44 protein-coding genes (1 of these 44 cut by a window edge) are annotated in these 52,749 nt (G+C 72.4%); 15 read left to right on the top strand and 29 right to left on the bottom strand.

The annotated features are described in order from the left end of the window. The coding region (locus ACFQ9Z_RS06775; RefSeq protein WP_383011782.1) for a PHP domain-containing protein at positions 1 to 998 on the bottom strand (998 nt) is incomplete at its 3' end. 225 nt (positions 999 to 1,223) lie between these two features. Here ACFQ9Z_RS06775 and ACFQ9Z_RS06770 point away from each other — a divergent pair. The 4 genes from ACFQ9Z_RS06770 to ACFQ9Z_RS06755 all read left to right on the top strand — a co-directional run bounded on the left by ACFQ9Z_RS06770 (position 1,224) and on the right by ACFQ9Z_RS06755 (position 5,975). Beyond that, positions 1,224 to 2,549 carry a DUF2252 domain-containing protein gene (locus tag ACFQ9Z_RS06770; protein WP_383011778.1) on the top strand — a complete coding sequence of 442 codons (1,326 nt, stop codon included), beginning with the start codon at positions 1,224 to 1,226 and terminating at the stop codon, positions 2,547 to 2,549. A 67-nt stretch (positions 2,550 to 2,616) separates the two neighbouring features. Beyond that, the gene (locus tag ACFQ9Z_RS06765; RefSeq protein WP_383011870.1) at positions 2,617 to 3,309 is read left to right on the top strand and encodes a hypothetical protein; all 693 of its coding nucleotides are present in this window, start codon (positions 2,617 to 2,619) and stop codon (positions 3,307 to 3,309) included. A gap of 81 nt (positions 3,310 to 3,390) precedes the next feature. Then, positions 3,391 to 4,212, top strand: coding sequence for a thioredoxin domain-containing protein (locus ACFQ9Z_RS06760; RefSeq protein WP_383011775.1), 822 nt, complete (start codon positions 3,391 to 3,393; stop codon positions 4,210 to 4,212). A 92-nt stretch (positions 4,213 to 4,304) separates the two neighbouring features. Further along, entirely contained in the window at positions 4,305 to 5,975 is a 1,671-nt protein-coding gene (locus tag ACFQ9Z_RS06755) for an alkaline phosphatase D family protein (RefSeq protein WP_383011772.1), read from the top strand. A gap of 18 nt (positions 5,976 to 5,993) precedes the next feature. On the opposite strand, the gene ACFQ9Z_RS06750 is transcribed toward ACFQ9Z_RS06755, so the two are convergent. After that, entirely contained in the window at positions 5,994 to 6,563 is a 570-nt protein-coding gene (locus tag ACFQ9Z_RS06750; RefSeq protein ID WP_383011769.1) for a dienelactone hydrolase family protein, read from the bottom strand. Positions 6,564 to 6,668: 105 nt separating this feature from the next. Here ACFQ9Z_RS06750 and ACFQ9Z_RS06745 point away from each other — a divergent pair, with 105 nt between their 5' ends. Next, positions 6,669 to 7,775, top strand: a complete 1,107-nt coding sequence (locus ACFQ9Z_RS06745) for a mechanosensitive ion channel family protein (protein WP_383011766.1) — start codon at positions 6,669 to 6,671, stop codon at positions 7,773 to 7,775. Between the two features lie 60 nt (positions 7,776 to 7,835). On the opposite strand, the gene ACFQ9Z_RS06740 is transcribed toward ACFQ9Z_RS06745, so the two are convergent. The 5 genes from ACFQ9Z_RS06740 to ACFQ9Z_RS06720 all read right to left on the bottom strand — a co-directional run bounded on the left by ACFQ9Z_RS06740 (position 7,836) and on the right by ACFQ9Z_RS06720 (position 12,664). Further along, entirely contained in the window at positions 7,836 to 9,422 is a 1,587-nt protein-coding gene (locus tag ACFQ9Z_RS06740; RefSeq protein ID WP_383011763.1) for a Na+/H+ antiporter, read from the bottom strand. Positions 9,423 to 9,503: 81 nt separating this feature from the next. Then, positions 9,504 to 9,971: a GNAT family N-acetyltransferase gene (locus ACFQ9Z_RS06735; protein WP_383011760.1), complete on the bottom strand. Its 468-nt coding sequence runs from the start codon at positions 9,969 to 9,971 to the stop codon at positions 9,504 to 9,506. Continuing rightward, positions 9,968 to 10,912 carry an RluA family pseudouridine synthase gene (locus ACFQ9Z_RS06730; RefSeq protein WP_383011757.1) on the bottom strand — a complete coding sequence of 315 codons (945 nt, stop codon included), beginning with the start codon at positions 10,910 to 10,912 and terminating at the stop codon, positions 9,968 to 9,970. Before ACFQ9Z_RS06730 ends, ACFQ9Z_RS06735 begins: the two co-directional genes overlap by 4 nt. Positions 10,913 to 11,007: 95 nt before the next feature. Then, complete coding sequence (lspA, locus tag ACFQ9Z_RS06725) at positions 11,008 to 11,643, bottom strand: signal peptidase II (RefSeq protein WP_383011754.1); 636 nt, start codon at positions 11,641 to 11,643, stop codon at positions 11,008 to 11,010. Positions 11,644 to 11,710: 67 nt separating this feature from the next. Then, positions 11,711 to 12,664: a TraR/DksA family transcriptional regulator gene (locus ACFQ9Z_RS06720; RefSeq protein ID WP_383011867.1), complete on the bottom strand. Its 954-nt coding sequence runs from the start codon at positions 12,662 to 12,664 to the stop codon at positions 11,711 to 11,713. Between the two features lie 1,471 nt (positions 12,665 to 14,135). Here ACFQ9Z_RS06720 and ileS point away from each other — a divergent pair. After that, positions 14,136 to 17,279: an isoleucine--tRNA ligase gene (gene ileS / locus ACFQ9Z_RS06715; RefSeq protein WP_383011751.1), complete on the top strand. Its 3,144-nt coding sequence runs from the start codon at positions 14,136 to 14,138 to the stop codon at positions 17,277 to 17,279. A gap of 230 nt (positions 17,280 to 17,509) precedes the next feature. On the opposite strand, the gene ACFQ9Z_RS06710 is transcribed toward ileS, so the two are convergent. The 16 genes from ACFQ9Z_RS06710 to rsmH all read right to left on the bottom strand — a co-directional run bounded on the left by ACFQ9Z_RS06710 (position 17,510) and on the right by rsmH (position 35,345). Further along, a complete protein-coding gene (locus tag ACFQ9Z_RS06710; protein WP_383011748.1) occupies positions 17,510 to 18,718 on the bottom strand; it encodes a DivIVA domain-containing protein in 1,209 nt (402 codons plus the stop codon). 55 nt (positions 18,719 to 18,773) lie between these two features. After that, positions 18,774 to 19,061 carry a YggT family protein gene (locus ACFQ9Z_RS06705; RefSeq protein WP_143636437.1) on the bottom strand — a complete coding sequence of 96 codons (288 nt, stop codon included), beginning with the start codon at positions 19,059 to 19,061 and terminating at the stop codon, positions 18,774 to 18,776. A gap of 49 nt (positions 19,062 to 19,110) precedes the next feature. Then, positions 19,111 to 19,752, bottom strand: a complete 642-nt coding sequence (locus tag ACFQ9Z_RS06700; protein WP_360671819.1) for a cell division protein SepF — start codon at positions 19,750 to 19,752, stop codon at positions 19,111 to 19,113. 128 nt (positions 19,753 to 19,880) lie between these two features. After that, complete coding sequence (locus ACFQ9Z_RS06695) at positions 19,881 to 20,600, bottom strand: YggS family pyridoxal phosphate-dependent enzyme (protein ID WP_383011743.1); 720 nt, start codon at positions 20,598 to 20,600, stop codon at positions 19,881 to 19,883. Between the two features lie 6 nt (positions 20,601 to 20,606). After that, a complete protein-coding gene (gene pgeF, locus ACFQ9Z_RS06690; RefSeq protein ID WP_383011740.1) occupies positions 20,607 to 21,317 on the bottom strand; it encodes a peptidoglycan editing factor PgeF in 711 nt (236 codons plus the stop codon). Between the two features lie 17 nt (positions 21,318 to 21,334). Then, the gene (gene ftsZ, locus ACFQ9Z_RS06685; RefSeq protein ID WP_383011737.1) at positions 21,335 to 22,546 is read right to left on the bottom strand and encodes a cell division protein FtsZ; all 1,212 of its coding nucleotides are present in this window, start codon (positions 22,544 to 22,546) and stop codon (positions 21,335 to 21,337) included. A gap of 279 nt (positions 22,547 to 22,825) precedes the next feature. Next, on the bottom strand, positions 22,826 to 23,620 hold the full coding sequence (locus ACFQ9Z_RS06680) for a cell division protein FtsQ/DivIB (protein ID WP_383011734.1): 795 nt from the start codon (positions 23,618 to 23,620) through the stop codon (positions 22,826 to 22,828). Positions 23,621 to 23,646: 26 nt separating this feature from the next. Continuing rightward, on the bottom strand, positions 23,647 to 24,735 hold the full coding sequence (gene murG / locus ACFQ9Z_RS06675) for an undecaprenyldiphospho-muramoylpentapeptide beta-N-acetylglucosaminyltransferase (protein ID WP_143636449.1): 1,089 nt from the start codon (positions 24,733 to 24,735) through the stop codon (positions 23,647 to 23,649). A 6-nt stretch (positions 24,736 to 24,741) separates the two neighbouring features. After that, positions 24,742 to 26,103 (bottom strand): putative lipid II flippase FtsW, encoded by a 1,362-nt coding sequence (gene ftsW / locus ACFQ9Z_RS06670; protein ID WP_383011730.1) that lies wholly within the window; start codon positions 26,101 to 26,103, stop codon positions 24,742 to 24,744. A gap of 67 nt (positions 26,104 to 26,170) precedes the next feature. Continuing rightward, entirely contained in the window at positions 26,171 to 27,604 is a 1,434-nt protein-coding gene (murD, locus tag ACFQ9Z_RS06665; RefSeq protein ID WP_383011726.1) for a UDP-N-acetylmuramoyl-L-alanine--D-glutamate ligase, read from the bottom strand. After that, positions 27,586 to 28,656: a phospho-N-acetylmuramoyl-pentapeptide-transferase gene (gene mraY, locus ACFQ9Z_RS06660; protein ID WP_383011864.1), complete on the bottom strand. Its 1,071-nt coding sequence runs from the start codon at positions 28,654 to 28,656 to the stop codon at positions 27,586 to 27,588. The genes murD and mraY overlap by 19 nt, the downstream gene beginning before the upstream one ends. Beyond that, on the bottom strand, positions 28,656 to 30,062 hold the full coding sequence (gene murF, locus ACFQ9Z_RS06655; RefSeq protein WP_383011721.1) for a UDP-N-acetylmuramoyl-tripeptide--D-alanyl-D-alanine ligase: 1,407 nt from the start codon (positions 30,060 to 30,062) through the stop codon (positions 28,656 to 28,658). Before murF ends, mraY begins: the two co-directional genes overlap by 1 nt. Before the next feature lie 4 nt (positions 30,063 to 30,066). Next, complete coding sequence (locus ACFQ9Z_RS06650) at positions 30,067 to 31,584, bottom strand: UDP-N-acetylmuramoyl-L-alanyl-D-glutamate--2,6-diaminopimelate ligase (RefSeq protein WP_383011861.1); 1,518 nt, start codon at positions 31,582 to 31,584, stop codon at positions 30,067 to 30,069. Positions 31,585 to 31,749: 165 nt separating this feature from the next. Next, entirely contained in the window at positions 31,750 to 33,753 is a 2,004-nt protein-coding gene (locus tag ACFQ9Z_RS06645; protein WP_383011718.1) for a peptidoglycan D,D-transpeptidase FtsI family protein, read from the bottom strand. A 5-nt stretch (positions 33,754 to 33,758) separates the two neighbouring features. Continuing rightward, positions 33,759 to 34,325 (bottom strand): septum formation initiator family protein, encoded by a 567-nt coding sequence (locus ACFQ9Z_RS06640; RefSeq protein WP_383011715.1) that lies wholly within the window; start codon positions 34,323 to 34,325, stop codon positions 33,759 to 33,761. 63 nt (positions 34,326 to 34,388) lie between these two features. Then, on the bottom strand, positions 34,389 to 35,345 hold the full coding sequence (gene rsmH, locus ACFQ9Z_RS06635) for a 16S rRNA (cytosine(1402)-N(4))-methyltransferase RsmH (RefSeq protein WP_383011712.1): 957 nt from the start codon (positions 35,343 to 35,345) through the stop codon (positions 34,389 to 34,391). Positions 35,346 to 35,729: 384 nt separating this feature from the next. On the opposite strand from rsmH, the gene ACFQ9Z_RS06630 reads away from it, so the two are divergent. From ACFQ9Z_RS06630 to ACFQ9Z_RS06615, 4 genes are all read left to right on the top strand, one after another. Continuing rightward, positions 35,730 to 36,278 carry a beta-class carbonic anhydrase gene (locus ACFQ9Z_RS06630; RefSeq protein ID WP_383011707.1) on the top strand — a complete coding sequence of 183 codons (549 nt, stop codon included), beginning with the start codon at positions 35,730 to 35,732 and terminating at the stop codon, positions 36,276 to 36,278. 267 nt (positions 36,279 to 36,545) lie between these two features. Then, positions 36,546 to 37,586 carry an AAA family ATPase gene (locus tag ACFQ9Z_RS06625; protein ID WP_383011704.1) on the top strand — a complete coding sequence of 347 codons (1,041 nt, stop codon included), beginning with the start codon at positions 36,546 to 36,548 and terminating at the stop codon, positions 37,584 to 37,586. Continuing rightward, positions 37,586 to 38,944 (top strand): DUF58 domain-containing protein, encoded by a 1,359-nt coding sequence (locus tag ACFQ9Z_RS06620; RefSeq protein ID WP_383011701.1) that lies wholly within the window; start codon positions 37,586 to 37,588, stop codon positions 38,942 to 38,944. Before ACFQ9Z_RS06625 ends, ACFQ9Z_RS06620 begins: the two co-directional genes overlap by 1 nt. After that, positions 38,944 to 41,334 (top strand): DUF3488 and DUF4129 domain-containing transglutaminase family protein, encoded by a 2,391-nt coding sequence (locus ACFQ9Z_RS06615; protein WP_383011698.1) that lies wholly within the window; start codon positions 38,944 to 38,946, stop codon positions 41,332 to 41,334. Before ACFQ9Z_RS06620 ends, ACFQ9Z_RS06615 begins: the two co-directional genes overlap by 1 nt. A gap of 240 nt (positions 41,335 to 41,574) precedes the next feature. Here ACFQ9Z_RS06615 and ACFQ9Z_RS06610 read toward each other — a convergent pair whose 3' ends face one another. From ACFQ9Z_RS06610 to ACFQ9Z_RS06600, 3 genes are all read right to left on the bottom strand, one after another. Beyond that, complete coding sequence (locus ACFQ9Z_RS06610) at positions 41,575 to 41,961, bottom strand: DUF3040 domain-containing protein (protein WP_383011695.1); 387 nt, start codon at positions 41,959 to 41,961, stop codon at positions 41,575 to 41,577. Between the two features lie 276 nt (positions 41,962 to 42,237). Further along, the gene (locus ACFQ9Z_RS06605) at positions 42,238 to 43,008 is read right to left on the bottom strand and encodes a methyltransferase (RefSeq protein ID WP_383011690.1); all 771 of its coding nucleotides are present in this window, start codon (positions 43,006 to 43,008) and stop codon (positions 42,238 to 42,240) included. Positions 43,009 to 43,187: 179 nt separating this feature from the next. Then, complete coding sequence (locus ACFQ9Z_RS06600; protein ID WP_383011687.1) at positions 43,188 to 43,748, bottom strand: SAV_6107 family HEPN domain-containing protein; 561 nt, start codon at positions 43,746 to 43,748, stop codon at positions 43,188 to 43,190. Positions 43,749 to 43,912: 164 nt separating this feature from the next. Between ACFQ9Z_RS06600 and ACFQ9Z_RS06595 the strand changes: the two genes are divergently transcribed. From ACFQ9Z_RS06595 to ACFQ9Z_RS06575, 5 genes are all read left to right on the top strand, one after another. Further along, on the top strand, positions 43,913 to 44,770 hold the full coding sequence (locus ACFQ9Z_RS06595; RefSeq protein WP_383011684.1) for an ATP-binding cassette domain-containing protein: 858 nt from the start codon (positions 43,913 to 43,915) through the stop codon (positions 44,768 to 44,770). Beyond that, a complete protein-coding gene (locus tag ACFQ9Z_RS06590) occupies positions 44,742 to 46,826 on the top strand; it encodes a YhgE/Pip family protein (RefSeq protein WP_383011680.1) in 2,085 nt (694 codons plus the stop codon). Before ACFQ9Z_RS06595 ends, ACFQ9Z_RS06590 begins: the two co-directional genes overlap by 29 nt. A 47-nt stretch (positions 46,827 to 46,873) precedes the next feature. Beyond that, positions 46,874 to 47,503 (top strand): TetR/AcrR family transcriptional regulator, encoded by a 630-nt coding sequence (locus ACFQ9Z_RS06585; RefSeq protein ID WP_383011677.1) that lies wholly within the window; start codon positions 46,874 to 46,876, stop codon positions 47,501 to 47,503. A 378-nt stretch (positions 47,504 to 47,881) separates the two neighbouring features. Next, positions 47,882 to 48,571, top strand: coding sequence for a DUF4126 domain-containing protein (locus tag ACFQ9Z_RS06580; protein WP_383011673.1), 690 nt, complete (start codon positions 47,882 to 47,884; stop codon positions 48,569 to 48,571). Continuing rightward, positions 48,553 to 50,067 (top strand): phytoene desaturase family protein, encoded by a 1,515-nt coding sequence (locus tag ACFQ9Z_RS06575; protein WP_383011670.1) that lies wholly within the window; start codon positions 48,553 to 48,555, stop codon positions 50,065 to 50,067. The genes ACFQ9Z_RS06580 and ACFQ9Z_RS06575 overlap by 19 nt, the downstream gene beginning before the upstream one ends. Before the next feature lie 16 nt (positions 50,068 to 50,083). Here the strand turns inward: ACFQ9Z_RS06575 and ACFQ9Z_RS06570 are convergent, their stop codons facing one another. The 3 genes from ACFQ9Z_RS06570 to thiE form a co-directional block, all read right to left on the bottom strand. Beyond that, on the bottom strand, positions 50,084 to 50,995 hold the full coding sequence (locus ACFQ9Z_RS06570) for a hypothetical protein (protein ID WP_383011667.1): 912 nt from the start codon (positions 50,993 to 50,995) through the stop codon (positions 50,084 to 50,086). Between the two features lie 56 nt (positions 50,996 to 51,051). Then, a complete protein-coding gene (gene metF / locus ACFQ9Z_RS06565; RefSeq protein ID WP_143636482.1) occupies positions 51,052 to 51,975 on the bottom strand; it encodes a methylenetetrahydrofolate reductase [NAD(P)H] in 924 nt (307 codons plus the stop codon). Positions 51,976 to 52,111: 136 nt separating this feature from the next. Continuing rightward, positions 52,112 to 52,749 carry the 3' portion of a thiamine phosphate synthase gene (gene thiE / locus ACFQ9Z_RS06560; protein WP_383011663.1) on the bottom strand. Its footprint extends 10 nt past the window's final position, so the window shows 638 of its 648 coding nt (coding positions 11-648); its start codon lies off the right edge, out of view; the stop codon is at positions 52,112 to 52,114.

Genomic DNA, 52,749 nt, shown 5'->3' with positions numbered 1-52,749 from the left:
ATGCCGCCGGGGAAGCGGCGCTCCATGCCGCGGCGCACCTCCTCCTTGAACCAGGTGACCTCGGTGTAGCCCTCGGGGATGTCGAACTTCGGCATGAGGTCGCGCTTCTCGAACATGCCGGTGGTGTCGACCATCTCGGCGACGAGCAGCGTGTTGGCGCAGCCCTCCTGCCAGGCGTCCGAGGAGTCGATGGCGTACATCTCGTCCGTGGACTTCAGGTAGTAGCCGGTGCCGTCGAACTTGAAGCGGTCCGGGTCGGAGAGGTTCTTGCCGGTCTGGATGCACAGCAGCGCGTCGTGGGCGCCCGCCTCGTGGGCGTAGGTGTAGTGCGAGTCGTTGGTGACCAGCGGGGGGATGCCGAGCTTCTTGCCGATCTCCAGCAGGCCGTCGCGGACCCGGCGCTCGATCTCGATGCCGTGGTCCATCAGCTCCAGGAAGTACCGGTCCTTGCCGAAGATGTCCTGGTAGTCGGCGGCGGCCTTGAGCGCCTCGTCGAAGTGGCCGAGTCGGAGCCGGGTCTGCACCTCGCCGGAGGGGCAGCCGGTGGAGGCGACGATGCCCTCGGACCACCGGGCGATGGTCTCCTTGTCCATCCGGGGCCACTTCTGCAGCCAGCCCTCGGCGTAGGCGTCGGAGGAGAGCCGGAAGAGGTTGTGCAGACCCTTGCTGTTCACCGCCCACATCGTCTTGTGGGTGTAACCGCCGGAACCGGAGACGTCGTCCCGCTTCTGGTGCGGCTGGCCCCACTGGATCTTGCGCTTGTTGCGCCGGGACTCGGGCGCGACATACGCCTCGATACCGATGATCGGGGTGATTCCGGCCTTCTTCGCGGAGTGGAAGAAGTCGTACGCCCCGTGCAGGTTGCCGTGGTCGGACATGGCGATGTGCGTCATGCCCATCTCGTTGCAGGCGTTGAACATGTCCTTGAGCCGCGCGGCACCGTCCAGCAGCGAGTACTGGGTGTGGACGTGCAGGTGCGTGAAGGGCGGCTTTGACACGGTATGGCCTCCAACGGAAACTTCGGCGACGGGCTGGCGGACACTCTGGGGGTCAGCGTCGAAGTCTATGCCCGGGCACTGACACACGCGGGGCGTCCCCACGTACCTTCGTCCGGGAACCGGGCACTCCCGCGCGGCGTCGCCCGTTGGAGACGGCGGAGACGCTGTCGTTCCCCCGTACGCACGTTCACGCACCACCCGTCCCGCACCAGGAGGCACTCCGCGATGCCGGTCCCCGAGCTCAACGACGAGCAGCGCGGCGAGGAGATCCTCGCCGTCTTCGACACCGCCTTCGGCCGGCTCCTGGCCGCCGACCCGGCCGCGTTCCGCGTGAAGTTCCGGAAGATGGCGGCCTCGGCCTTCGCGTTCTACCGGGGCACGGCGTGCCTCTTCTACCACGACCTCGACGCCGAGAAGCGGGGCGGCCCCTACCTGGACGACCGCACCTCGCGGGTGTGGATCCACGGCGATCTGCACGCGGAGAACTTCGGCACCTACATGGACTCCAACGGGCGCCTGGTCTTCAACGTCAACGACTTCGACGAGGCCTACGTCGGCCCGTTCACCTGGGACGTGAAGCGCTTCTCCGCCTCCGTCGCGCTCGTCGGGTACGCGAAGGCGCTCAGCGACGAGCAGATCACCGAACTGGTGACGATCTACGCCGAGGCCTACCGGGAGCGCATCCACGCCCTGGCCACGGGCGCCAAGAGCGACGAGGTGCCGCCGTTCACGCTGGACACCGCGCAGGGTCCGCTGCTGGACGCGCTGCGTGACGCCCGCTCGCTGACCCGCTTCGGGCTGCTGGAGTCGATGACGGAGATCCGGGACTTCGAGCGCCGGTTCGCGCCGGGCGGCGGCTCCGTCGAGCTGGACGCCGCCACCCGCTACAAGGTGCTGGCCGCCTTCGACGGCTACCTGGAGACGCTTCCGGAGACCTCGCTGGCCCGCCCGGACTCCTACCGGGTGAAGGACGTCGTCGGCCGCCGGGGCATCGGCATCGGCTCGGCGGGACTGCCGTCGTACAACATCCTGCTGGAGGGGCACAGCGACGCCCTGGAGAACGATGTCGTGATCTACATCAAGCAGGCCCAGACCCCGGCGGTCTCCCGGCACATCACGGACCCCGCCATCGCGGAGTACTTCCAGCACGAGGGCCACCGCACGGTGATCTCCCAGCGCGCCCTGCAGGCGCACGCGGACCCGTGGCTCGGCTGGACCGAGCTGGACGGCGCCGGGCAGCTCGTCGCCGAGGTCTCGCCGTACGCGGTCGACCTGGACTGGAGCGACATCGACGACCCGGAGGAGATCGCGGCGGTCGTCGCCGACCTGGGCCGGGCCACGGCCACCATGCACGCGGCGGCGGACGACACCTCCGGCGAGTCGCTGGTGCCCTTCTCCACCGAGCGGGCCATCGACGCGGCCATCGCGGCGGACGAGGAGGGCTTCGCGCCGCTCCTGGTCGACTTCGCACACGCCTACGGCGCACGCGCGCGTGCAGACCACCAGATCTTCCTCGACCTGTTCCGCAACGGCCGCATCCCGGGGCTGTGAACCCCGGGACTCACAGGCACCCTTTAGCAGTCCCTTACCGGCGCACGTGACAGACTCTGCATTCACCATGGACATCTCCGGGACCCAGCTCAGAGCCGTACGCGCGGCGCTGTTCACGGCAGTGGTCGTGACGCTCAGCACCGCGTCGCACGTTCTGCTGTCCAGGGCCCCGCTGCCGGCGGCGACCGTGGCCGCGGTCGCCGCAGCGGTGTTCGTCACCGCGTACACGCTGGCGGGTCGCGAGCGCGGCTTCGGCCGGATCGCGGCCCTGCTGGTCCCGCTGGAGCTGGCCGCCGACACGGTGTTCACCACCGGCCAGCAGTCCTGCTACGGCAGGGCGGGCGGCCCGGTCACCGGTCCCCTGCACGCGTTCGGCCTCGACGTGCTGTGCCGGGGCGGCAGCGTGGGCACGCCGCTGGCGCAGGTGACCGGCGCGCCCGGCCGAGGCCCCGGGGTCCCGCTCGCGGACGCCGGGCCGGCCGCCGCCTGGCTGCTGCTCGCCGCGCACCTCGGCGTGGGGCTGCTGGCCGCCGCCTGGCTGCGCCGGGGTGAGCGGGCCCTGACCCAGTTGCTGGGCGCGCTCACGGCCACCACCTTCCGCCCGCTGCTGCTCGCGGCGGCGGCGGGCACCGTGCGGCCGCTGCCGGCCCGCCGGCCGCACCGCCCGGCTCCGTGGCCGGCCGTGGCGCGCGACCGGCTCCTCGTGCACTCCCTGGGACGGCGTGGACCGCCGCGCTCCCGCGCCCTCGCCCTCGTCTGAGCGGCGACCGCTGGGCACGACCAAGTCCCCCACACGTATTCCGCGTACGACATGTGCGCGTCCCATATGGAGATCATCACTATGAGCAAGCGGAACAGCCAGGTGGCGAAGACGGCGGCCCGGGAGCGGCTGCGCCAGGAGCGCGAGCGCCAGGCCAAGCGCGACAAGGCCAGGCGGCAGGTCATCGTGGCCGGCTCGGTCGTGGCCGTGCTGGCCGCGGCGGGCGGCATCGGCTACGCCGTCGTCCAGGCCAACAAGCCCGGCTACTGGGACGGGCTGAAGGACGCCTCCAGCGTCGCCGCCCCGGCCAACACCACGGGCGCCAAGGGCACCACCGTCGTCATCGGCAAGGACACCGCCAAGAAGACCCTGAAGGTCTACGAGGACCCGCGCTGCCCGGTGTGCGCCCAGTTCGAGCAGACGGTCGGCTCTACGGTGAAGAAGGACGTCGACGGCGGCAAGTACAAGATCCAGTTCGTGGGCGCGACGTTCATCGACGACCACGACAACGGCGTGGGCTCCAAGAACGCGCTGAGCGCGCTCGGCGCCGCGCTCAACGTCAGCCCGGAGGCGTTCCTCGAGTACAAGGGCGCGCTCTACTCGGCGAAGTTCCACCCGGACGAGCAGACGGACAAGTTCAAGAGCGACGACTACCTCATCAAGGTCGCCGACACCGTGCCCGCGCTCAAGAACAACGCCAAGTTCCAGAACGCGGTCAAGAAGGGCACGTACGACGCCTGGGCGATGGCGATGTCCAAGGCCTTCGACGACAACAAGGACGGCGTGTCCGGCACGCCGAGCTTCGTGATGGACGGCAAGAAGCTCACCGCCGACAACCAGGGCAACCCGCCCATGACGGTGGCCGACTACAACCGGGTGCTGGACGCGGCCCTCAAGGGCTGACCCGCCGTCGGGTGACGGGTACCGCGTGAAGAGCGGGCGAACTTTCGGAGTTCGCCCGCTCTCGCGCATACCGATCAGTAACCTGATCGGTCGTGACCAGTCGATACAGATCATCCGAGGCACACCCGGGCCTCGACTCCTTCTCGCCCCGCCGCCGTACGGTCGTCAAGGCCGCGGCGGCGACGGCTGTGCTGGCCGGCCCGCTCGCCGCCGCCCTTCCCGCGCGCGCGGCCGACCAGGCGCCCGCCTTCCTGCACGGCGTCGCCTCCGGCGACCCGCTGCCCGACGGCGTCCTGCTGTGGACCCGGGTGACGCCGGTGCCCGAGGCGATACCCGGCTCCGGAGTGGGCCCGGACACCGAGGTCGGCTGGGTCGTCGCCCGGGACAAGGCGTTCACCGACGTCGTCGCCAAGGGCTCGACCACCGCCCGGGCGGGGAGCGACCACACCGTCAAGGCCGACATCCGCGGCCTGGCCCCGGCCACCGACTACTGGTTCCGCTTCACGGCCGGCGGCACGGACTCCCCGGTGGCGCGCACCCGCACCGCGCCGGCGGCGGACGCGGCGGTGTCCTCCCTGCGCTTCGGCGTGGTGTCCTGCGCCAACTGGGAGGCGGGCTACTTCGCCGCCTACCGCCATCTCGCGGCCCGGAGCGACCTGGACGCCTGGCTGCACCTCGGCGACTACATCTACGAGTACAAGTCCGGTGAGTACGCGGCCCGGGGCACGATCGTGCGGCCGCACGCGCCGGCCAACGAGATCCTCACCCTCGCCGACTACCGCACCCGGCACGCCAAGTACAAGACCGACCCCGACCTGCAGGCCCTGCATCTGAAGGCGCCGGTCATCGCGATCTGGGACGACCACGAGTTCGCCGACAACGCCTGGTCCGGCGGCGCGGTGAACCACACCGAGGGCGCCGAGGGCACCTGGTCGGCCCGTCAGGCCGCCGCCAAACAGGCCTACTTCGAGTGGATGCCGGTGCGCCCCGCCATCGCCGGCACCACCTACCGGCGGCTGCGCTTCGGCAAGCTCGCCGACCTCTCCCTGCTGGACCTGCGGTCCTTCCGCTCCCAGCAGGCCGAAACGGCCAGCGGTTCGGTGGACGACCCGGACCGTACGCTCACCGGCCGCGCGCAGCTCGACTGGCTCAAGGCGGGCCTGAAGGCCTCCGACACCAGGTGGCGGCTGGTCGGCAACTCCGTGATGATCTCGCCGTTCGCCGTCGGCTCGCTCTCCGCCGACCTGCTCAAGCCGCTCGCCAAGCTGCTGGGCCTGCCGCAGGAGGGCATCGCCGTCAACACCGACCAGTGGGACGGCTACACCGACGACCGGCGCGAACTCCTCGCCCACCTGCGCTCGAACGCCATCGGCAACACCGTCTTCCTGACCGGTGACATCCACATGGCGTGGGCCAACGACGTGCCGGTGGACGCGGGCACCTACCCGCTGTCGGCGTCCGCGGCCACCGAGTTCGTGGTCACGTCGGTCACCTCGGACAACCTCGACGACATCGTGAAGGCGCCCGAGGGCACCGTCTCGGCCGTCGCCGCGCCGGTCATCAAGGCCGCCAACCGGCACGTCCACTGGGTGGACACCGACCGGCACGGCTACGGCGTGCTGGACATCACCGCCGACCGCGCGCAGATGGACTACTACGTGCTGTCCGACCGCACCGACGCGAACGCGACCTCGACGTGGGTGCGTTCGTACCGCACTCGCAGCGGCACGCAGAAGGTCGAGCGCGCCTACGACCCCGTGTAGCCGCCCGAGCGGGCCCGGCTACAGGCTGTCGAGGAAGCCGAGCGCCACCCGCCAGGTGGCCTCGGCGGCCTCCTCGTCGTAGTCCGGCAGACCGGGGTCGGTGTAGACGTGACCGGCCCCGGCGTACCGGTAGACCTCCACGTCCGCGCCCGCCCGCCCCATCTGCAGGTACCAGGCGGTCAGCCAGTCGTCCGTCTCGAACGGGTCCGGCTCGGCCACGTGGAGCTGCACCGGCAACTCGTCCACCTGCGCGTTCGGCGCGATGTCCGACGTGCCGTGCAGGAGCAGCAGGCCACGGGCCCGCTCGTCGCCGAGGGCCAGGGTCTGCGCGACGGACGCGCCGAGCGAGAAGCCCGCGTACACGAGACCGCGCTCGGAGTACGGCGCCGCCGCCAGCACGGCCCGCTTCAGCAGTTCCTCCTTGCCGATCCGCTCCTTGAACTCCATGCCCTCCTCGACCGTCCCGAACGTGCGCCCCTCGAAGAGGTCCGGCGTCCACACCTCGTGGCCCGCCGCGCGCAGCCGGTCCGCGGCCTCGCGCACCGCCGGCCTGAGCCCGTAGGTGGAGTGAAAGAGCATGATGTTCATGAGGCCATGGTGCCAGCCGCGCCGAGGGGGGCCGGGACCGCCGTACCCAGATCCGCGCCGAACTCACATGTTCATGCGTGCCGAGCTCCGGTTAGGAGCGCATGCATGGAGAACGTACTCCGCCCCCTGATCGTGATCGGCAGCTCCGTCCTGCTCACCCTGGCCATCGGCTGGGCCACCGACCGGCTGCTGGGCAAGGCCGACGCCCGCACCCCCGAGACCCCCCTGTGGGGGCTGTTGCGGCGCGGCCGCATCCCCTACCAGCTGGTCCTCTGCGCCGCCATGCTCAGAGGCTCCTACGACCAGGCGAAGCTGCTGGACCAGCACCACGCAGGCATCGGCCGCACGCTGACGCTGGTCCTCATCGGCTCCGCCGCCTGGCTGGTGATCCGGATAGCGGCGGCGATCGTCGAGACCTCGTACAGCCGCTACGCACGCGTCCACCGGGACGTGGCCCGGGTGCGCCGGGTGCGCACCCAGGTGGAGCTGATCATGCGGGTGGTCTCGGCGATCGTCATCGTCGTGGCCGCCGCCTCGATGCTGCTGACCTTCCCGGCGATGCGCGCGGCCGGCGCCTCGCTGCTGGCCTCCGCCGGCATCCTCGGCATCGTCGCCGGTGTCGCCGCCCAGTCGACCCTGTCCAACATGTTCGCGGGGCTGCAGATCGCGTTCGGTGACATGGTGCGCATCGGCGACACGGTGGTCGTCGACGAGGAGTGGGGCACGGTCGAGGAGATCACCCTCACCTTCCTCACGGTACGGACCTGGGACGAGCGGCGGATCACGATGCCGGTGTCGTACTTCACCTCCAACCCGTTCGAGAACTGGTCGCGGGGCACCCCGCAGATGACGGGCATCGTCTACTGGCACCTCGACCACAGCGCGCCCATCGAGGCGATGCGCGAGAAGCTCCGCGACATCCTGCGCCAGTGCCCGGCCTGGGACGGCCGCGCCTACAACCTGGTGGTGACCGACACCACGCCGAACACCATCCAGGTGCGCGCCCTGGTGACCGCCAAGGACTCGGACGACATCTGGACGGTGCGGGTCGCCGTACGCGAGCAGATGATCACCTGGCTCGCCGCGGAGCACCCCTACGCGCTCCCCCGGGTCAACACCTCGGACGCGGTCCTCGCCCCGAACCGTGTGCCGTCGCCCGACCGCGCGACGCTGCGCAAGGCCTACGAGTTCCCGCGCACCGGCCGGGGCTGACCCCGCAGCGGTCCGGGCCCGCCCGCTACCGGGCGCCGGCCCGGGCCGGCGCGGCCGGTGTCAGCGCAGGCTGCGCACGTCGAGGTGCCTCAGCACCCGGTCCACGATCTCCGGGTCCGCCCCCGGCTCGCTGCGCGCCGCCAGCACCTCGTGCCGCGCCGCGCTCAGCATCTCGCCCTGGATCCGCCGCACCCGCTTCAGCCGCCGGGCCCGCTGGCGCTGCGCCTCCCGGCGTTCCTCCTCCCCGATGTCCGGGCTGATCCGGATTCCGATGTCGAAGGCCCGCCGCAGCATCTGCTCCGACAGTTCCTCGGGCAGTTCCTCGACCTGCTCGATCTCCCGGAGCCTGCTTTTGGCCGCCTTGGCGGCCCGCACCGCGAGCTCCTTCTCGAACTCCTTCTCCCGCTCCGCGTCCGCCTTCACCCGCAGCCGCCGCACCAGCCAGGGCAGCGTCAGGCCCTGCAGCACCAGGGTGACGATGATCACTCCGAAGGCGATGAACACGATCTCGTCGCGGTCGGGGAACGGCGAGCCCGAGTCGGTCTTCAGTGGAATGGCCAGCACCAGCGCCACCGAGGCCACCCCGCGCATCCCGGACCACCACATCACGACGGTCTCCCGCCAGCTCACCGGGATCTCCTCCTCGATGTCCCGCATGGCGTGCAGCCGCTTGGTGAGCCAGGTGGCGGGCAGCAGCCACACCAGCCGCACGACCACCACCACGCCCGCGATCGCCGCCGCCCAGCCGAGCAGTTCGCCCCAGCGCCCGGACGCCGTCCGGATGGCGTTGTGCAGCTCCAGCCCGATCAGCCCGAAGGCGACGCCGGTGACCAGCGTGTCGACGATGTCCCAGAAGGTGTGCCCGGCCAGCCGGGTCATCACGTCGTCGGCGTCGGTGGCGTACTCGGAGAGGAAGAGCGCGGTGGTGAGCACCGCGAGCACGCCGGAACCGTGCAGTTCCTCGGCGAGCACGTAGGAGGCGTACGGCACCAGCAGGGTCAGCCCGATCTGCAGTGTGGCGTCGCCGAGCAGACTCATCAGCCTGTTCGCACCCCAGCCCAGCGCCAGCCCGACGGCGACCGCGACCACGGCGGACAGCACCAGGTCGAGCCCGGCGCCCACCGCGGAGAACTCCCCGCTCACGGCGGCCGCGACGGCCACGTGGTAGAGCACGATGGCCGTCACGTCGTTGAAGAGCCCCTCGCCCTCCAGGATCGACACCAGCCGGCGGGGCAGTCCGAGCTGCCCGGCGACGGCGGTGGCGGCGACCGGGTCCGGCGGGGCGATCAGCGCGCCCAGCACCACGGCCGCGGCGACGGGCAGTCCGGGCACGATGGCGTGGGCGACGGCGGCCACGCACAGCGTCGTCACGAACACCAGGGCGACGGCCAGCAGGAAGATCGGCCGTTTGTTCGCCGTGAACTGCCGCCATGAGGTGCGGCGTACGGCGGCGTAGAGCAGCGGCGGCAGCAGCGCGGGAAGGATCAGCTCGGGCGGGAACTCCACGTTGGGCACGAAGTCGGCCACCGCCAGGGCCCCGCCGACCAAGGTCATCAGCACCGGCGCAGGCACCCCGAACCGCTCTCCCACGGGAACGCTCACGAGAGCCCCGAGCAGCACCACGAACAACAGGGCCAACTGATCCACGGCCAGCGCTCCGGGACTCGACGATCGCACGACAGGCCTCCAGCCTGCCACGGCGTCGTACGCGCGGGCTGTTCCGGCGGTCTACAGGACGCGCCGCATGGCCCGGTGCGCGATCCCCGCGTCCGGGAACTCCGGGCCGTACGCCTCGTACCCGAGGCGCTCGTAGAAACCCAGGGCGTGGGTCTGGGCGTGCAGGTCCACGGCGGCCAGGCCACGCGCGCGCGCCGCCTCCTCCACGGCCCGCACCAGGGCCGCGCCGACGCCGAGCCCGCGCGCCGGACCGGCGACGGCGAGCCGGCCGAGGGAGCCCACCGAGGCGTCCCCGCCGGTCTTCGCGGCGGCGGCGTCGCCGTACAGCAGGCGTCCGGTGCCGAGCGGCACGCCGTCCTCGCGGACCGCGAGCACATGGACGGCTACGGCGTCGTAGGCGTCGTACTCGATGTCCTGCGGAACACCCTGCTCGACGACGAACACCTCCTTGCGCACCGCGAAGCAGGCCTCGCGGTCGGCGGGGTCCTCGGCGACGCGGACGGTGTACGGCGCGCTCACGCGTACGTCTCCTCGCGGACCTGGTCGAGGGCGTGCTGGAGGTCCTCGGGGTAGTCGCAGCCGAACTCCACCCACTGGCCGTCGCCGGGGTGCTCGAAGCCGAGCCGCACTGCGTGCAGCCACTGGCGGGTCAGGCGGAGCCGCTTGGCGAGGGTCGGGTCGGCGCCGTAGGTCAGGTCGCCGACGCAGGGGTGGCGGTGGGCGGACATGTGGACGCGGATCTGGTGGGTGCGGCCGGTCTCCAGCTTCACGTCGAGCAGGGAGGCGGCGCGGAAGGCCTCGATGAGGTCGTAGTGGGTGACGGAGGGCTTGCCGTCCGCCGTCACCGCCCACTTGTAGTCGTGGTTGGGGTGGCGGCCGATCGGGGCGTCGATCGTGCCGCTGGTCGGGTCCGGGTGGCCCTGGACGAGGGTGTGGTAGCGCTTGTCGACCGTGCGCTCCTTGAACTGGCGCTTGAGCGACGTGTACGCGTACTCCGACTTCGCGACCACCATCAGGCCGGACGTGCCCACGTCCAGCCGGTGCACGATGCCCTGGCGCTCGGCGGCGCCGGAGGTGGAGATCCGGTAGCCGGCGGCGGCGAGACCGCCGATGACGGTCGGGCCGCTCCAGCCCGGCGAGGGGTGCGCGGCGACGCCGACCGGCTTGACGATCACGACCACGTCGTCGTCGTCGTGCACGATCTCCATGCCCTCGACCGGCTCGGCGACCACCTGGACCGGAGCGGGCGCCTGCGGCATCTCGACCTCGAGCCAGGCGCCGCCGCGCACCCGCTCGGACTTGCCGACCACAGCGCCGTCGACCTGCACCTTGCCTGCCGCGGCGAGTTCCGCCGCCTTCGTGCGGGAGAAGCCGAACATGCGGGAGATGGCGGCGTCTACGCGCTCGCCCTCCAGGCCGTCGGGCACGGGCAGGGTACGGATCTCGGGAATCGTGCTCACCCGTCGAGTATGCCGGACGGCTCGCACGACCCCGAACGAGCCTGTGGACGACGGCCCCGGGCGGGGCCGGTCCCGGTCCGTCCTCGGGGCCGGTCTCAGTCCTTGTGGACGGTGCCGTCCGGGTCCAGGCCGCGGAACGACAGCAGCACGATCAGGATGCCGCCGCACACGATCGCGGAGTCGGCCAGGTTGAACACCGCGAAGCCCTTCGGGGCGATGAAGTCCACCACCTCGCCCTGGAAGACGCCGGGCGCCCGGAAGACACGGTCGGTGAGGTTGCCGAGCGCACCGCCGAGCAGCAGGCCCAGCGCGATCGCCCAGGGCAGGCTGTAGAGCTTGCGGGCGAGGCGGACGATCACCACGATCACGGCGGCCGCGATCAGCGTGAAGATGATCGTGAAGGCGGCCCCGAAGCCGAAGGCGGCACCGGGGTTGCGGATGGCGTGCAGCTCCAGCAGGTCCCCGATCACCTGGATCGGCGCGTGGTGCTCAAGCTTCGCCACCACCAGCATCTTGCTGACCAGGTCGAGGGCGTACGCGAACGCGGCCACCGCGAACAGCACGGCGATCCGGCGGCCGCGGCCGCCCCGCTGCCCCTCCGGCGCCGTCCGCTCGCCGGTCCCGGGCGTGCCGGACGCGCCGGTTCCGGCGGGTGCCTCGGCCGCCGCCGACCGCTCGCCGCTGTCGTCCGGGGTGTCCGGCGTACCGATGATGCGCTCCGCCTCTGCCACGTGAGTCCCTCAACCTAGGTGCCTGACTGAGGACGAGACTACGGCACGCCCCGGCCGGCCCCGGTGCTCAGGAGCGGCGTTCCTGCTTCTGCTTGCACTCCACGCACAGAGTGGCCCTCGGGAACGCCTGCATGCGGGCCTTGCCGATGGGGTTGCCGCAGTTCTCGCACAGGCCGTAGGTGCCGGCGTCGAGCCGTTCCAGGGCGTGCTCGTTCTGGGTCAGCATCTCGCGCGCGTTGGCGGCCAGCGCCATCTCGTGCTCGCGCGTGATGTTCTTGGTGCCGGTGTCGGCCTGGTCGTCGCCGGCGCCGTCGCCGGAGTCGCGCATCAGGCCGACGAGGGCGTTCTCCGACGTGCTGATCTCGGTGCGCAGCCGGTCCACCTCCGAGGTCAGCTCGGCTCGGGCCTCGGCGACCTCCTCCGGGGTCCAGGGGTCCTCACCGGGGCGTACCGCGAGATCGCCGGGGTCCGCCGCGGCGAGCCGCGCCTTGGGAACGGCGGTCTGCTTCGCCGTGGCCGTGCCAGGAGTCTTCTTCGCAACCACTGTCGTGGCTCCCGTCTGCTTCGCGGCCCGCGCCGCGCCCGCCTTCTTGGACGTGCTCTTGCCGGACGCCTCCGGGGCGGCGGCCTCGGTGGCCGTCCGCTCGGTGACGGCCTCTTCCCCGCCCGCCTCTCCGGCGGCCACCGCGTTCGCGGCCGCTTTCCCGGCACCCGTCTTACCGACCACCGCTCCCTTCCCGGCCGTGCCCTTCCCGGCCGTGCCCTTCCCCTCGGCCGTGCCCTTCCCCTCGGCCGTGCCCTTCCCCTCGGCCGTGCCCTGTCCGGCCGCTTCCCCCCCGGCCGCTTCCTCCCCGGCCGTGTCCTCGACGGCAGATCCCTTCCCGACCACCTTCCTGGCAACCGTCTTCCTGGAGGCACCGCCCTTCGCGCGCGCCTCCCCGCCGACCGCGTCTCCCGGAGCCGTGTCCTGCGCCGGTCCCTCACCGGCCGCGCGCTTCCGGACGGTCCGCTCGCCGGCCACGTCCCGGTGAGCCGTGCCCTTCGGCGCCGTCGCCCCGGCCTCTTCGTCCTTCGAAGGCGTCCGCGTACCGGTCCTCTCCCGCCCGGCCGTACCTCCACCCGCCTCCTGCTCGGCGGCCGCCTCACCGACCGCCGTGCGCCTCCGGCCCGTCCTCTTGGCGGATGGCTCCCCGGCGGCCGTCCTGGTCGCCGCCGGACGGGCGGGCTGCCGCTCCGCGACCGGCTTCCGGCCGGCGGTCTTCTTCGCGCCGGTCCTGTCCGCGCTGGCGGTCTTCGCGTCCGTCTTGTCCGCGCTCGCGGTCTTCACCTGCGTCTTGTCCACGCCTGCGCCCCGCGCGTCCGGGGTGTGCGCGGCAGCCTTCCGGCCGGCCGCGGCAGCGCCGGCGGGCTTCTGGGCGGCGGCCTTCTTCGTGCCGGCGCCTTCCGCGGAGGCTGCCTCCGTCTTCGCCGTCGCTTCCCTCGCTGCCGCTCTCCTCGCCGCCGCCGTCGGGACACCGCCCTGGGTGCGCGCGCCCTTGGCGACCGCGTTCGCCGTGGCCGCCGTCCCGCCCGGCGCACGCTTCGCACCGGACGCGCCCCGCTTCGTGCCGCCGCCGGCGGCCGCCGGGTTTCCTGCCGGCTCCGTGGGCGCGGGCGTCCGGGGCGTCGCCGCCGAAGCGCGCTCGCCGGTGCCGGCCGACGCCGCCGAAGCGCGCTCCTTCGCTCCGGCCGCCGGCGCCCGGGCAGATCTCACCGGCCTCGCCCGACCGGCCGTGGCGGCGTCCGCGCGCGCGGGGTTCCGGCCCGCGGCTCCCTCGGCCGCGCCGCTGGAGCGGCCGGACGCCGGCTGCTGTACGGCGGTCTTCTTCGCCACCATGGCCGCGGCCCTTTCATATATTGTGATCTTGCACGCGAATCGTGCTGGGACGATAAATCGACTTGAGTCCCGCGGCAACGGGGCGCACCGCCCGATTCGCCCGCCCGCGTCCCCCGAGCAGCGGACCTGCAACCGTTGTGCCCAGCTCCCCGCCCGGTAATCCGCGCGGGGAAGCGCGCCTACGGCGCGAACGCCCCCCATGGCCATTCGGGTCATCCCCCCCGGCCCCCGCCCCAGCCCCGGCCCGCCCCGCCCGCTCACGCGCGCGGGAAATCCGGTCGGCCGCTGTCGGCTCCGCGCCGTACACTGGGCGCAGCGAGAAGCTTGGATGGGGACGAGTAGCGGCGTACGCAGCGCAGAGCGACCCGGGGACGGTGTGAGCCCGGGGGCGAGCGCGACGTGAAGATCACCCCGGAGCCGCCGGAAGAAAGCAGTGGCAGCCGCCACCGCGAGTAGAACCGGCTTCGCGACCCCAATGAGGGGGCTCACCGGCGCGTACGGCGCGGCGGGAGCCAAGGAGGGTGGTACCGCGGGAGCGCGCCGCACACGGCGTGGACAGGAAAGAGCTCTCGTCCCTCCGACGGAAGGCAGCAAGTCCGTTGGAGGATGCTCGCAGATGACAGCGCCGACGTACCGCCAGGTGCCCGCCCAGGTCGACCTGCCCGCGCTTGAGCACGCCGTGCTCGACTTCTGGCGTGAGCAGAAGATCTTCGCCAAGAGCCTGGAACAGTCCGAGGGACGCCCCGAGTGGGTGTTCTACGAGGGCCCGCCCACCGCGAACGGCATGCCCGGCGCCCACCACATCGAAGCGCGCGTCTTCAAGGACGTCTTCCCGCGCTTCCGCACCATGCGCGGCTACCACGTGGCCCGCAAGGCCGGCTGGGACTGCCACGGGCTCCCGGTGGAGCTGGCGGTCGAGAAGGAGCTCGGCTTCTCCGGCAAGCAGGACATCGAGGCGTACGGCATCGCCGAGTTCAACGCCAAGTGCCGCGAGTCGGTGACCCGCCACACGGACGCCTTCGAAGAGCTCACCACCCGCATGGGCTACTGGGCCGACCTCCAGGACCCGTACCGGACGATGGACCCCGAGTACATCGAGTCCGTCTGGTGGTCGCTGAAGGAGATCTTCGGCAAGGGCCTGCTGGTCCAGGACCACCGGGTCGCCCCCTGGTGCCCGCGCTGCGGCACCGGCCTGTCCGACCACGAGCTGGCGCAGGGCTACGAGACGGTCGTGGACCCGTCCGTGTACGTCCGCTTCCCGCTCACCTCCGGCCCGCTGGCCGGCGAGGCCGCGCTCCTGGTGTGGACGACCACCCCCTGGACCCTGGTGTCCAACACCGCGGTCGCCGCGCACCCCGAGGTCACCTACGTCGTCGCCACCGACGGCCAGGAGAAGATCGTCGTCGCAGAGCCGCTCGTCGCCAAGGCGCTCGGCGAGGGCTGGGAGACCACCGGCCAGACCTTCACCGGCGCCGAGATGGAGCGCTGGACGTACCGGCGCCCCTTCGAACTCGTCGAGTTCCCGGAGCCGGCGCACTACGTGGTGAACGCCGAGTACGTGACCACCGAGGACGGTACGGGCCTGGTCCACCAGTCCCCCGCGTTCGGTGAGGACGACCTCAAGGTCTGCCGCTCCTACGGCCTGCCCGTGGTCAACCCGGTCCGCCCGGACGGCACCTTCGAGGAGGACGTCCCGCTCGTCGGCGGCGTCTTCTTCAAGAAGGCCGACGAGAAGCTCACCGAGGACCTCCAGCAGCGCGGCCTGCTCTTCCGGCACCTGCCCTACGAGCACAGCTACCCGCACTGCTGGCGCTGCCACACCGCGCTGCTGTACTACGCGCAGCCGTCCTGGTACATCCGCACCACCGCGATCAAGGACCGTCTGCTCCAGGAGAACGAGAAGACGAACTGGTTCCCGGACACGGTCAAGCACGGCCGGTACGGCGACTGGCTGAACAACAACATCGACTGGGCGCTGTCCCGCAACCGCTACTGGGGCACCCCGCTGCCCATCTGGCGCTGCGAGGAGGGCCACCTCACCTGTGTCGGCTCGCGCGCGGAGCTGTCCGAGCTGACCGGCGCCGACCAGTCGAACCTGGACCCGCACCGGCCGTACATCGACGAGGTCACCTTCGCCTGCCGCCACGAGGACTGCGGCCGGACGGCCACGCGCGTGCCGGAGGTCATCGACGCCTGGTACGACTCGGGTTCGATGCCGTTCGCGCAGTGGGGCTACCCGTACAAGAACAAGGAGCTGTTCGAGGCCCGCTACCCGGCGCAGTTCATCTGCGAGGCCATCGACCAGACCCGCGGCTGGTTCTACACGCTGATGGCCGTCGGCACGCTGGTGTTCGACAGGTCGTCGTACGAGAACGTGGTCTGCCTCGGCCACATCCTCGCCGAGGACGGCCGCAAGATGTCCAAGCACCTGGGCAACATCCTGCAGCCGATCCCGCTCATGGACCAGCACGGCGCCGACGCGGTGCGCTGGTTCATGGCGGCCGGCGGCTCCCCGTGGGCGGCCCGCCGCGTCGGCCACGGCACCATCCAGGAGGTCGTCCGCAAGACGCTGCTGACGTACTGGAACACGGTCGCCTTCCAGGCCCTGTACGCCCGCACCTCCGACTGGGCGCCGTCCGCCGCCGACCCGGCCCCGGCCGAGCGGCCGCTGCTGGACCGCTGGCTGCTGTCCGAACTGCACGCGCTCACCGACCAGGTGACGCAGTCCCTCGAGGGTTACGACACCCAGCGGGCCGGCAAGCTGCTGTCCGCGTTCGTCGACGACCTGTCGAACTGGTACGTCCGCCGCTCGCGCCGCCGCTTCTGGCAGGGCGACAAGGCCGCGCTGCGCACGCTGCACGAGGTGCTGGAGACGGTCACGAAGCTGATGGCGCCGATCACCCCGTTCATCACCGAACGGGTGTGGCAGGACCTGGTCGTGCCGGTGAGCCCGAACGCCCCCGAGTCGGTCCACCTGGCGACCTGGCCCGAGGCCGACCTGTCGGCGATCGACCCGGAGCTGTCCAAGCAGATGGTCCTGGTCCGCCGCCTGGTGGAGCTGGGCCGCGCCACGCGCGCGGAGTCGGGCGTCAAGACCCGCCAGCCGCTGTCCCGGGCGCTGATCGCCGCCTCCGGCTTCGAGTCGCTGGACCGGGAGCTGCACGCCCAGATCACGGAGGAGCTGAACGTCTCCTCGCTGGCGTCCCTCTCCGAGGTCGGCGGTTCGCTGGTCGACACCACGGCCAAGGCCAACTTCCGTGCCCTGGGCAAGCGGTTCGGCAAGCGGGTGCAGGACGTGGCCAAGGCGATCGCGAACGCGGACGCGGCCGCGCTGTCCCTCGCCCTGCGCGCGGGCACGGCCTCGGTGGAGGTCGACGGGGAGACGGTCACCCTCGCGCTCGACGAGGTGATCATCACGGAGACCCCGCGCGAGGGCTGGTCGGTGGCCTCCGACTCCGGCGCCACGGTGGCGCTGGACCTGGAGATCACGGAGGCGCTGCGCCAGGCGGGCCTGGCCCGGGACGCGATCCGGCTGATCCAGGAGGCTCGCAAGAACAGCGGCCTGGACGTCGCCGACCGCATCGCGCTGCGCTGGACCTCCACGGACCCGGCGGTCATCGCGGCTCTCTCGGAACACGCCGACCTGATCGCCGAGGAGGTCCTGGCGACCGACTTCGCCCAGGGCGAGGCCGACGCCGGCTACGGAGAGCCGTTCACGGACGAGGGCCTGTCCCTCACGTTCCGGCTCCGCAAGGCGTAAGCGCCGAACGAGCCCGAAGGCCCGGTCCCCGCTGCGGGGGCCGGGCCTTCGGCGTCACGGGCGGACGGGACGCAGCGGCGGACAGGACGACGGGCAGGCGCAGGGGCGCTCGGGACGGAGACGCTCAGTGGGCGTCAACACGCGTAAAAGGGGCGGGTCCCCGGACCGAAGTCCGGGGACCCGCCCCTGAACGCTGCCGACGCCCTTGTCGTACTACTGGCCGCGGCCCGTCAGTTGTCGTCCTCGTCGATCAGGAACCCGCGCATCGGCGAGGGCGCCTGGCCCATCGGGGACGGACCCTGCGGGCGGACCGGAGCCATGGGCTGGGTCATCGCGGGCGTCATCTGCTGCTGGCCGCCGTAGGACGGGGCGGACGGCCCGGACGGGCCGCCCATGCCCTGGTTGCCGCCGTAGGACGGGGCGCCCGCGCCGGCCGGGGCCATGGAAGGCGCCGGGGACGGCGGGAGCGAGGCGGTGGCCGGGGTGCGCGGCGGCGCCAGGGAGTCGTCGGCCTGGGTCTCCAGCTGACGCAGCTGGGACTCGAGGTACGACTTCAGACGCGTGCGGTACTCGCGCTCGAAGCCGCGCAGGTCCTCGACCTTGCGCTCCAGCGTGGCGCGGGCGGACTCCAGGGAGCCCATCGCGACGCGGTGCTTCTCCTGCGCGTCCCGCTCCAGCGCGTCGGCCTTGGCACGGGCGTCACGCTCCAGACCCTCGGCGCGGCTGCGGGCCTCACCGACGATCTTGTTGGCCTCGGAACGGGCCTCGGCGATCGCCTGGTCGGCGGTCTGCTGGGCCAGCGAGAGGACTCGGGCGGCGCTGTCGCCACCGGGGCCCTGACCGGGGCCGCCCATCGGACCGCCCATCGGACCGCCCATCGGGCCGCCCATCTGCTGCTGCATGGGCGGCTGACCGCCCATGTGGCCCTGGCCCATCGGACCCTGACCCATCGGACCCTGACCCATCGGACCCTGACCCATCGGGCCGGGACCCTGCGGGCCACCCTGGCCGCTGGGGCCGGCAGGCAGCTGCGGGGCACCGCTCGGCAGCTGGGGCGGACCACCCATGGGGCCACCCATCTGCTGCTGCGGCGGGCCCGATATGCCGGCGGGCACCGGTGCGCCGGGACCTCGCATCCCCTGCTGAGGCATACCGCCCTGCTGAGGCATGCCGCCCTGCTGAGGCATACCGCCCTGCTGAGGCATGCCGCCCTGCTGCTGGTCCTGCTCCGGGGGCTTGCGCATGTTCTGCTGGTTCTGGGCCGCGGCGCGCGTGGCCGCGGCCAGTTTGGCGCGCAGGTCCTCGTTCTCGCGGAGCAGGCGCGTCAGTTCGGCTTCGACCTCGTCGAGGAAGGCATCGACCTCGTCCTCGTCATAGCCTTCTCGGAGGCGGACGGTCGTGAACTGCTTGTTCCGCACGTCCTCGGGGGTCAACGGCATCTCTTCACCTCAACGTAGTCATCGGCAGTCGGCAAGACCGTATCGTCCATCCTCATCACACAAATCTCTGTGCGACGGAGATGAGGATCCAGACAATGATCATCAACACGAAGAAGGACAGGTCGAGCGCCACGCCCCCGAGACGCAGCGGCGGGATGAACCGCCGCAGAAGCTTCAGCGGTGGATCGGTGACAGTGTAGGTGGCCTCCAGGACGACCACCATCGCCTTGCCGGGTTGCCATGAGCGGGCGAACTGGAAGACGTAGTCCATGACCAGCCGGAAGATCAGCACGACGAGAAACACCATCAGCGCGATGTAGATCACCTGCGCGAACACGCTCATGGCCTGGCTTTCCCTCTCCCCTGTTCCGTGCTTTTCCCGGTGGTACGTCTCAGCTCTGGTTGAAGAACCCGCCCTCTGCGATGCGGGCCTTGTCCTCCGCCGTGACATCGACGTTAGCAGGAGACAACAGGAACACCTTCTGCGTCACCCGCTCGATGCTGCCGTGAAGACCAAACACCAAACCGGCCGCAAAGTCGACAAGTCGCTTCGCGTCTGTGTCATCCATCTCAGTCAGATTCATGATCACCGGAGTGCCCTCACGGAAGTGTTCCCCGATGGTACGGGCTTCGTTGTAGGTCCGCGGGTGCAGCGTGGTGATCCGGTAAGGCTCCCGCTCGGACACGACCTTGGGCATGATCACCGGTGCGTTCTTCTCCAGGGACTGGCGTTCTTGTGTGATGGATGCCACGGGCGCGATACGCGCCGGGCGCCCGGATTCCGCGGCGAGCGAAGTCGAACGGGCCACCGGCTCGCGCGGCGCGGGCGGTTGCGCGATTCGCACCTCTTCGTCCCTTTGGGACTGATGCGCACCGTGTGACTGGTGTGACACCTCGTGCCGTCGGTGGTCCCGGTCGAGTTCCGGGTCCAGCTCGGGCTCGAAGTCGTCGTCGGGGTCGAATCCGCGGCCGTCGTACCCATCGTCCTCCACGAGGCCGAGGTAGACCGCCATCTTGCGCATCGCGCCGGCCATTCTCTGAGTCCTCCGCTCTGTGGTGGATCGGCTGACGACTGCCAAGTGCCCGCGATCCACGTGGTCGTTGTGCCCGCTTTCGCGGACATTGACCATATTTTCTGCTGTGGTCCGACTTCTTGGCGACGTTACCCGAGCCTGGGGCGGACTCCGAGTACCGCAGTGCCGACGCGCACATGTGTCGCCCCGGCCGCCACGGCCTGTTCGAGGTCCGCACTCATCCCTGCCGACACCATGGTTGCAGCCGGATGGGCCCGGCGCAGGTCGGTCGACAAATCCATGAGCCGCCCGAACGCCGCCTGTTCGCGTCCCGCGTATTCGCCGGTGAGCGGGACGACGGTCATCAGACCGTCGAGCCGAAGTCCCGGCGACCCGGCCACGAGGCCGGCCAACTCCTCGACGCCGCCCGGCGCCACGCCGCCGCGCTCGCCCCGGCCGCTCTCGCCCGCGTCCAGCGCGACCTGGATGAGGCATCCCACCTCGCGCCCGGCCCGCTCGGCCTCCTTCGACAGCGCGGTGACGAGCCGGGCCCGGTCGATGGACTGCACGAAATCGGCATAACCGACCACGGAACGGACCTTGTTGGTCTGCAACTGGCCCACGAAATGCCACTTCAGCGGCAGATCCGCGCAGGCGGCCGCCTTCGGCGCCGCGTCCTGGTCGCGGTTCTCGGCCACGTGGCGCACGCCGAGTTCCGACAGGATCCGCACATCGCTCGCCGGGTAGGTCTTGGTGACCACGATCAGGGTCACCTCCTCCCGCTCGCGCCCGGCGGCGGCGCACGCGGCGGTGATGCGCTGTTCCACGTTCGCCAGGTTCGCGGCGAGTTCGGTCTTACGGTCCGTCATGCCCCATCAGTCCAGCCAGACATAGCCCGCGAGCCGCCCGGTGGTGCGGTCACGGCGGTACGAGTAGTGATCGCCCGACTCCAGCGTGCACACCGGGGACTTCTCCCGGTCGCGCACCCCGAGCCGCTCGAGCTGGGCGTGCACTCCGGCGCTCACGTCGACCGCCGGAGTGCCCCAGCTCGTTTCGGCGTGCGCCGCCGGCTCGGCCGCGGCCACCTCGGCGCGCATCGCGTCCGGCACTTCGTAGCACCGGCCGCAGACGGCCGGACCGGTGCGGGCGGTGATCCGCTCCGCCTCGGCGCCGAGTCCGACCATGGCGCGTACGGCGGCGGGCACGACCCCCTTGACCATCCCCGGCCGGCCCGCGTGGGCGGCGGCCACGATCCCGGCGACCGGATCCGCCAGCAGCACCGGCACGCAGTCGGCGGTGAGCACCGCGAGCACGAGCCCCCGGCGCGCGGTGACGAGGGCGTCGACCTCCGGCACCGGATCCCCGGCGGCCCAGGGCGCGTCCACGACGGCCACGTCGGCCCCGTGCACCTGGTTCATCCAGACGACCGCCTCGGCGGCGAACCCGAGCGACTCCGCCGCCAGCTCGCGGTTCGCCCGCACCGCCGCGGCGTCGTCGCCGACGGCGCCGCCGAGGTTGAGCTCCTCATACGGAGCGGCGCTCACCCCGCCCCACCGGTCGGTGAAGGCGAAGTGCGCGCCGCTCACGCTCTCGCGCCGTCCTATCACTTCAGGAAGTCCGGAACGTCCAGTTCCTCGGCCGCGCTGTCCGCGTAGGTGCGCGGCGCGGGCGGCACCGACGGGGTCACCGGGATCTCGGCCACCGGCTCGGGCGCCGGCTCCGGCTCCTCCTTCGGCGTCACGCTGCCGAGCGACCCGAAGGAGGGGCGGCTCTCCGGCTGCCGCGCCGGAACGGGCTCCTCGCGGCGGGGCGCGGAGGAGGCGGAGGCGGAGCTGGAGCCGAGGACGTTGTCCCGGCGGGCCGGCGGCTGGCCGCCGTCGAAGCCGGCCGCGATCACGGTGACCCGCACCTCGTCGCCGAGGGCGTCGTCGATGACCGCGCCGAAGATGATGTTGGCCTCGGGATGGGCGGCCTCGCTGACCAGCTGGGCGGCCTCGTTGATCTCGAACAGGCCGAGGTCGGAGCCGCCGGAGATGGAGAGCAGCACACCGCGGGCGCCGTCGATGGACGCCTCCAGCAGCGGCGAGGAGATCGCCATCTCGGCGGCGGCCACCGCGCGGTCGTCGCCGCGGGCCGAGCCGATGCCCATGAGGGCCGAACCGGCCTCGGACATGACCGACTTGACGTCGGCGAAGTCCAGGTTGATCAGGCCGGGCGTGGTGATCAGGTCGGTGATGCCCTGGACACCGGAGAGCAGGACCTGGTCGGCCGACTTGAAGGCGTCCAGGACCGAGACCTGGCGGTCCGAGATGGACAGCAGCCGGTCGTTGGGGATCACGATGAGGGTGTCGACCTCTTCGCGCAGTTCGGCGATGCCGTCCTCGGCCTGGTTCGCGCGGCGCCGTCCCTCGAAGGTGAACGGGCGCGTGACCACGCCGATGGTGAGCGCGCCGAGCGAGCGCGCGATGTTGGCCACGACGGGCGCGCCGCCGGTACCGGTGCCGCCGCCCTCACCGGCCGTCACGAAGACCATGTCGGCCCCCTTGAGGACCTCCTCGATCTCCTCGCGGTGGTCCTCGGCGGCCTTGCGGCCGACGGCCGGGTTGGCTCCGGCGCCGAGTCCGCGGGTGAGTTCGCGGCCCACGTCGAGCTTGACGTCGGCGTCGCTCATCAACAGCGCCTGCGCGTCGGTGTTGATGGCGATGAACTCGACGCCCTTGAGACCGACCTCGATCATCCGGTTGATGGCATTGACACCACCGCCGCCGACACCGATGACCTTGATGACTGCGAGGTAGTTCTGCGGTGCTGCCACGTCGAAGGCCTCTCGCCTCGAATTACGTTGTCGCCGCCGGACGGTTGCCCGTACCGGGACGACGGATGCCGAATGGGACGGTCCGTAGCGCCGACCCGAACCCTAACCCTGAAGTTTAGGGTTACCAGTGTGTCCGTTCCCTGAAGTCTTCTGAACAGGACACTAAGTCGACAAGTGGCGCGCGTTCAACGAACACGCCGAACCTCCCGTTTTTCTTTTCACCCTATGTGATCAGCCATAGCAGCGCCCAACCAGGGTGCTGGCCTGCACGGATATCCGTCAACTGCCCGATGAGGCAGGCGCGGTGGGGACACTCACGTCGAAGTGCCGGGCGCCGGGAGCTGCTTTCATGAGTGCTGTGAGGGCCCGTGCCTTGGCGCGCCCGTTCTCACCGCTGCCCCAGCGGACCGTGCGGCCGTCGCCCAACTCGACCGAGATGTCGTCGTAGGAACGGACTTGGACGGTACGGGTCGCCCCGGCGACGGGGGCCGGGAGGGCGCCGGCCACGCCGACCGCCTCGCGCACCAGGCGGTCGGCGCCGAAGCGCCGGAAGCTCGCGGCGGCCCGGCCCGAGCCGGACGCGGTCAATTCCAGTACCGGAACGCCTTTCGGCGCCTGCGAAACGGTGGCGAAACGGACACCCTGGTGGTCGACTTCGACGAAGTTACCGGCTTTTCGGACAATAAGCACCGGAGTCCGCTCGGTCACTTTCAGATCGATTCCGTGCGGCCAGGAACGGGTGACTGAAACAGTGTCAATTCGGGGCAATTTATGACGAAGTCTGGCTTCGACCGTACCCGTGTCGACCGAGACCAGCGGCGCGCCGACCGGCACGGAGGCGACCTCCCGCACATCGGCGGGGGTCAGCATCCGCGTGCCGGAGACCGAGACGTGCCGTACCCGCAGCCACGAGGAGCCGTACAACAGCCAGGTGGAGCCCGCGCCGAGGAGCACCAGGACGACGGCGAGGGCGACGGCCGCCCGAAGGCGGCGCCGCCGCGACCGTCGCGCGGGCGGCGGGCCGGACGACTCCTGCTGGCGTTCACCGCGCTCCGCGGTAGTCGATCCGGCCACCCTCACTGCCCTTTCGTCATATGGTCCTATCGGCGTGAGGCGATCGCCTCGTACACCATGCCGACGAGCAGTTCGTCGGCGTCCCGGCGGCCGAACTCGCTTGCCGCGCGGGACATCTCGTACAGCCGGTGCGGGTCCGCGAGCACCGGCAGGACGCTCTGCTGCACCCACTCGGGGGTGAGTTCCGCGTCGTCGACGAGGAGTCCACCGCCCGCCTTCACCACCGGCTGGGCGTTCAGCCGCTGTTCGCCGTTGCCGATGGGCAGCGGGACGTAGGCGGCCGGGAGCCCGACGGCGGAGAGTTCGGCGACGGTCATCGCGCCCGCGCGGCAGAGCATCATGTCGGCCGCGGCGTACGCGAGGTCCATCCGATCCAGGTAACTTACCGGGATGTACGGCGGCATTCCCGGCATCTGCTGCACCTGCGGCAGTTCGTTCTTCGGGCCGACCGCGTGCAGGATCTGGATACCGGCCTGCTGCAGCCACGGGGCGACCTGCTGCACCACCTCGTTGAGGCGCCGGGCGCCCTGGGAGCCGCCGGAGACGAGCAGGGTGGGCAGGTTCGGGTCCAGACCGAAGCGGGCGCGCGCCTCCGGGCGGACGGCGGCCCGGTCCAGGGTGGCGATGGAGCGGCGCAGCGGGATGCCGATGTAGCGGGCGTCGCGCAGCTTGCTGTCCGGGGTGGAGACCGCGACCCGGGCGGCGTACCGGGAGCCGATCTTGTTGGCCAGGCCGGGACGGGCGTTGGCCTCGTGGATCACGATGGGCACGCCGAGGCGCTTGGCGGCCAGGTAGCCGGGCAGGGCGACGTAGCCGCCGAAGCCGACCACGGCGTCCGCCTTGGTGCGCTCGAGGATCTGCTCGGCGGCCTTGATCGTGCCGCGCAGCCGGCCCGGAACGGTGATCAGCTCGGGCGTGGGCTTGCGGGGCAGCGGCACCGCGGGGATCAGAGCCAGCTCGTAGCCGCGCTCCGGGACGAGCCTGGTCTCGAGGCCCCGTTCCGTGCCCAGGGCCGTGATCCCCACGGTCGGGTCCTGCCTGCGCAGGGCGTCCGCGAGGGCGAGCGCGGGCTCGATGTGGCCCGCGGTACCTCCGCCGGCGAGTACGACATGCACCGAAATTCACCGCTCTCCGGACGTGCGCGCCGCCGAGGCACGCCGTCGCATCGTGTTCCATCTCCGAGGCCCCCGCTCGGCACCGGAGCCTCCTGCCCGCTTTCTACCAAAGCGAGGTTGCCGCATCGCAAGCGCCGCCCGCGCAGCGGGGTCGTCGCGCGCGAAGGCGATCAGCAACCCGATGGCGAACATGGTCGGCAGCAGGGCGGACCCTCCGTAGGAGAACAGCGGGAGCGGGACGCCGGCGATCGGCAGCAGGCCGAGCACCGCACCGATGTTGATCACCGCCTGGGCGGTGATCCAGGTGGTCACGCCTCCCGCGGCGTACCTCACGAAGGGGTCCTCCGTGCGTCCGGCCACGCGGATACCCGCATAGCCTAGAGCCGCGAACAGGGCCAGCACCGACAACGTTCCCGCCAGCCCCAGTTCCTCACCGGTGACGGCGAAGATGAAGTCGGTGTGGGCCTCGGGCAGTTGGCCCCATTTCTCCACGCTCGCACCGAGACCGGAACCGAACAGTCCGCCGGAGGCGAGGGCGTAGATCCCGTGCACGGCCTGCCAGCAGTCGGCCACCCCGGACTTGGGCTCGGTGGCGCCGATGCAGGCGAGCCGGGCCATCCGGTTGGGGCTGGTCTTGATGAGCACGACTCCGATCAGGCCGGCGACCGAGAGCACCCCGGCGAACAGCCGGGTCGGCGCCCCGGCGAGCCACAGCAGGCCGAACAGGATCGCTGTGAGAATGATCGCGGTGCCCATGTCGCCGCCGAGCATGATCAGCCCCAGCAGCATGAAGGCGGCCGGCACCAGTGGAACCAGCATGTGCTTCCACTGGGTCAGCAGCTTGCGCTCCTGTTTGCGCGCGATCAGGTCCGCCCCCCACAGCACCAGGGCGAGCTTGCCGAACTCGCTGGGCTGGATCTGGAAGGAGCCGCCGAGGGAGATCCAGTTCTGGTTGCCGTTGACCGCCATCCCTATCCCGGGCACCTGCACCAGGACCATCAGGAAGACGGCGCCGGCCAGGATCGGGTAGGCCAGGGCCCGGTGCAGCTTCACCGGCATGCGGGACGCGACGAACATCAGCACGCCGCCGATGAGCGCGGCCAGGAACTGCTTGCGGAAGAAGTACGAGCCCGGCAGCGAGAGCTGCAGCGCGGTGATCTGGGAGGCGGAGTAGACCATCACCAGACCCAGCACCGTGATCAGCAGGCTGCCGCCGAGGATCAGGTAGTACGCGGTCAGCGGCCGGTCCCAGGCCTTGCGCGCGCGCGAGTAGAGCCGCTGCACGGGGTTCTCGTGCGGCGGCCGGGCGGGCACGGGTCGCCGGGGCGCCCGCTGCACGGGCGGGCGGCCGGTACGGCTACCGGGCATGGGCGCCTCCACTGAACGTCGACCGTCCCACGCGTCCCTCCCAAGATCCGCCCGGCGGGCGGCCGGGTCAGGCGCCGAGTTCGCGGACCGCAGCCGCGAACGCGTCACCGCGCTGGTTGTAGTTGGTGAACATGTCCATGGAAGCGCAGGCCGGGGCCAGCAGCACCGTGTCGCCGGGCCTGGCCAGCCGCTTCGCCTCCGTCACCGCCTGGAGCATCGCCCCAGTGTCGGTCCGTTCGAGGTCGACGACGGGTACTTCCGGGGCGTGTCGCGCCAGCGCCTCGCGGATCAGGGCGCGATCGGCGCCGATCAGGACGGCCCCGCGCAGCCGCTTCGCCGACTTGGCGACCAGTTCGTCGAACGTGGCCCCCTTCGCCAGACCACCCGCAATCCATACGATCGACTCATATGACGCCAACGAGGCTTCCGTGGCGTGGGTGTTGGTGGCCTTGGAGTCGTCCACGTACGCCACCCCGTCGATGTCCGCGACGTGCGCGATGCGGTGCGCGTCCGGCCGGAAGGCACGCAGCCCGTCACGGACGGCGGTGGCGGGCACGCCGAACGCGCGCGCCAGGGCGGCGGCGGCAAGGGCGTTGGCGATGTTGTGCGGGGCCGGCGGGTCGACGTCCGAGACCTCGGCCAGCTCCTGCGCGCTCGTCTGCCGGTTCTCCACGAAGGCGCGGTCGACCAGGATGCCTTCCACGACGCCGAGTTGGGAGGGCCCGGGCGTGCCGAGTGTGAAGCCGACGGCCCGGCAGCCCTCCTCGACGTCGGCCTCGCGCACCAGGTCCTCGGTGAGCTTGTCGGCCACGTTGTAGACGCAGGCGACCCGATTGCCCTCGTAGATACGGCCCTTGTCGGCCGCATAGGCCTCCATGGAGCCGTGCCAGTCGAGGTGGTCGGGGGCGAGGTTGAGGACGGCCGCGGAGTGGGCGCGCAGGGAGGGCGCCCAGTGGAGCTGGTAGCTGGACAGCTCCACGGCGAGGACGTCGTACCGCTCCTCGCCGAGGACCGCGTCCAGCAGGGAGACGCCGATGTTGCCCACGGCCGCTGTGCGCAGGCCCGCGGCCGTCAGGATCGAGGCGAGCATCTGCACCGTCGTGGTCTTGCCGTTGGTGCCGGTCACGGCCAGCCAGGGCGCCGCGTCGGGCCCCCTGAGGCGCCAGGCCAGCTCCACGTCGCCCCAGACCGGCACTCCGGCCTCCCGGGCGGCGAGGAACAGCGGCTTGTCCGGCTTCCAGCCGGGCGCGGTGACGATCAGCTCGGTGCCCTCCGGCAGGGTGGCGCCGTCGCCGAGGCGCACGGTGACGCCGAGCGCCTCCAGCTCCGCGGCCTGCTCACGCGCCCGTGCGTCGTCGCCGTCGTTGACGACCGTGACGACCGCACCGCGCGCGTGCAGCGCCCTGGCCGCCGGGACGCCGGAGACGCCGAGCCCGGCGACGGTGACGTGCTTGCCCTGGAATTCAGAAGGCGCCGAGGAGGTCACTTGTCCGCTGCCCATCCCGCGTAGAAGAGGCCCAGTCCGACGATCACACAGATGCCTTGGATGATCCAGAAGCGGACCACCACCAGGACCTCGGACCAGCCCTTGAGTTCGAAGTGGTGCTGGAGCGGCGCCATCCGGAAGACGCGCTTACCGGTCAGCCGGAAGGACCCGACCTGGATGACGACCGACATGGTGATGAGGACGAACAGGCCGCCCATGATGGCCACCAGCAGCTCGGTGCGAGAGAGGATGGCCAGGCCGGTGAGGACGCCACCGAGGGCGAGCGAACCGGTGTCGCCCATGAAGATCTTGGCCGGCGAGGTGTTCCACCACAGGAAGCCCAGGCAGGCGCCCATCAGCGCGGAGGCGACCACGGCGAGGTCCAGCGGGTCGCGCACCTCGTAGCAGGCGCCCGGGTTGGTGAGGGTGACCGCGTTGGCGCAGGACTCCTGGAACTGCCAGACGCCGATGAACGTGTAGGCGCCGAAGACGAGCACGGAGGCGCCGGTGGCCAGGCCGTCGAGGCCGTCGGTGAGATTCACGCCGTTGGACATCGCCAGGATCATGAACAGCGCCCAGACGACGAACAGCACCGGGCCGATGCTCCAGCCGAAGTCGGTGATGAAGGACAGCTTCGTGGACGCCGGGGTGTTGCCGCGGGCGTCCGCGAACATCAGCGACAGCACCGCGAAGGCGATGCCGACGATGAGCTGGCCGGCCATCTTGGCCTTGGCCCGCAGGCCGAGCGACCGCCGCTTGACGATCTTGATGTAGTCGTCGAGGAAGCCGACCAGGCCCATGCCGGACATCAGGCCGAGGACCAGCAGGCCGGAGTAGGTGGGGGGGTAGCCGGTGATGAGCTTGCTCAGGAAGTACGCGGCGATGGTCGCCAGGATGAAGGCGATGCCGCCCATGGTCGGCGTACCGCGCTTGCTGGCGTGCTCGCGCGGGCCGTCGTCACGGATGTACTGGCCGTAGCCCTTGCGGGCGAGAAGCTTGATCAGCAGCGGGGTGCCGACCAGCGTCAGGAAGAGGCCAATGACTCCTGAGAACAGGATCTGCTTCATCATCGGGCGGCAACCTCACCCTCGGCGCCGGTCTCGAGCAGCGCCTGGGCGACGCCCTCGAGCCCCACCGAACGGGACGCCTTCACGAGCACGACGTCCCCCGGGCGCAACTCGCTGCGCAACAGGTCGACCGCCGCCTGTGCGTCGGACACGTGCACCGACTCCTCACCCCACGAACCCTCGTTATATGCGCCCAGTTGCAGCCAGGAGGCCTCAATCCCCCCGACCGCGACGAGCTTGCTGACGTTGAGCCGGACGGCGAGCCGTCCGACGGCGTCGTGCTCGGCGAGCGCCTCGTCCCCCAGCTCGGCCATCTTGCCGAGCACCGCCCACGTACGGCGCCCCTTGCCCATGGCCGCGAGCGCCCTGAGGGCGGCCCGCATGGACTCGGGGTTGGCGTTGTAGGCATCGTTGACGATGGTCACGCCGTCCGGGCGCTCGGTGACCTCCATGCGCCAGCGGGAGAGGGAGCCCGCCTCGGAGAGCGCGGTGGCGATCTCAGCTGCGGACATGCCCAGCTCATGGGCGACGGCGGCCGCGGCGAGCGCGTTCGACACGTGGTGCTCACCGTACAGGCGCATGGTCACATCGCTTGCACCGGAGGGTGTGTGAAGCCTGAAGGCGGGCTGTCCGCTGTCCGTGAGTCGCACGTTCTCGGCGCGTACGTCCGCTTCGGCCGACTCTCCGAAAAGGACCACCTTCGCCTTGGTACGGGAGGCCATGGCCCGCACCAGCGGGTCGTCGGCGTTGAGGACGGCCGCGCCGTCCTCCGGGAGCGCCTCCACGAGTTCGCCCTTGGCCTGGGCGATCTGCTCACGGCCGCCGAACTCGCCGATGTGGGCGCTGCCCACGTTGAGCACCAGGCCGATCCGCGGCGGGGTGAGGCCGGTGAGGTAGCGGATGTGCCCGATGCCGCGGGCGCCCATCTCCAGTACCAGGAAACGGGTTTCGGCGGTGGCGCTGAGCGCGGTCAGGGGCAGCCCGATCTCGTTGTTGAGCGAGCCGGGCGTGAACACGGTCGGCGCCTTGCGCCGCAGCACCTGGGCGATGAGGTCCTTGGTGCTGGTCTTGCCGGCGGACCCGGTCAGGGCGACGAGGGTCGCGCCGAGCCGGTGCACGACGTGGCGGGCGAGGGCGCCGAGGGCGGACTGCACGTCCTCGACCACGATCGCCGGCACGCCGACGGGCCGGGAGGCCAGTACGGCCACGGCTCCCGCCCCGACGACCGCCTGCGCGTAGTCGTGGCCGTCGGCGCGCTCGCCGACGAAGGCGACGAAGAGGCTGCCCGGCACCACCTCTCGGGAGTCCCGGACCACCGGCCCGGTGACCTGGACGGACGGATCCGGTATGTCGTGCGTCTGCCCGCCGACGACTTCAGCGATCTCGGCGAGGGAGAGGGCGATCACAAGTTCATCCCTGGGTCTTCTGGATAGCTTCGCGAAGCACCTGGCGGTCGTCGAAGGGACGGACCACTCCGGCGATGTCCTGGCCCTGCTCGTGGCCCTTGCCCGCGACCAGCACGGTGTCCCCGGCGTGCGCCCGGGCGACGGTGGCGGCGATGGCGGCGGCCCGGTCCTCGAACAGGAGCACCTCGCCGCGCTCGTGGGCCGGCACGGAGGCCGCGCCCTGGAGCATGGCCGCGAGGATGGCCAGCGGGTCCTCGGAGCGGGGGTTGTCCGAGGTCAGTACGGCCGTGTCGGCGAGCCGGGCCACGGCGGCGCCCATCGGGGCGCGCTTGGTCTGGTCACGGTCGCCGCCGCAGCCGAGGACGACGTGCAGGCGGCCCTTGGTGACCTTGCGCAGCGCCTTGAGGACCGACTCGACCGCGTCGGTCTTGTGGGCGTAGTCGACGACGGCGAGGTAGGCCTGCCCGGCGTCGACCCGCTCCAGGCGGCCGGGCACCCCCGGCACGGCGGCGATGCCGTCGGCGGCGTCCTGCGGGTCGAGGCCGGCCACCGCGAGGGCGACGATGGCGGCGAGGGTGTTGGCCACGTTGAACGGGCCGGGCAGCGGCGACCTGGCCTGCACCCGCTCGCCGTCCGGGCCGAGCACGGTGAACGTCGAATCCATGGGCCCGACCTGGACGTCCTGCGCGCGCCAGTCGGCGTCCGGGTGGCCCTCGGCGGAGTAGGTGACGACCGGGACGGTGGCCTCCCGGGCGAGCCGGCGGCCGTACTCGTCGTCGGTGTTGACGACCCCGAGCCTGCTGCGCAGGGGCGTGAAGAGCTGTGCCTTGGCCCGGAAGTAGTCCTCCATGTCGGAGTGGAACTCCATGTGTTCCGGGCTGAGGTTGGTGAAGACGGCGATGTCGAAGACGCAGCCGTCGACCCGGCCGAGGACCAGGGCGTGGCTGGAGACCTCCATCGCGACGGCCTCGACGCCGCGTTCGCGCATGACCGCGAACAGGGCCTGCAGGTCGGTGGCTTCGGGGGTGGTGCGCTCGGATTTGATGCGCTCGTCGCCGACGCGCATCTCGACGGTGCCGATCAGGCCCGTGGTGCGGGTGGTCTTCAGACCGCCCTCGACCAGGTAGGCGGTGGTGGTCTTGCCCGAGGTGCCGGTGATGCCGATCTGGAGCAGATCGCGGCCCGGGTGGCCGTAGATCGTGGTCGCCAGTTCGCCCATCCTCGCGCGCGGGTCGTCGACGACCAGGACCGGCAGGCCGGTCGCGGCGGCGCGCTCGGCGCCCGTCGGGTCGGTCAGCACGGCGACCGCGCCCAGGCCAGCGGCCTGGGTGACGAAGTCGGCGCCGTGCAGGCGGGCGCCCGGCAGGGCGGCGTACAGGTCGCCGGGCCGGACGGCGCGCGAGTCATGGGTGATGCCCGTGACCTCGGCGGCGCCCTCGGCGGCGGCACCCAGCTGATCGGCCAGCTCCGCGAGGGGTGTGGCGGAGACCTGAACCGGTCGCGGCGGTCCCGGATATGTCACGGAAGCGCCCTTCTGGGTGGTGTGGGACTGATCAGCGTGTGGCACGGCGGTGAGCGTACCGGGCGCACCGGCTCCGGAGCCAAGCGAGGGCTGCTGGGTGCCCTGGTTCCCGGGCTCGGGGGTGATCGTTGTCACGAGTGGTTCCTGGTCTTTCCGAGGTGCTGATCAGGGCTTGTAGTCGACGGGCAGGTTCGCGGCCTTCGCTCCGGTCGGCGGTACCTGCAGCGTCTTCAGGGCGAACTCCATCACCTGCTTGTACACGGGGCCGCAGATCTGGCCGCCGAAGTAGCTGCCCGACGTGGCGTTCTGGATGGCGCAGTACACGGTGATACGCGGCTTGTCCGCGGGGGCGAACCCGGCGAACGAGGAGGTGTATCCGCGGTACCTGCCGGTGGCCGGATCCACTCGGTTCGCCGTGCCGGTCTTGCCTGCCACCCGGTACCCGGGGATACGGGCCTTGATGCCGGTGCCCTGCTCGTCGTCCACCACGGACTCCAGCATCTGGGCGACGCTCCTGGCCGTCTTCGCGCTGACCACACGGGTCTTGGCGGGCTCGGCGGCGGGCGTGAAGCGGCCGTCGGCGCCCCGGGTGCCGCGCACCAGGGTCGGCTCGACGCGGACACCGCCGTTGGCGATCGTCGAGTACACGGAGGCGGCCTGCATGGCGCTGAGCGAGAAACCCTGGCCGAAAGGGATCGTGTACTGCTGCGAGGTCGACCAGTTGCCGGGCTGGGCGAGGATGCCCTTGGTCTCGCCGGGGAAGCCGAGCCCGGTGGGCCGGCCGATGCCGAACTTGCGCAGGTAGGAGTAGAGCACCTTGTTCGCCTCGGGCTGCGACTTGCCCAGCTGGCCGGTGGCGAGGATCGTGCCGATGTTGCTGGACTTGGCGAGCACGCCGTTGAGGGTGAGGTACCAGGTGGCGTGGTCGACGTCGTCCTGGAACAGCCGGTCGCCGCGGTGCAGCCGGTTGGGGACGACGACATGGGTGAGCGGCGTGGCCGCGTTCTCCTCCAGCACGGCCGCCATGGACATCACCTTGGCGGTGGAGCCGGGCTCGAAGGCGTCCTGGACGGCCGCGTTGCCCATGGCCTCGGCGTCGGCCTCGGACAGGTTGTTCGGGTCGAAACCGGGTGAGTTGGCCATGGCCAGGATCTGGCCGGTGCGGGTGTCCTGGACGATGACGTAACCGCGGTCCGCCCTGGACTTCCTCACCTGCTCGGAGATGGCGTTCTGCGCGGCCCACTGGATGTCGCGGTCGATGGTGAGCTCGACGTCGCTCCCGGGCACCGCGGGGGTCTCGTTCGAGCCCGCGGTGGGCACCTCGCGGCCGCCGGACTGGGCGTAGCGGATCTTGCCGTCCTTGCCGGCGAGCTGCTTGTCCAGCTCCTGCTCGATGCCGCCGCCGCCCCGGCCCTCGGCGTTGACCCAGCCCAGTATCCCGGCGGCGAGGTCGCCGTTGGGATACACCCGCTGGCTGCTGGGGTCGGCGAAGACGCCGGCCAGCACGTTGGGCGTCCGGCCGTCGGCGCCGGCCTTCTTGGCGAGGGCCGCCTTCAGGTCCTTGATCTGCTTCCAGACCTGCGGGGTCTGGCGCACGGCCAGCTTGGCGTAGCGGGAGAGCGGGTTCGCCGGCCGCAGCTTGCGGACGATCGTGTCCTGGTTCTGGCCGAGGATCGGCGCGAGCAGGGCGGCGGCCTGCTCGGGCCCGTCGCCGATCTTGAGCTGCTTGCGGTTGAACATGGTGGGGTCGGCCGTGATGTCGTACGCGTCCTCGCTGATGGCGAGGGCCACGCCGTTGCGGTCGGTGATCCCGCCGCGGTCGGCGGCCAGGGTGTGCACGACGTAGCGGTTCTCCTGGGCCTTGGCGGCGTACGCGTGCGCGTCGACGGCCTGGACCTGGAGCAGCCGCACCACGAAGGCGCTCATCACCAGGGTGAGGGCGAGGCCCACCATGCGCAGCCGGGGCCTCGGCCGGCCGAGCCGGAGCGGCGGCGGGGGCATGGGCCGGGCCCCGGCGGGCCTGCGGGCCGGGCGGGCGCCGGGCCCGGGCTGCCGCCGGACGGCGCCCCGCTCCCGGCGGGGTTCCGCCCGGTCCGGTCGGGGCCGGTGCCCCGGGGAAGGCTTCGCGGGGCCGGGCACGCGACGGCGCGGCGGTTCCCTGTCGGACACTTCCGTCACCTGCCGGAGGTCGGGGTGGGGGCGGGCTGGAGGGTGGAGAGCGGTGCGACCGCGGCGGCCGGGGCGGTGGTCTCCGGGGCGTGGGCCGCGGGGGTGGGCGCCGGAGCGGCGCTGGACGTGGGGGCGCCGGCGGACTGCGCCGGGGCGGACGGGACGACGGTCTCCGGGGCCGCCGGGCCGGTGACGGCGGCCGGCTCGGGGCTCGCGGCGCCGGGCACGCCCTTCACGGTGCCTCCGGGATCGAGGAAGGCCGGGTCGCCGCCGGGGACCATGCCGAGTTCGCGGGCCCGGCGCTGGAGGGCGTCGGGGGACGAGTAGCCGTCGATGTCCCGCTGGAGCGCCTGTTCCTCGTCGGTGAGGTTCTTCGTCTGCTTGCGCAGGGCGTCGAGCCGGAACGAGCCTTCGCTGAGCGCGGAGTTCAGCACCAGCAGCCCGATGAGGCCGCCGCCTAGCAGCAGGACGACGAGCAGGACGAACGGGGCGCGGGCCGCGCGGGCGCGGCCGGCCGGCAGGAGCCGGGCGAGCCGGGCGGCCCTCCCCCTCAGTTCGGGTTTCCTACTCACTGGGCCTCCGGTGGCTCCGGGGCGCCGAGAGGTGAGTCCGGGAGCCCAACCGACCCGATCCGCTCACTCGGCGTCCTCCCTGATGCGCTCGGCGCCGCGCAGCCGGGCCGGGGCGGCCCGGCGGTTCTCGGCGACCTCTTCCTCGGTGGGCAGTTCGGCACCGCGCGTGAGCAGCTTGAGCCGGGGCTGGTAGCGCTCGGGCACGACGGGCAGCCCGGGCGGCGCGGTGGAGGCGGCGCCGGCCGCGAGGACCTGCTTGACCAGCCGGTCCTCCAGGGAGTGGTACGACAGCACGGCGACGCGTCCGCCGACCGCGAGGGCCCCGACCGCCGCCGGGACCGCCCGTTCCAGGACGGACAGCTCGCCGTTGACCTCGATGCGCAGGGCCTGGAAGGTGCGCTTGGCCGGGTTGCCGCCGGTGCGCTTGGCGGCCTGCGGCAGCGCGTCCCGGATCAGCTCGACGAGCCGCGCGCTGTTGTCGAACGGCTCCTTCTCGCGCTCCCGGACGATCGCCGAGACGATCCGCTTGGCCTGCTTCTCCTCGCCGTACGCGCGCAGGATCCGCACCAGCTCGCCCGGCGGGTAGGTGTTGAGGACCTCGGCGGCGCTGATGCCGGCCGTCTGGTCCATGCGCATGTCGAGCGGGGCGTCCTGGGCGTAGGCGAAGCCGCGGCCGGCCTCGTCGAGCTGCATGGAGGACACGCCGAGGTCGAACAGCACGCCCTGCACGCGCGGGGTGCCGAGCCGGTCGAGGACCTCGGGCAGCTCGTCGTACACCGCGTGCACGAGCGTGGCCCGGTCCCCGTACGGCGCCAGGCGCTCACCCGACAGGCGCAACGCCTCCTTGTCCCGGTCGAGGCCGATCAGCCGGGCCCCGGGGAACCGGCTCAGCAGCGCCTCGCTGTGGCCGCCGAGGCCGAGGGTGCAGTCGACGACCACCGCTCCCGGCCGCTCCAGGGCGGGCGCCAGCAGGTCCAGGCACCGCTGGAGCATCACCGGGACGTGTCGACTCTGGCTCAAGGGGGCCTCTCGTTTCCGGCGGGCCGTACGCACCGCCGGGTCCCCGCCCGCTCCGTGAAGGGGAGGCCCGCCGGCGCCGGAAGCGTCAGCCGGCCGGGAGCGGGAGGAGGCCGAGCCGTACGTACGCGCCGCGCACGTGGGGAGACGGTCCGGGTGAGGGCCGGGGTCTCCGGGGAATTCACCAGCAGGGAGGACCGCGCCTCCCGCTTCGCGTCACTTTAGTCCACCGTGTCTCGCGGTCAATCAACCGGCCTGCGCGTCGCCCGACCGGGTGCGCTTACGGTTCGCGCTACGTGTGGAGTCGCTCACAACAAGCCACAATGGCGTTCTTTGTCCGCTCTGCACAGCGGGCCTGGACCGGGGATGACCAGTACGGTCTTGGGTATGACGACTTCTGCAGACGCTCACACCGGATCCAACGGAACCATAGCGGGTGACGGCACCGTCACGGACCGTCTCGTCGCGGCCAACGAACGGTACGCGGCCGAGTTCACCGACCCCGGCATGGACGCCCGCCCCGTCCTGCGCGTCGCCGTGGTGGCCTGCATGGACGCCCGCCTCGACCTGCACAAGGCCCTCGGCCTGCAGCTCGGTGACTGCCACACGATCCGCAACGCGGGCGGGGTCGTCACCGACGACGTGATCCGGTCCCTGACCATCAGCCAGCGCGCGCTCGGCACCCGCAGCGTGGTGCTCATCCACCACACCGGGTGCGGCATGGAGACCATCACCGAGGAGTTCCGGCACGACCTGGAGCTCGAGGTGGGCCAGCGTCCGGCGTGGGCGGTGGAGGCCTTCCGGGACGTCGACCAGGACGTGCGGCAGTCGATGCAGCGCGTGCGGACCTCGCCGTTCCTGCTGCACACCGACGACGTGCGCGGTTTCGTGTTCGACGTCAAGACCGGACGACTGCGCGAGATCCACCCCGCCTGACGGGGGCCCGGCCCGCCACGAACACCCCCGCCCCGCGTGGGCACCGCTCGTGCCGCCGCGCCTCGGGAAAACGGCAGCCGGAGAGGCCGTGGGACCGACATGGTGCGGGCAGTTGTCCACAGCCGGTGACACGAATCGGTAACGGCGGCAAGAATGCGGGGTGTGGCGTCGCACGGAACTGTTCCGGCGCGGGGCCCGTGTTTCGGGGTGGGCCGGTTTCGCAGCGCAGAGCGTCGGCCCGAGTAAGAACGGGCCGAGGAGGGCCGGGTGACGACCTATGACGATCGAGCGAGCCTCACTGATCTGACCGCCACTGTGGAGCGTGTCCGCAGTTCGGTGGAGGGTGTGATCGAGGGCAAGCCCGAGGTCGTACGGCTTTCGCTGACCGTACTGCTCGCCGAGGGACACCTGCTGATCGAGGATGTCCCGGGCGTGGGCAAGACGATGCTGGCCAAGGCGCTGGCGCGGTCCATCGACTGCTCGGTGCGGCGTATCCAGTTCACGCCCGACCTGCTGCCCTCGGACATCACCGGTGTGTCCATCTGGGACCAGCAGCGCCGGGACTTCGAGTTCAAGCCGGGCGCCGTCTTCGCGCAGATCGTGATCGGCGACGAGATCAACCGCGCCTCGCCGAAGACGCAGTCGGCGCTGCTGGAGTCCATGGAGGAACGGCAGGTCACCATCGACGGGCAGACCTACGAACTGCCCAGCCCCTTCATGGTGGTGGCCACGCAGAACCCGGTCGAGATGGAGGGCACCTACCCGCTGCCCGAGGCCCAGCGCGACCGCTTCATGGCCCGGGTCTCGGTCGGCTACCCGAGCGTCGAGGCGGAGCTGCAGATGCTCGACGTGCACGGCGGGGTGAGCCCGCTCGAGGACCTGCAGCCGGTGGCGCACGCGCACGAGATCGTGAAGCTGATCGAGGCCGTGCGCGGGGTGCACGTCTCCGAGGCGGTGCGCCGGTACGCGGTGGAGCTGGTCGCGGCCACTCGCAGCCACCCCGACCTCAGACTCGGCGCCTCCCCGCGCGCGACCCTGCACCTGCTGCGCGCCGCCAAGGCGTCCGCCGCCCTCGCCGGCCGGGACTACGCACTCCCGGACGACCTGCAGGACCTCGCCGTCGCCGTGCTCGCCCACCGGCTGCTGCCCACCGCGCAGGCCCAGCTCAACCGGCGCACGGCCGAACAGGTGGTGCTGGAGATCCTGCAGGGCACCGCCGTGCCCGCCTCGCCGCGACAGCACGGCGGCTTCGGCTCGCTGGGCCGGACCATGCCCGCCTATCCCCAGCAGCCCCCCCGGGGTCTGTGATGAGCACCGGGGGGACGGGGCGGGTGGAGGCCGACCGCGGTGAGGCGGGCGGCGTCCGCACCGCCCTGGCGGGGCTGACCACGCGTGGGCGCTCCTTCCTCGCGGCCGGGATCGCGGCCGCGGTCTGCGCCTATGTGCTGGGCCAGAGCGATCTGCTGCGGGTCGGGCTGCTGCTGGCGGTGCTGCCCCTGCTCTGCGCGGCTGTGCTGTACCGCACGCGCTACCGGGTGGCCGGCAGCCGCCGACTCTCCCCCGCACGGGTGCCCGCCGCCGGCGAGGCGCGCGTGCACCTGCGGATGGACAACGTCTCCCGGCTGCCCACCGGCCTGCTGATGCTCCAGGACCGGGTGCCCTACGTCCTCGGGCCCCGGCCCCGTTTCGTGCTGGACCGGGTGGAGCCGGGCGGGCGCCGCGAGGTGTCCTACCGGGTCCGCTCCGACCTGCGCGGCCGCTATCCGCTGGGCCCGCTGCAGTTGCGCCTGACCGACCCGTTCGGGATGTGCGAGCTGACGCGGTCCTTCTCGACGTACGACACGCTGACCGTCATACCGCGCACCGAGCCCCTGACACCGGTCCGCTTCAGCGGCGAGGCGAAGGGGTACGGCGACGGCCGGCAGCGGTCGCTGGCCCTGGCCGGCGAGGACGACGTGATCCCGCGCGGCTACCGGTACGGGGACGACCTGCGCCGGGTCCACTGGCGCTCCACCGCGCGCTACGGCCAGCTGATGGTGCGCCGCGAGGAGCAGCCGCGGCGCTCGCGCTGCACGGTGCTGCTGGACACCCGGGCGATCGGCTACGAGGGCGCCGGTCCCGACTCGGCGTTCGAGTGGGCCGTCTCCGCTGCCGCTTCGGTCCTGGTGCACCTGCTCGAACGGGGGTTCTCGGTGCGGCTGCTGACGGACGGCGGCACCTCGGTGCCCGGTGAGGGGGCCGACGGCTTCGCGGGCACCGGCCCGGACGGCGCGGACGCGGCCGGGCTGATGATGGACACCCTCGCGGTGATCGACCACTCCGACGGCACGGGCCTGTCCCGGGCGCACGACTCGCTGCGCGGCGGGAACGAGGGGCTGCTGGTGGCCTTCCTGGGCGACCTGGACGAGGAGCAGGCCGCGGTGGTCGCCGGGATGCGGCAGCGCAGCGGCGGCGCGGTGGCCTTCGTGCTGGACCCGGACGCGTGGGTGCGGGAGCCGGCCGACGTGCTGGCTCCGGGCGACCGGCACCAGCAGCGGCTGCACATGCTGCGCGAGGCGGGCTGGACGGCGGTGGGCGTGCCGCGCGGGGCGTCGCTGGACGAGTTGTGGCGGCAGGCGGACGGGGACGGCGCGGGCCTGACCGGCGTCGGCGGGGAGGCACTGTGATGAGCGGGCGGGCCCGGCTGGCCCTGTGCGCCGCCGCGGCCACGCTGATGACGGCGTGCTCGCTGCTGCCCCTGGTCGACCAGCCGACGTGGCTGTTCACGACGGTGCTGCTGGTCGCCGTGCAGACCGGGGTGGGCGCGGCGGCCCGGCGGGTGCCGCTGGCTCGGCCGCTGACCGTGGCCGCGCAGGCCCTGGTCACGCTGATGCTGCTGACCCTGGTCTTCGCCCGGCGGCAGGCGCTCGCCGGGCTGATCCCGGGCCCGGACGCGTTCCGCTACTTCGGCGAGCTGCTCCAGCAGGGCTCGGACGACGTCAGCCGGTACGCGATACCGGCGCCGCTCACCGACGGCATCGAACTGATGCTGATCGGCGGAGTCCTGGTGATCGGGCTGCTGGTCGACACCCTGGCGGTGACCTTCCGCAGCGCCGCCCCGGCCGGGCTGCCGCTGCTCGCGCTGTACTCGGTGGCAGCCGGGCTCTCCGACAGCGGCAGCGACTGGCTGGCGTTCCTGTTCGCGGCGGCCGGCTATCTGGTGCTGCTGCTCGCCGAGAGCCGGGACCGGCTGGCCCAGTGGGGCCGCGTCTTCGGGGGCGCCCCCGGTGAGCCGGGCCTCGCGGAGAGCGGGGCGGTGGCGCCGGTGCGCACCGGGCGCCGGCTCGGCGCTGTGGCGCTCGGCGTGGCCGTGCTGGTGCCGGCCATCCCCCTGTTCTCCATCCAGGGCGGGCTGCTGGACGCGACGGGGACCGGCGTCGGCGCGGGCAAGGGCGGAGGCGGCACGATCTCCGCGGTCAACCCGCTGGTGTCGCTGCGCGACAGCCTGAACGTGGACAACGACCGCCAGGTGCTGTCGCTGCGGACCACGGCGGGCGACCTGTCGGACATGTACCTGCGGATCGTGTCCCTGGACGACTTCGACGGCACCACCTGGAAGCCGTCCCAGCGGCACATCGTCGCGGTGCCGGACGTCCTCCCGGCGCCCGCCGGCCTGGACGCGGACGTCAAGCGCACCACGGTGCGGACCAGGATCAGCGCGGCGGACTGGTACGCCCAGGACTGGCTGCCGATGCCGTACCCGCCGAGCAGGGTGAGCATCAGCGGGAACTGGCGGTACGAGCCGGTCGGCATGTCGCTCGTCGGCGACCACGGCCAGAACACCCGCGGCGAGGTCTACGAGGTGCGCAGCCTCGAAGTGCGGCCGACCGCCGCCGAGCTGGCCGCCGCGCCCCCGGCGCCCGCGACCCTGCGGCGCGAGTACACCAGGGTGCCGTCCAGGCTGCCGAGGGTGGTGGCCAGAACCGCCCAGGAGATCACCGCGGGCTCCTCCAGCCCCTACGACGAGGCGGTCAAGCTCCAGGACTGGTTCGCGGTGAACGGCGGCTTCCAGTACGACACCGAGGTCGAGGTCGGCCAGGGTCCGGACGCGATCGCGAGCTTCCTGCGGAAGAAGCAGGGCTTCTGCGTGCACTTCTCCTTCGCGATGGCGGCGATGGCCCGCACGCTGGGCATCCCGGCGCGGGTCGCGGTGGGCTTCGCGCCCGGCACCCCGCAGGCGGACGGCTCGGTCTCGGTGTCCCTGAAGGACGCGCACGCCTGGCCCGAGCTGTACTTCGAGGGCGTGGGCTGGACCCGTTTCGAACCGACCCCGACCCGGGGCACCGTGCCGTCCTACACCCAGTCGGACACGCCGGGCACCTCGCAGCCGGACGAGGCCCTGCCGTCGCGCGGGGCGTCCCAGGCGCCCTCGGCGGCGGCCTCGCCGAGCGAGAGCTGCTCGGCGCAGTTGCGCAAGCTGGAGGCGTGCGACAGCCCGGCCGCGGCGGTCGCGCGTCCCGGCGGTGGCGGCAGCGGCTGGGACCTGCTGTGGCTCGCCCTGATCGGGCTCGGTGTCCTGGCCGTGCTGGCGGTGCCGTTCCTGCCGCTGCTGTGGCGGGCGCGGTTGCGGGCCGTACGGCTCGGCGGGCACGCCCGGACCGAGGAGGGCGCCGCCGCCCACGCGCTGTCGGCCTGGCAGGAGCTGACCGACAGCGCATGGGACCTGGGCATCCTGCCGGACGAGTCGCTGACCCCGCGCAGCGCGGCGGCGCGGATCGTGCGGCTGGGCCGTCTCGACGCGGCCGCCGGGGCCGCGGTGCACCGGGTGGCGGACGCGGTGGAGCAGGTGCTGTACGCGCCCCGGCCGCGACCGGCGGCGGGCCTAGCCGAGGACGTGCGCCGGGTGGTCGCCGCCCTGAACGGCGGTGTGCGCCGGCGGACGAGGCTGCGGGCGCGGTTCGCACCGCGGTCGGCGGCGCGGGTGCTGTGGGCGGCGTCGGACCGGTGGGCGGCGCTCAGGGAGCGCGTGGTGGCCGCCCGGCCGGGATGGCGCCGGCCGTCCGGACAGCGGGGCTGAGACGGCCCCGGGGCACGGGGCGCTGAAGCCGCGGGGCTCAGGAACCGCCGAGCTCTGAAGCCGCCGGACTCTGGGGCCGCGGAGCACCGAAGCCCCCAGGCCCCGGAGCCGCAGAGCACCGAAGCCGTCGGGCGCTCCAGGGCACGCGTGAGGGGTGACCACCGGCTGGTGGTCACCCCTCACGGATGTCCGATGTCGGCCGCTGCCGTCGGTGCCCGGCCCGGTCCGACCGGTGAAGCCCTAGTGCCCCTGCTGCTCGTCGCGGCGGCGCTGCCAGCGCTGCTCGATGCGCTCCATCATGGAGCGCTTCTGCCGTACCTGGCGGCGCGGGGCGCCCGCGGGCCGCTCGCCCGGCTTGGGGGCCTTGCGCCAGCCGGTGACGGCCAGCACGGCGCAGCCCAGCATCACGAGGAAGCCCACCACGCTGACCCAGATCTGCTGTGCGACCATTCCGGCCATGAGGAGCGCGATACCCACGAGGAAGCCCACGACCGCCTGGTAGACCCGCCGCCGGGTGTACGTCCGCAGCCCACTTCCCTCAAGCGCCGACGCGAACTTGGGATCTTCGGCGTACAGCGCTCGCTCCATCTGCTCGAGCATGCGCTGCTCGTGCTCCGAGAGCGGCACGGAGTCCTCCTCATCGTGCAGTCGCCGGGGCGACCCGGGGGGTCCCTTCAGGATAGGCAGGGAATCGCCCCCGTGAAACCCGCCCCTCTGCGCCAATTGGCCAACCGGAATCCATCCTGGCCGTCCCGGCTCACTGAGGCTTCCATTCCCCGGCGGCCGACCCGTCATGCCGGACGGCGTACCTCGATCATACGGCGCAAACCGCTCGATCGGGTGGCTTGTGGCGTACTCCATCCGCCGCCGAGCCCCTGATCAGCGGCGGGTCACCGGGAGCGCTCAGGCCTCGGCGGACCCCCTGGTCTCACCGAGCACGTGGAGCTGGGTGGCGACCGAGTGGAACGCGGGCAGTTCGGCCGCCGCCGCCTCGAGCTTCAGCAGGGCGTCCATGGCCCCGGGTTCGGTATCCACCAGGACGCCGGGCACGAGGTCGGCGAAGACCCGTACGCCGTGCACGGCGCCGATCCGCAGGCCCGCGCCCTCCACCAGCGCGGTGAGCTGCTCCGCGGTGAAGCGGCGCGGCACGGGGTCGCCGGTCCCCCAGCGGCCCTCGGGATCCTGGAGCGCCTGCTTGGCCTCCTTGAAGTGGCCGGCAAGGGCGCGGGCGAGCACGGCGCCGCCGAGGCCGGCGGCGAGCAGGCTGAGGACGCCCTCGGGGCGCAGTGCGGCCACCGCGTTGCGCACGCCCTCGGCCGGGTCGTCGACGTACTCGAGGACGCCGTGGCACAGCACCACGTCGTGGCCGCCGCGCTCGACCACGTCGAACAGGCCGTGGGCGTCGCCCTGGACGCCCCGGACCCGGTCGGCGACACCGGCCTCGGCGGCGCGGCGTTCGAGCGCGAACAGCGCGTTGGGGCTTGGGTCGACGACGGTCACCCGGTGGCCGAGGCCGGCCAGGGGCACGGCGAAGTTGCCGCTGCCGCCCCCGGTGTCGAGGACGTCCAGCGATTCCCGCCCCGTGGCCTTGACCCGGCGGTCGAGGGCGTCCTGGAGGACCTCCCAGACCACTGCGGTACGGAGGGAGGAACGGGGGCGCATCGGGTCCGACACGGCAGTTGACTCCTCGGCGCGGCACCGCCTTGTTGCCGGCGGCGCGAACGGGGTGCCTCCCCGGCCCGGACGCGGGTGGAGGGAAGGCCTCAGGCATCTCCACCCTATTGCCTCCGCCGCTCTGCCCACTCATCGCGGTGGGGCGGGCCGAGTCCGTCTCGCAGGGCGGACGGCCGAGGTCAGCCCGCGTCCGGGAGGTCTTCGCGGACCGGTGGGCCCGGTGGCTCCTCCGGGTCGTGACGGGGCTGGGGCAGTACGGGCTGGAGCACCAGCATCCGCTCGACGAGGCGGAGGAACATCGCCACGTCGCGTATCAGGTCGTCGGCGTCCCGCTGTCCCGCCGCGCCCTGGATGCCCGCCTCGGCGCGGGCCCGGCGGGCGGCGCCGGAGGCGAAGAGCGCGCTCCACTCGGCGAGTTCGGGGGCTATCTCGGGCAGCACCTCCCAGGCGCTGCGGATCCGGGCCCGGCGGCGGGGCGAGGTCTCGGGACGGCCCCGGGCCGCGAGCACCGCGGCGGCGGTGCGCAGGGCTGCGAGGTGTGCGGTCGCGTAGCGCTCGTTGGGCGTGGCGAGCCGGCCGGCCTCCTCGAGTCCGGCACGGGCCTGGGCGAGCAGGTCGAGGGCGGCGGGCGGGGCCGTGGCCCGGCGGAGCACGGGGTGCACGTCGCTCGCAGGGCCGGTCAGTGAGGGGGCAGGGCCGGTGGCGCGGCGCCGGTGGGCGGCTGCGGACTGGTTGGCCATGACGAACCTCCTGTCGTCTGTGACGGCACGGATGCCGTATGTGCCCATCGTGAGGTATGGCACTGACAATCCGATCTGACCTGCTCTTTTGCTTCGGTCAAGGGTTCGGAGTACTTTTGTACTGACCAGTCAGTGCAAAAACGGAACAGGCAAGGGGGAGGCTTGTGGACGGCGCGCACCTCACCGCCGGGGGCCTCGGGCTCAAGGGGCCGCGGGGTTGGGTCTTCCGGGACGTCACGCTCGACGCGGAGCCCGGCTCACTGATCGCGATCGAGGGACCGTCCGGCTCCGGCCGCACGTGTCTGCTGCTCGCGCTCACCGGACGGATGAAACCCACTCAGGGAGTGGCCGCGGTGGCCGGCTTCAAACTCCCCCGGCACATGGCGGCCGTGCGCCGGATCGGCGCCGTGGCCAACGTGGCCGGTGTCACCGACCTGGAGCCGGCCCTGACCGTAGCGGAGCACATGCGCGAACGGGCCCTGATGCAGCGCCGGTTCGGCGACTCGCTGCGGGAGGCGCTGCGGCCCCGCCCGGACCGGGTCCACGAGGCCCGGCTGCGCGTCGACGCGGCCCTGGCCGCCGCCGGACTCGACGTGGAGACGCTGCCCAAGGGCTCCCGCACGGCGGTGCGCGACCTGGACCGGCCGGCGGAACTGCGGCTGTCCGTCGCGCTTGCGCTGCTCGGCCGGCCGCGGCTGCTCGGCGTGGACGACGTCGACATGAAGCTCTCGGACACCGAACGCGAGGAGATCTGGGACCTGTTGCGGTCCCTCACGCGCGCGGGGACGACGGTGGTGGCCGTGTGCCGCACCGCCCCCGCCGACTGCCTCGCCGTCACCGCCCGGCCGGCCGGGGAGGCCGGGGGCGGGCATGCCCCAAAGGCCGGCGCCGACGGCGTTCCGGAGCCCGGCGGCGAGAGCACCCCGGAGCCCGCGGCCGACAGCGCCCCGGCATCCGGTTCCGACGACGGCAACGAGCGGAAGGACGAGGCGGATGCGCACGCCCAGGCTGGCCGCGCTTGAGCTGAGGCGCTTCGGACGGGGAAAGCTGCCGCGCGCCGCCCTGGTCGCGCTGCTCGTGCTGCCCCTGCTGTACGGCGCCCTGTACCTGTGGTCCTTCTGGGACCCCTACGGCCGGCTGGACCGCATCCCGGTGGCCCTGGTGAACGACGACAAGGGCGCCACGGCGGGCGGGAAGAGGGTCACCGCCGGCGACGACATCGTGTCCGGGCTGCGCGACAGCCGCACCTTCGAGTGGCACGAGGTGAGCGACGCCGAGGCCCGCCGGGGCGTGGAGGACGGCACCTACTACCTGTCGCTGACCATGCCCGCCGACTTCAGCAGCCGGATCGCTTCCAGTTCCGGGGGCTCCCCCGAGACGAGCGCGCTCAGGGTGCGCACCAACGACGCCAACAACTACATCGTCGGCCAGATCTCCCGGACCGTCTTCAGCGAGGTCCGCACGGCCGCGTCCACCAAGGCGTCCCGGACGTTCCTGGACCGGATCTTCATCTCCTTCTCCGACATCCACGGCGAGACCGTGACGGCCGCCCGGGGCGCCGACCGCCTCAAGGGCGGCATCGGCAAGGCGGAGAAGGGCTCGAGGGACCTCGCGGCAGGCCTGGAGGACGCCAAGAGCGGCAGCGGCAGACTGGCCAAGGGGCTGAAGAAGCTCGACTCGGGCGCGGGCCGGCTGGAGACCGGCTCCCGGCAGGTCGCGGACGGCACCCAGACGCTCGCGAACGACGTCAACGGCGTCTACGAGCAGGCCGGACCGTTCCTGAAGGACAACGAGAAGACCATCGGGGACACCGCCCGGCTGGTCGCGGACTCGGCCGGGACCGTCCGGCACAACCTCGGGGTCCTGGTGAAGGCGGCGCCCGGCGCCGCCAAGGCCGCCCACGCCTCCGCCGACGTGCTGGACGAGGTCTACGCGGCTCGCTGCGAGAAGGCGGCGGTCCCCGACCCGGCCTGCCCGGACCTGAAGAGGGCCAGGCAGGCGGCGGCCGACGTGGCCACCGTCGCCGACGACCTCAACACCCTGATCGCCGACCAGGACGGCGACCTGAAGACCATGCGGGACAACCTGGGCACGCTCCAGAAGCAGGCCCAGGCCCTGGCCGAGCGCGCCCCGCACCTGTACGAGGACGTCGACGACGCCGTCAGGAAGATCAACAAGCTGAACGACGGCGCGGCCGAGGTCGCCGCCGGCGCCAAGAAGCTGCACGCCGGGATCGGCACCGCCGGCACCGGGGCGGCGAAGCTCGACAAGGGCATCGGCACCGCCGAGTCGGGCGCCCAGGCGCTCAGCGGCGGCATGTACAAGCTGGTCGACGGCTCCGGCAAGCTGGCCGGCGGTCTGCACGACGGCGCGAAGAAGATCCCCGACTACGACAAGCAGGACCGCGACCAGCGCACCGGCGTGATGGCCGACCCGGTCCAGCTCGCCTCCCACGACCTGCACAAGGCGCCCAACTACGGCACCGGTTTCGCCCCGTACTTCATCCCGCTGTCCCTGTGGGTCGGCGCGATGGTGGCGTACATGCTGATCCCGCCGCTCAACCGGCGTGCCCTTGCGGCCGGTTCGCCGGCCTGGCGGATCGCGCTGGCCGGCTGGCTGCCGGTGGTCGCGGTGGGCGTGCTGCAGACGGCCGCGCTGATGGCGGTGCTGCACTGGGCGATCGGGCTGCGGATGGCGCGGGCGGCCGGCACGGTCGGGTTCCTGTTCCTGGCGGCGGCCTGCTTCGCAGCGATCGTGCAGTGGTTGAACGCCCGCTTCGGCGCGGCCGGCCGGATCCTGGTGCTGGCGCTGCTGATGCTCCAGCTCACCTCGGCGGGCGGCACCTACCCCGTGCAGACCAGCCCGGGCTTCTTCAACGCCGTCCACCCGTTCCTGCCGATGAGCTACATCGTGGAGGCCCTGCGCCGGCTGATCACGGGCGGCGGGCTCGGCCCGGTCTGGCAGGCGTGCGGGGTGCTGGCCGCCTTCACCGCGGGCGCCGTCGCGCTGACCGCCCTCGCGGCCCGGCGCCGCCAGGTGTGGACGCTGGACCGGCTGCACCCGGAACTGAGCCTGTGACCCCCGGGAGGCCCCCGCACGCGCGCGCACCTGTGAGAATCGGGGCCATGGAAAGCAGCAGCGCCACGTCCGGCGGCAGCACCCGCCGCGAGGCCACCCGGCAGAAGCTCTACGAGGCGGCCGTCACGCTCATCGCCGAGCAGGGCTTCTCCGCCACCACCGTGGACGAGATCGCCGAGCGGGCGGGGGTCGCGAAGGGCACGGTCTACTACAACTTCGCGAGCAAGTCGGTCCTCTTCGAGGAGCTGCTGCGGCACGGCGTGGGCCTGCTCACCGCGTCCCTCAGGGAGGCGGCCGAGCGGACCGCCGCCGAGGGCGGCGGCAAGGTGGACGCGCTGGACGCGATGGTCCGCGCGGGCCTGGTCTTCATCGACCGCTACCCGGCCTTCACCCAGCTCTACGTGGCCGAGCTGTGGCGCACCAACCGCGCCTGGCAGTCCACGCTGATGGTGGTCCGGCAGGAGGCCGTCGCCGTCGTGGAGGGGGTGCTGCGCGAGGGCGTGGCGTCCGGTGAGTTCAGCGACGAGATCGACGTCCAGCTCACGGCGGCCGCGCTGGTCGGCATGGTGCTGGTGGCCGCCCTGGACTGGAAGTCGTTCCAGCCGGAGCGTTCCCTGGACGACGTCCACGCGGCCCTGTCCCGGCTGCTGCAGGGGCGGGTGAGCGGGAAGGGCTGAGGCGCCGCCGGAAGCACGGGGAAGGCGCCGGCCCCTTGCCGGGCCGGCGCCTTCCCGCTTCCCCCGTGCTTCCCGTACTCCCCCGTGCCTCCCCCGTACGGTTCTCCCCCGATGGTCCCCCGTGGTGGTCCGCCGCGGGTCCCCCGTGCCTCGCTTCCGCCGACGGATCGGCGGAAGGAGCGGCCAGGGCGCGGGCGCCGTTCCGCCGCCCCGTGCCGGCGGTGCCGGTCCGCGCCCCCTGCCGTGCCTCCACTCTCCCGTTCCCGGCGGCCGCGGCCCATCCGCGCGCGTACTCATCCGGCCGTCTGAGTACGGATACTCAGTACCGGGTTGCGCGGGCCCGGGACGGCGGGCCGCCGGATGGCTACCATCCTTCGGGTGTCCGTACTCCCCCTGGTGTTCACCAGCGGCTGGGCCAGCGGCATCAACGCCTACGCGGTGGTGCTGCTGCTCGGCGTGTTCGGCCGGACGGGACTGAGCGACGACGTCCCGCAGACGCTGCAGCGGCCCGAGGTGCTGGTCGTGGCGGCCGTGCTGTTCCTGTGCGAGGCGGTCGCCGACAAGATCCCGTACGTCGACTCGGTGTGGGACACCGCGCACACCGTCGTGCGGCCGCTCGCGGGCGCCTGGGTCGGGGCGCTGCTGGCCGGGCAGAGCGGTTCGCTGCCGGACGTGGCGGCCGGGCTGCTCGGCGGCTCGACGGCACTGGCCAGCCACGGTGTGAAGGCCGGCACCAGGATGGCGGTCAACTCCTCGCCGGAGCCGTTCAGCAACTTCGTGCTGAGCGTCGCCGAGGACCTGGGGGTCGCGGGCGTCGTGTCGTTCGCGATGTTCCACCCCGTGGCGGCCGCCGTCGTCGCGGCGGTGCTGCTGGCCGGCGGGCTGGTCGCGCTGTGGTTCCTGGTCTCCCGCATCCGGCGCTTCCTGCGGCGCCGCGCCCGGCGGCGCGAGGAGCGGCGGCCGGCCCCCGGGTGCCCGGACCGCCGGGCTGACCCGGTTCGCACCGCCCGTCGGCGGGACCGCCGGCGTCGGTGGATAAAGTCGCGGTCATGGCACGGATTGCGGTGATCGGCGCCGGGATGGGCGCGATGGCGGCCGCTGCCCGGCTGGCCGTCGCGGGCCACCGGGTGGCGGTGTACGAACGTAGTGAGACGTACGGCGGAGCGGTGCGCCGCTTCGAGCGGGAGGGGTTCGCCTTCGACACGGGCCCGGGGCTGCTGCCGCTGCCCGCCGTGTACCGGGATCTGTTCGTCAAGACCGGCAAGGAGCCGCTGGAGGACGTCGTCGAGCTGGTCCAGGTCGACCCGTCCGCGCGGCACGTGTTCGCCGACGGCACCGAGGTGTCCCTGCCGAACGCCTCCCGCGCCGGTGTGGTCGCGGCCCTGGACGAGGCGCTGGGCGAGGGGGCCGGGCAGCGCTGGGGGGACTTCCTGGTGCGGGCCCGGGAGGCGTGGGACCGCACCCGGCGGCCGTTGCTGGAGGAGCCGCTGTGGCCTAACTGGCAGGTGCTGGCCGAACGTGAGCCCTATCCCTCGGTCCCGCACAAGCGGCTGCTGCGCACCCGCCGGGCGGCCACCCTGGCCGACATCGGCGCCTGGGAGCTGCGCGACGAGCGTCTGGCGGCCCTGCTGGAGAGCCATGTGCTCGGATACGGCCTCGACCCCCGGACCGCTCCGGCGAGCGCGGCCGTGCTGCCGTACATGGAGCACGCCTTCGGCACCTGGTACGTGCGCGGGGGCATCCGGGAGCTGGCGCGGGCGGTGTACGAGCGGTGCCTGAAGCGGCGGGTCGAGTTCGGCTTCGGCGCCGAGGTGACCGGGATCCTGCGGAAGGACGGCCGGGCGGCGGGGATCGAACTCGCCGACGGTTCGCTGGTGGAGGCGGACCACGTGGTGGCGGACGTGGACCCGGCACGGCTGCGGGTGCTGACGGAGCATCCGCTGGACGCGGACGGGGACGTGCTGCCCGGTGATCCGGTCCTGCCCGCGCCCGGACGGTTCACGGCCCTGCTGGCCCTGCGGGGCGGCCGGGAACCGGGAGCCGTCCACCGCACGGTCGTCCACGCCCCGGACGTCCAGACCGAGCTGGACCTCCTGGCCTCGCCCGGCGGCGACCGGCCGGTGTGCCCCACGGTGACCGTGCTGCGCCCTGACGACCCCGCGCTCGCACCGGACGGCGCGCACGAGTCCGTGGTGGTGTCCGCCGTGGTGCCGGCCGGGGCCGCCTGGGAGGAGGAGGGCACGGTCCGGTCCTACACGGACTTCCTGGTCGGAGCCGCCGAGCGCGCGGTGCCCGGGCTGCGGGAGCGTCTGCTCTGGCACGAGGTGCGCACCCCCGTGCACACGGAGCGGGAGACGGGCGCCCGGTCCGGGGCCGTGCCCGCTCCCGCGCTCGCCGCGGGCCGGGGCCGTTTCCTGCACCCGGCGAACACCACGCGGCTGCCCGGGCTGTACCGGGTGGGCGGCTGGTCCCACCCCGGCGGCGGGCTGCCGCACGCCGGGATGTCGGGGGCGCTGGTGGCCGGGCTGATCGTGGAGGGACCGGAGTTCCGCGGCTCCCGGTGAGCCGGGAGCCGCGGCCTCAGAAGCGGTACTGCTCGTCGTACCCGGCGCCGTGCTGCTGCTCGTTGCCCTGGTACGGGTAGGGCTGCTCCTGCGGGAGTTCGCCGCCGTGGCTCTCGTCGCTGCGCTGCTGCGGCACCCAGACCCCGCCGGCCGGGGTCTCGCCGTAGCCGCCGCCGGCGTACGGGTCCTGGCCGTAGCCCTGTTGCCCGTACTGCTGCTGGCCGTAGCCGGCGTCGTAGGAGGCGCCCCCGTAGCCCTGGGCGCCGACGTAGGGGTCGGAGTAGTTGGCGTAGCCCTGCTGGCCGCCGTTGTCGTAGCCGTAGTCCTGCTGGCCGTATCCCGAGTAGCCGTAGGCGTAGTTCTGGTCGGCGCCCTGGGCCTGGGCCGCGCCCGCGTAGGCGGTGTCGCCGTAGACGCCGTAGGAGCCGGTGTCGTCCGGGAGGGGCTGGGGCTCGTAGACGGCGCCCGTCCCGGCGGCGGACGGCTCGGCGGAGCGGGCCGGGGTGAAGACGTCGTCGTGGTCGTACTCGTCGGCGTGGGCGGGCTGTTCGTGGCCGTAGCCGGCGTCGTCGTGACCCCCGGCCGCCTCCAGGTCGGAGACCTCCGGGGTCGGTTCCCGGCGCTCGGCCCTGCCGCGGCGGCGCTTGCTGCCGCCGCTCTCCGCCTCGTCCTCGGGGCGCTTGACCGCCCAGCCGGAGGCGAAGCCGCGCCGGAAGGACAGCGTGACGTAGGTCTGGCCGAGCGCGAAGGCGATCGCGCCCGCGCCGATGACGACGACCGACGGCATCAGCACACCGACGACGACGCCGAGGAAGCCGGCGAAGGCGAGCAGCCGCCAGCGCAGCCGCGCCTTGTACTGCAGCAGCACCTCACCGAGCAACCACAGTGCGACGACGCCGAACGCGATGTAGAGGACCGTCCAGCCCATGTACGCCCCTCTCCCAGTGGCCGTTACGCAGTGTGTCGTACCGCGGTGCGGCCGGTCTAGGCCTGCGGGGGGTGGTGCAGGCCCAGGTTCTCGTAGATTTCCAGAGTCGCCGTGGAGTTGTTGAGCGTGATGAAGTGCAGTCCGGGCACTCCCTCGGCCAGCAGCCGCGCGCAGAACTCCGTGGCGAAGTCGATACCGATGGAGCGTACCGCCGCCGGATCGTCCTTCGCTGTGAGGATGCGCTCTTTCAGGGCGTCCGGGAACAGCGCGGTGCTGAGCTTGGGCACCCGTTCCAGCATCCGCACGCTGGTGACCGGCAGGATCTCCGGGATGACCGGGGTCTCGCAGCCCGCGGCCGCCACCCGGTCGCGCAGCCGCAGATACGACTCCGGCTGGAAGAACATCTGTGTGATGGCGTAGTCGGCGCCCGCCCGGCACTTGTCGACGAAGTGGCGGACGTCGGTGTCCCAGTCGGCCGAGCGCGGGTGCATCTCGGGGAACGCGGCGACGCCGACGCAGAAGTCACCCGACTCCTTGATGAGCCGGACGAGTTCGGCCGCGTACGTCAGGCCCTGGGGGTGCGGGACCCACTCGCCCATCGGGTCGCCGGCCGGATCGCCGCGCACGGCCAGCATGTTGCGGATGCCGGCGTCCGCGTACTGGCCGATGATGTTGCGCAGCTCGGCGACGGAGTGGTCGACCGCGGTGAGGTGGGCGACGGGCGTGAGCGTCGTGTCCACGACGATCTGCTGGGTCTCCCGGACCGTGGTCGTGCGGGTGGTGCCGCCGGCGCCGTAGGTGACGGACACGAAGTCCGGGGCCACCGCCTCGACCCGGCGCAGCGCGTTCCACAGGTTCCGCTCGCCCTGGGGCGTCTTCGGCGCGTAGAACTCGAACGAGTACGTCGTCTTGCCGGCGGCGAGGATGTCACGCACGGTGCGTGCGCGATCAGTCCTGGTCGATGCGGTTCCGAGGGCCATACCCGCAGGTTAGCCAGGGGTGGGCGGTCCCCCAACCGCACGCCGACCATTTGCCCGATTTGCCGCTTTCTCGTCCACCCCTTGGACACTGACCCGGACAGCGCGGGCGGCCGCGGCCCCGTCAGCGGCGCCGCCGCTAGCCCTGCCGCAGCCGCTTGGCGAACCGTGCCGCGGCCTCGCCCGGGTCGTCGGCCTCGGTGATCGCGCGGACCACGACCACCCGGCGGGCGCCCGCGTCCAGCACCTGCTCCAGGTTGCCGAGGCCGATCCCGCCAATGGCGAACCAGGGGCGGTCGGTGCCCAGGCCCGCGGCGTACCGCACCAGGCCGAGGCCGGGGGCGGGGCGGCCGGGCTTGGTCGGGGTGGGCCAGCACGGGCCCGTGCAGAAGTAGTCCACGCCCGGCTGGACGGCGGCCGCTGCGGCCTCGGACTCGGTGTGGGTGGAGCGGCCGATCAGCACGCCGTCGCCGAGGACGGCGCGGGCGGCGGGCACGGGCAGGTCGCCCTGGCCCAGGTGGAGCACGTCGGCGCGGGCGGCGTGGGCGACGTCGGCCCGGTCGTTGACCGCGAGCAGCCTGCCGTGCCGGGCACAGGCGTCGGCGAGGACCTGGAGGTGCTCCAGCTCCTCGGCGGCCTCCATGCCCTTGTCGCGCAGCTGCACGACGTCGACACCGCCCGCCAGGACCGCGTCCAGGAACTCGGCGAGGTCGCCCTGCCGTCTGCGGGCGTCCGTGCAGAGGTACAGGCGGGCGTCGGCGAGCCTGTCGCGGGCGG

The sequence above is a fragment of the Streptomyces sp. NPDC056580 genome, assembly GCF_042793175.1.
Taxonomy (GTDB): domain Bacteria; phylum Actinomycetota; class Actinomycetes; order Streptomycetales; family Streptomycetaceae; genus Streptomyces.
The sequence above is the reverse complement of the archived record's forward strand: the minus strand, read 5'-3'. Positions and strand labels throughout refer to the sequence as shown.

What these genes read in the sequence shown, in the direction of transcription:
- ACFQ9Z_RS06770 (WP_383011778.1), top strand. Translation starts at nt 1,224, where the DNA reads ATGCCGGTCCCCGAGCTCAACGACGAGCAGCGCGGCGAGGAGATCCTC.
- ACFQ9Z_RS06765 (WP_383011870.1), top strand. Translation starts at nt 2,617, where the DNA reads ATGGACATCTCCGGGACCCAGCTCAGAGCCGTACGCGCGGCGCTGTTC.
- ACFQ9Z_RS06760 (WP_383011775.1), top strand. Translation starts at nt 3,391, where the DNA reads ATGAGCAAGCGGAACAGCCAGGTGGCGAAGACGGCGGCCCGGGAGCGG.
- ACFQ9Z_RS06750 (WP_383011769.1), bottom strand. Translation starts at nt 6,563, where the DNA reads ATGAACATCATGCTCTTTCACTCCACCTACGGGCTCAGGCCGGCGGTG.
- ACFQ9Z_RS06745 (WP_383011766.1), top strand. Translation starts at nt 6,669, where the DNA reads ATGGAGAACGTACTCCGCCCCCTGATCGTGATCGGCAGCTCCGTCCTG.
- ileS (WP_383011751.1), top strand. Translation starts at nt 14,136, where the DNA reads ATGACAGCGCCGACGTACCGCCAGGTGCCCGCCCAGGTCGACCTGCCC.
- ACFQ9Z_RS06710 (WP_383011748.1), bottom strand. Translation starts at nt 18,718, where the DNA reads ATGCCGTTGACCCCCGAGGACGTGCGGAACAAGCAGTTCACGACCGTC.
- ACFQ9Z_RS06705 (WP_143636437.1), bottom strand. Translation starts at nt 19,061, where the DNA reads ATGAGCGTGTTCGCGCAGGTGATCTACATCGCGCTGATGGTGTTTCTC.
- ACFQ9Z_RS06700 (WP_360671819.1), bottom strand. Translation starts at nt 19,752, where the DNA reads ATGGCCGGCGCGATGCGCAAGATGGCGGTCTACCTCGGCCTCGTGGAG.
- ACFQ9Z_RS06695 (WP_383011743.1), bottom strand. Translation starts at nt 20,600, where the DNA reads ATGACGGACCGTAAGACCGAACTCGCCGCGAACCTGGCGAACGTGGAA.
- ftsW (WP_383011730.1), bottom strand. Translation starts at nt 26,103, where the DNA reads ATGCCCGGTAGCCGTACCGGCCGCCCGCCCGTGCAGCGGGCGCCCCGG.
- murD (WP_383011726.1), bottom strand. Translation starts at nt 27,604, where the DNA reads ATGGGCAGCGGACAAGTGACCTCCTCGGCGCCTTCTGAATTCCAGGGC.
- mraY (WP_383011864.1), bottom strand. Translation starts at nt 28,656, where the DNA reads ATGAAGCAGATCCTGTTCTCAGGAGTCATTGGCCTCTTCCTGACGCTG.
- ACFQ9Z_RS06630 (WP_383011707.1), top strand. Translation starts at nt 35,730, where the DNA reads ATGACGACTTCTGCAGACGCTCACACCGGATCCAACGGAACCATAGCG.
- ACFQ9Z_RS06620 (WP_383011701.1), top strand. Translation starts at nt 37,586, where the DNA reads ATGAGCACCGGGGGGACGGGGCGGGTGGAGGCCGACCGCGGTGAGGCG.
- ACFQ9Z_RS06615 (WP_383011698.1), top strand. Translation starts at nt 38,944, where the DNA reads ATGAGCGGGCGGGCCCGGCTGGCCCTGTGCGCCGCCGCGGCCACGCTG.
- ACFQ9Z_RS06600 (WP_383011687.1), bottom strand. Translation starts at nt 43,748, where the DNA reads ATGGCCAACCAGTCCGCAGCCGCCCACCGGCGCCGCGCCACCGGCCCT.
- ACFQ9Z_RS06590 (WP_383011680.1), top strand. Translation starts at nt 44,742, where the DNA reads ATGCGCACGCCCAGGCTGGCCGCGCTTGAGCTGAGGCGCTTCGGACGG.
- ACFQ9Z_RS06585 (WP_383011677.1), top strand. Translation starts at nt 46,874, where the DNA reads ATGGAAAGCAGCAGCGCCACGTCCGGCGGCAGCACCCGCCGCGAGGCC.
- ACFQ9Z_RS06575 (WP_383011670.1), top strand. Translation starts at nt 48,553, where the DNA reads ATGGCACGGATTGCGGTGATCGGCGCCGGGATGGGCGCGATGGCGGCC.
- ACFQ9Z_RS06570 (WP_383011667.1), bottom strand. Translation starts at nt 50,995, where the DNA reads ATGGGCTGGACGGTCCTCTACATCGCGTTCGGCGTCGTCGCACTGTGG.
- metF (WP_143636482.1), bottom strand. Translation starts at nt 51,975, where the DNA reads ATGGCCCTCGGAACCGCATCGACCAGGACTGATCGCGCACGCACCGTG.